The organism is Variovorax sp. Soil_C_39 (genome assembly GCF_057656815.1).
Genome location: NZ_JBDGJQ010000012.1, coordinates 53,638 through 106,874 on the forward strand (window position 1 = coordinate 53,638; position 53,237 = coordinate 106,874).

At 69.6% G+C, this 53,237-nt stretch carries 47 protein-coding genes and 1 tRNA gene; 30 read left to right on the plus strand and 18 right to left on the minus strand.

Annotated features, from left to right (window positions below; translation table 11 throughout):
- Nucleotides 1-54: 54 nt before the first annotated feature.
- From AC3A6J_RS24000 to AC3A6J_RS24015, 4 genes are all read right to left on the minus strand, one after another.
- Complete coding sequence (locus AC3A6J_RS24000; protein ID WP_487862504.1) at nucleotides 55-693, minus strand: c-type cytochrome; 639 nt, start codon at nucleotides 691-693, stop codon at nucleotides 55-57.
- Between the two features lie 114 nt (nucleotides 694-807).
- On the minus strand, nucleotides 808-2,247 hold the full coding sequence (locus tag AC3A6J_RS24005; protein ID WP_487862505.1) for an efflux transporter outer membrane subunit: 1,440 nt from the start codon (nucleotides 2,245-2,247) through the stop codon (nucleotides 808-810).
- Nucleotides 2,234-5,401 carry an efflux RND transporter permease subunit gene (locus AC3A6J_RS24010; RefSeq protein WP_487862506.1) on the minus strand — a complete coding sequence of 1,056 codons (3,168 nt, stop codon included), beginning with the start codon at nucleotides 5,399-5,401 and terminating at the stop codon, nucleotides 2,234-2,236. The genes AC3A6J_RS24005 and AC3A6J_RS24010 overlap by 14 nt, the downstream gene beginning before the upstream one ends.
- Nucleotides 5,402-5,419: 18 nt before the next feature.
- The gene (locus tag AC3A6J_RS24015) at nucleotides 5,420-6,694 is read right to left on the minus strand and encodes an efflux RND transporter periplasmic adaptor subunit (RefSeq protein WP_487862507.1); all 1,275 of its coding nucleotides are present in this window, start codon (nucleotides 6,692-6,694) and stop codon (nucleotides 5,420-5,422) included.
- 182 nt (nucleotides 6,695-6,876) lie between these two features.
- Between AC3A6J_RS24015 and AC3A6J_RS24020 the strand changes: the two genes are divergently transcribed.
- From AC3A6J_RS24020 to AC3A6J_RS24030, 3 genes are all read left to right on the plus strand, one after another.
- Nucleotides 6,877-7,548, plus strand: coding sequence for a TetR family transcriptional regulator (locus tag AC3A6J_RS24020; protein ID WP_487862508.1), 672 nt, complete (start codon nucleotides 6,877-6,879; stop codon nucleotides 7,546-7,548).
- Nucleotides 7,549-7,591: 43 nt separating this feature from the next.
- Nucleotides 7,592-7,666, plus strand: a tRNA-Arg gene (locus tag AC3A6J_RS24025).
- Between the two features lie 125 nt (nucleotides 7,667-7,791).
- Nucleotides 7,792-8,520 carry a glutathione S-transferase gene (locus AC3A6J_RS24030; protein WP_487862509.1) on the plus strand — a complete coding sequence of 243 codons (729 nt, stop codon included), beginning with the start codon at nucleotides 7,792-7,794 and terminating at the stop codon, nucleotides 8,518-8,520.
- Here the strand turns inward: AC3A6J_RS24030 and rsmI are convergent.
- Nucleotides 8,499-9,488, minus strand: coding sequence for a 16S rRNA (cytidine(1402)-2'-O)-methyltransferase (gene rsmI / locus AC3A6J_RS24035; protein ID WP_487862510.1), 990 nt, complete (start codon nucleotides 9,486-9,488; stop codon nucleotides 8,499-8,501). The two genes, AC3A6J_RS24030 and rsmI, sit on opposite strands and share 22 nt — an antisense overlap.
- Before the next feature lie 54 nt (nucleotides 9,489-9,542).
- On the opposite strand from rsmI, the gene AC3A6J_RS24040 reads away from it, so the two are divergent.
- The 3 genes from AC3A6J_RS24040 to AC3A6J_RS24050 all read left to right on the plus strand — a co-directional run bounded on the left by AC3A6J_RS24040 (nucleotide 9,543) and on the right by AC3A6J_RS24050 (nucleotide 11,404).
- Nucleotides 9,543-9,911: a YraN family protein gene (locus AC3A6J_RS24040; protein WP_487862511.1), complete on the plus strand. Its 369-nt coding sequence runs from the start codon at nucleotides 9,543-9,545 to the stop codon at nucleotides 9,909-9,911.
- An 87-nt stretch (nucleotides 9,912-9,998) separates the two neighbouring features.
- The gene (locus tag AC3A6J_RS24045; protein ID WP_487862512.1) at nucleotides 9,999-10,637 is read left to right on the plus strand and encodes an SIS domain-containing protein; all 639 of its coding nucleotides are present in this window, start codon (nucleotides 9,999-10,001) and stop codon (nucleotides 10,635-10,637) included.
- Nucleotides 10,634-11,404 (plus strand): BON domain-containing protein, encoded by a 771-nt coding sequence (locus AC3A6J_RS24050; protein WP_487862513.1) that lies wholly within the window; start codon nucleotides 10,634-10,636, stop codon nucleotides 11,402-11,404. The genes AC3A6J_RS24045 and AC3A6J_RS24050 overlap by 4 nt, the downstream gene beginning before the upstream one ends.
- A gap of 73 nt (nucleotides 11,405-11,477) precedes the next feature.
- Here AC3A6J_RS24050 and AC3A6J_RS24055 read toward each other — a convergent pair whose 3' ends face one another.
- From AC3A6J_RS24055 to AC3A6J_RS24065, 3 genes are read right to left on the minus strand one after another with little or no spacing between them, the layout of a single operon-like run.
- Nucleotides 11,478-12,386 carry an NAD(P)-dependent oxidoreductase gene (locus AC3A6J_RS24055; protein ID WP_487862514.1) on the minus strand — a complete coding sequence of 303 codons (909 nt, stop codon included), beginning with the start codon at nucleotides 12,384-12,386 and terminating at the stop codon, nucleotides 11,478-11,480.
- Between the two features lie 50 nt (nucleotides 12,387-12,436).
- Nucleotides 12,437-13,573, minus strand: coding sequence for a PilT/PilU family type 4a pilus ATPase (locus tag AC3A6J_RS24060; protein ID WP_487862515.1), 1,137 nt, complete (start codon nucleotides 13,571-13,573; stop codon nucleotides 12,437-12,439).
- Between the two features lie 14 nt (nucleotides 13,574-13,587).
- Nucleotides 13,588-14,631: a type IV pilus twitching motility protein PilT gene (locus AC3A6J_RS24065; RefSeq protein WP_487862516.1), complete on the minus strand. Its 1,044-nt coding sequence runs from the start codon at nucleotides 14,629-14,631 to the stop codon at nucleotides 13,588-13,590.
- Between the two features lie 53 nt (nucleotides 14,632-14,684).
- On the opposite strand from AC3A6J_RS24065, the gene AC3A6J_RS24070 reads away from it, so the two are divergent.
- Entirely contained in the window at nucleotides 14,685-15,386 is a 702-nt protein-coding gene (locus AC3A6J_RS24070) for a YggS family pyridoxal phosphate-dependent enzyme (RefSeq protein ID WP_487862517.1), read from the plus strand.
- 13 nt (nucleotides 15,387-15,399) lie between these two features.
- Here AC3A6J_RS24070 and AC3A6J_RS24075 read toward each other — a convergent pair whose 3' ends face one another.
- Complete coding sequence (locus AC3A6J_RS24075) at nucleotides 15,400-15,867, minus strand: Lrp/AsnC ligand binding domain-containing protein (RefSeq protein ID WP_487862518.1); 468 nt, start codon at nucleotides 15,865-15,867, stop codon at nucleotides 15,400-15,402.
- Nucleotides 15,868-15,955: 88 nt separating this feature from the next.
- Between AC3A6J_RS24075 and AC3A6J_RS24080 the strand changes: the two genes are divergently transcribed.
- The 12 genes from AC3A6J_RS24080 (at nucleotide 15,956) to AC3A6J_RS24135 (ending at nucleotide 29,268) form a co-directional block, all read left to right on the plus strand.
- A complete protein-coding gene (locus AC3A6J_RS24080) occupies nucleotides 15,956-18,946 on the plus strand; it encodes an L-glutamate gamma-semialdehyde dehydrogenase (RefSeq protein WP_487862519.1) in 2,991 nt (996 codons plus the stop codon).
- A gap of 109 nt (nucleotides 18,947-19,055) precedes the next feature.
- Entirely contained in the window at nucleotides 19,056-20,330 is a 1,275-nt protein-coding gene (locus AC3A6J_RS24085) for a Glu/Leu/Phe/Val family dehydrogenase (RefSeq protein ID WP_487862520.1), read from the plus strand.
- A 143-nt stretch (nucleotides 20,331-20,473) separates the two neighbouring features.
- Nucleotides 20,474-21,160 (plus strand): DUF2242 domain-containing protein, encoded by a 687-nt coding sequence (locus AC3A6J_RS24090; protein WP_487862521.1) that lies wholly within the window; start codon nucleotides 20,474-20,476, stop codon nucleotides 21,158-21,160.
- Between the two features lie 85 nt (nucleotides 21,161-21,245).
- A complete protein-coding gene (locus AC3A6J_RS24095; protein ID WP_487862522.1) occupies nucleotides 21,246-21,764 on the plus strand; it encodes an RDD family protein in 519 nt (172 codons plus the stop codon).
- Nucleotides 21,765-21,773: 9 nt separating this feature from the next.
- Nucleotides 21,774-22,484: an RDD family protein gene (locus tag AC3A6J_RS24100; protein WP_487862523.1), complete on the plus strand. Its 711-nt coding sequence runs from the start codon at nucleotides 21,774-21,776 to the stop codon at nucleotides 22,482-22,484.
- The gene (locus tag AC3A6J_RS24105) at nucleotides 22,481-23,470 is read left to right on the plus strand and encodes a stage II sporulation protein M (RefSeq protein WP_487862524.1); all 990 of its coding nucleotides are present in this window, start codon (nucleotides 22,481-22,483) and stop codon (nucleotides 23,468-23,470) included. The genes AC3A6J_RS24100 and AC3A6J_RS24105 overlap by 4 nt, the downstream gene beginning before the upstream one ends.
- On the plus strand, nucleotides 23,460-24,191 hold the full coding sequence (locus AC3A6J_RS24110) for a hypothetical protein (protein ID WP_487862525.1): 732 nt from the start codon (nucleotides 23,460-23,462) through the stop codon (nucleotides 24,189-24,191). Before AC3A6J_RS24105 ends, AC3A6J_RS24110 begins: the two co-directional genes overlap by 11 nt.
- Complete coding sequence (locus AC3A6J_RS24115; RefSeq protein ID WP_487862526.1) at nucleotides 24,178-24,978, plus strand: DUF4129 domain-containing protein; 801 nt, start codon at nucleotides 24,178-24,180, stop codon at nucleotides 24,976-24,978. Before AC3A6J_RS24110 ends, AC3A6J_RS24115 begins: the two co-directional genes overlap by 14 nt.
- A complete protein-coding gene (locus AC3A6J_RS24120; RefSeq protein ID WP_487862527.1) occupies nucleotides 24,975-26,273 on the plus strand; it encodes a DUF4350 domain-containing protein in 1,299 nt (432 codons plus the stop codon). The genes AC3A6J_RS24115 and AC3A6J_RS24120 overlap by 4 nt, the downstream gene beginning before the upstream one ends.
- 19 nt (nucleotides 26,274-26,292) lie before the next feature.
- Entirely contained in the window at nucleotides 26,293-27,288 is a 996-nt protein-coding gene (locus AC3A6J_RS24125) for an AAA family ATPase (RefSeq protein ID WP_487862528.1), read from the plus strand.
- 13 nt (nucleotides 27,289-27,301) lie between these two features.
- Nucleotides 27,302-28,666, plus strand: coding sequence for a DUF58 domain-containing protein (locus tag AC3A6J_RS24130; protein ID WP_487862529.1), 1,365 nt, complete (start codon nucleotides 27,302-27,304; stop codon nucleotides 28,664-28,666).
- A gap of 44 nt (nucleotides 28,667-28,710) precedes the next feature.
- Entirely contained in the window at nucleotides 28,711-29,268 is a 558-nt protein-coding gene (locus AC3A6J_RS24135; protein ID WP_487862530.1) for a DUF805 domain-containing protein, read from the plus strand.
- Between the two features lie 12 nt (nucleotides 29,269-29,280).
- On the opposite strand, the gene rocF is transcribed toward AC3A6J_RS24135, so the two are convergent.
- From rocF to AC3A6J_RS24155, 4 genes are all read right to left on the minus strand, one after another.
- Nucleotides 29,281-30,213, minus strand: a complete 933-nt coding sequence (gene rocF / locus AC3A6J_RS24140) for an arginase (RefSeq protein ID WP_487862531.1) — start codon at nucleotides 30,211-30,213, stop codon at nucleotides 29,281-29,283.
- Nucleotides 30,210-32,267 (minus strand): prolyl oligopeptidase family serine peptidase, encoded by a 2,058-nt coding sequence (locus tag AC3A6J_RS24145; protein ID WP_487862532.1) that lies wholly within the window; start codon nucleotides 32,265-32,267, stop codon nucleotides 30,210-30,212. The genes rocF and AC3A6J_RS24145 overlap by 4 nt, the downstream gene beginning before the upstream one ends.
- A gap of 48 nt (nucleotides 32,268-32,315) precedes the next feature.
- Complete coding sequence (locus tag AC3A6J_RS24150; protein ID WP_487862533.1) at nucleotides 32,316-33,578, minus strand: branched-chain amino acid ABC transporter substrate-binding protein; 1,263 nt, start codon at nucleotides 33,576-33,578, stop codon at nucleotides 32,316-32,318.
- Between the two features lie 65 nt (nucleotides 33,579-33,643).
- Nucleotides 33,644-34,357, minus strand: a complete 714-nt coding sequence (locus AC3A6J_RS24155) for a TetR/AcrR family transcriptional regulator (RefSeq protein ID WP_487862534.1) — start codon at nucleotides 34,355-34,357, stop codon at nucleotides 33,644-33,646.
- Between the two features lie 118 nt (nucleotides 34,358-34,475).
- Between AC3A6J_RS24155 and AC3A6J_RS24160 the strand changes: the two genes are divergently transcribed.
- From AC3A6J_RS24160 to AC3A6J_RS24175, 4 genes are all read left to right on the plus strand, one after another.
- Nucleotides 34,476-36,089, plus strand: a complete 1,614-nt coding sequence (locus AC3A6J_RS24160; RefSeq protein ID WP_487862553.1) for an AMP-binding protein — start codon at nucleotides 34,476-34,478, stop codon at nucleotides 36,087-36,089.
- 11 nt (nucleotides 36,090-36,100) lie between these two features.
- Nucleotides 36,101-39,406 carry an acetyl-CoA carboxylase family protein gene (locus AC3A6J_RS24165; protein WP_487862535.1) on the plus strand — a complete coding sequence of 1,102 codons (3,306 nt, stop codon included), beginning with the start codon at nucleotides 36,101-36,103 and terminating at the stop codon, nucleotides 39,404-39,406.
- A 125-nt stretch (nucleotides 39,407-39,531) separates the two neighbouring features.
- Entirely contained in the window at nucleotides 39,532-40,803 is a 1,272-nt protein-coding gene (locus AC3A6J_RS24170) for an SGNH/GDSL hydrolase family protein (protein WP_487862536.1), read from the plus strand.
- Between the two features lie 119 nt (nucleotides 40,804-40,922).
- On the plus strand, nucleotides 40,923-41,300 hold the full coding sequence (locus tag AC3A6J_RS24175; protein ID WP_487862537.1) for a YXWGXW repeat-containing protein: 378 nt from the start codon (nucleotides 40,923-40,925) through the stop codon (nucleotides 41,298-41,300).
- A 24-nt stretch (nucleotides 41,301-41,324) separates the two neighbouring features.
- Here AC3A6J_RS24175 and purU read toward each other — a convergent pair whose 3' ends face one another.
- On the minus strand, nucleotides 41,325-42,200 hold the full coding sequence (gene purU, locus AC3A6J_RS24180; protein ID WP_487862538.1) for a formyltetrahydrofolate deformylase: 876 nt from the start codon (nucleotides 42,198-42,200) through the stop codon (nucleotides 41,325-41,327).
- Nucleotides 42,201-42,270: 70 nt separating this feature from the next.
- Here purU and aptA point away from each other — a divergent pair, with 70 nt between their 5' ends.
- The gene (gene aptA / locus AC3A6J_RS24185; protein ID WP_487862539.1) at nucleotides 42,271-43,605 is read left to right on the plus strand and encodes an omega-aminotransferase AptA; all 1,335 of its coding nucleotides are present in this window, start codon (nucleotides 42,271-42,273) and stop codon (nucleotides 43,603-43,605) included.
- Between the two features lie 16 nt (nucleotides 43,606-43,621).
- Here aptA and AC3A6J_RS24190 read toward each other — a convergent pair whose 3' ends face one another.
- Nucleotides 43,622-44,467: a ChaN family lipoprotein gene (locus AC3A6J_RS24190; protein ID WP_487862540.1), complete on the minus strand. Its 846-nt coding sequence runs from the start codon at nucleotides 44,465-44,467 to the stop codon at nucleotides 43,622-43,624.
- 61 nt (nucleotides 44,468-44,528) lie between these two features.
- Here AC3A6J_RS24190 and AC3A6J_RS24195 point away from each other — a divergent pair, with 61 nt between their 5' ends.
- Entirely contained in the window at nucleotides 44,529-45,590 is a 1,062-nt protein-coding gene (locus tag AC3A6J_RS24195; protein WP_487862554.1) for an AbrB family transcriptional regulator, read from the plus strand.
- Nucleotides 45,591-45,657: 67 nt separating this feature from the next.
- Here AC3A6J_RS24195 and AC3A6J_RS24200 read toward each other — a convergent pair whose 3' ends face one another.
- On the minus strand, nucleotides 45,658-45,936 hold the full coding sequence (locus AC3A6J_RS24200) for a BTH_I0359 family protein (protein ID WP_487862555.1): 279 nt from the start codon (nucleotides 45,934-45,936) through the stop codon (nucleotides 45,658-45,660).
- A gap of 141 nt (nucleotides 45,937-46,077) precedes the next feature.
- Nucleotides 46,078-47,277: a DUF3108 domain-containing protein gene (locus tag AC3A6J_RS24205; protein ID WP_487862541.1), complete on the minus strand. Its 1,200-nt coding sequence runs from the start codon at nucleotides 47,275-47,277 to the stop codon at nucleotides 46,078-46,080.
- A 123-nt stretch (nucleotides 47,278-47,400) separates the two neighbouring features.
- Here AC3A6J_RS24205 and AC3A6J_RS24210 point away from each other — a divergent pair, with 123 nt between their 5' ends.
- Both AC3A6J_RS24210 and loiP read left to right on the plus strand, forming a co-directional pair.
- Nucleotides 47,401-48,471: a fumarylacetoacetate hydrolase family protein gene (locus AC3A6J_RS24210; protein ID WP_487862542.1), complete on the plus strand. Its 1,071-nt coding sequence runs from the start codon at nucleotides 47,401-47,403 to the stop codon at nucleotides 48,469-48,471.
- 92 nt (nucleotides 48,472-48,563) lie between these two features.
- Nucleotides 48,564-49,328, plus strand: coding sequence for a metalloprotease LoiP (loiP, locus tag AC3A6J_RS24215; RefSeq protein WP_487862543.1), 765 nt, complete (start codon nucleotides 48,564-48,566; stop codon nucleotides 49,326-49,328).
- 18 nt (nucleotides 49,329-49,346) lie between these two features.
- Here the strand turns inward: loiP and AC3A6J_RS24220 are convergent, their stop codons facing one another.
- Nucleotides 49,347-50,138 (minus strand): helix-turn-helix transcriptional regulator, encoded by a 792-nt coding sequence (locus AC3A6J_RS24220; RefSeq protein WP_487862544.1) that lies wholly within the window; start codon nucleotides 50,136-50,138, stop codon nucleotides 49,347-49,349.
- An 83-nt stretch (nucleotides 50,139-50,221) separates the two neighbouring features.
- On the opposite strand from AC3A6J_RS24220, the gene AC3A6J_RS24225 reads away from it, so the two are divergent.
- Genes AC3A6J_RS24225 through AC3A6J_RS24235 form a run of 3 tightly spaced genes read left to right on the plus strand, consistent with a single transcriptional unit; the run spans nucleotide 50,222 to nucleotide 53,163 of the window.
- Nucleotides 50,222-51,934, plus strand: coding sequence for an FAD-dependent monooxygenase (locus tag AC3A6J_RS24225; RefSeq protein WP_487862545.1), 1,713 nt, complete (start codon nucleotides 50,222-50,224; stop codon nucleotides 51,932-51,934).
- Entirely contained in the window at nucleotides 51,931-52,164 is a 234-nt protein-coding gene (locus AC3A6J_RS24230; protein ID WP_487862546.1) for a hypothetical protein, read from the plus strand. Before AC3A6J_RS24225 ends, AC3A6J_RS24230 begins: the two co-directional genes overlap by 4 nt.
- Before the next feature lie 24 nt (nucleotides 52,165-52,188).
- On the plus strand, nucleotides 52,189-53,163 hold the full coding sequence (locus tag AC3A6J_RS24235; protein ID WP_487862547.1) for a Bug family tripartite tricarboxylate transporter substrate binding protein: 975 nt from the start codon (nucleotides 52,189-52,191) through the stop codon (nucleotides 53,161-53,163).
- Nucleotides 53,164-53,237: the final 74 nt, after the last annotated feature.

Below are 53,237 nucleotides of genomic sequence, written 5' to 3' on the forward strand. Positions count from 1 at the left end.
GCGCATGAAAAAGCCGGCGAGAAGCCGGCTCTTTTTTTCGGGGCTTGCGAGCGCTTACTTGCTGGCGCTCGCAGCCGGTGCGGGTGCCGATGCGGCGCCTGCAGCCGGAGCCGAGGCCGCGCCTTCGGCGGGTGCCGCGGCAGCTGCGGGGCGGTCGGGCACCGCGAACTTGCCGCCGGCCGAGTTGGCCAGGTAGACAACGGCACGGCCGATTTCGAGGTCTTCGAAGTCGCCGCCGCCTTGCGGTGGCATCGCGCCCTTGCCGCGCAGCGCATGCTCGAGCAGCGTGTCGTAGCCCTGCCCGATGCGTGGGCCCCAGGCGGCGGCGTCGTTCAGGTGCGGTGCGCCGGGAATGCCGGGCGCGCCGTGGCAGGCGATGCACTGGGCCTTGAAGACCGCCTCGCCGGCAGCGAGCGGACGGTTGGCGTCGCGGATCTCGATGGCGCCGACCTTCTTGAGCCGGTCGGCCAGTTCGCGGTCGCGATCGGCTTGCGAGACGCCGTACAGCGCCATGTTGTCGCCTTCTGCCGTGCCCGAGGGCTTGTTGCCCGAGACCACATAGGCCACGAGGCCCACGATGATCAGGATGGGAGCAAGGAAGGAGAAAAATACCGCGAGCAGCAGTTGCTTCGGGTTCTTGATGGGGCCGGTGTGGGCTTCTTCTGTGGCCTGGTAGTGCGGGTCTGCGCTCATGGCGTCCTCAATAACGGGGGCTCGTCGGGGGGCTTTTTCGAATCAACCGGCGATTATAGAGAGGCCCTCCGCCCAAAGGACGGAAGGCCGCTCGCAAGCCGTCGCGCGAATGCCTCAGCCTTGGCCGTTGGCACCCTCGCGCGCGGTCCAGCCGCCGCCCAGGGTCTTGTACAGCGTGACCTGGTTCTGCAACTGCAGCAGCCGCGTCGTGATGGCCGACTGCTGCGCGATGTAGAGCGAGCGCTGCGCGTCGAGCAGGTCGAGCGCGCTCGCGATGCCGTTGCGGTAGCGCAGGTCCGAGAGCTTGAAGCGCACGGCCTCGGCCTCGGCTTGCGCGCGCTGCGCCCGCACCTGTTCGCCCAGGGTGGCGCGGCCGGCGAGGGCGTCGGCCACTTCGCGGAAGGCGGTCTGGACCGACTTCTCGTACTGCGCCACCGCGATCCCGCGTCCGGCCTTGGCCGCATCGAGCCCCGCGATGTTGCGGCCGGCATCGAAGATCGGCAGCGTGATCGACGGCGCGAACGACCAGGCCTTGGTGCCGCTGTCGAACAGGCCTGAGAACTCGCTGCTCACGGTGCCGATCGAGCTGGTCAGCGCCACGCGCGGGAAGAAGTTCGCACGGGCCGCGCCGATGTTGGCATTCGCCGCGATCAGCTGCTGCTCGGCCGCGCGGATGTCGGGCCGCTCGACCAGCAGGTCGGACGGCAGCCCCGCGGGCACGTCGGGCATCGGCCGGATGCCTTCGAGGCCCGGGGCGCCGCCGGCCGTGGCTTCGGCCGGCACCGGGGCGCCGAGCAGCAGCGCCAGCGCGTTCTCGTCCTGCTGGCGCGTGCGCAGCTGCTGCGCGTAGGAGGCGCGCGCGGTCTCGGCGAGCGAGTTCGCGGCCTGGAAGTCGAGCTCGGACGAGACGCCGTTGTCGAAGCGCAGCTTGGTGAGGCGCACCGATTCCTCGCGCGTGGCGAGCGTCTGCCGCGTGAGCTCGAGCAGCGCGTCGTCGGCCATCAGCGTGAGCCAGCCGTTGGCGACCGCCGCGACCAGGCTGATCTGCGTGGCCTTGCGCGACTCCTCGGTGGCCAGGTATTGCGCGAGCGCCTGGTCCTTCAGCGCGCGGATGCGGCCGAAGAAGTCGATCTCCCAGGCCGTGACGCCCAGGTTGACGCTGTATTGCGACGAGACGCTGCCGGCGCCGCTGTCGAACGCCTGGTAGGGGTTCGGGCTCGAGCGCGAACCGCTGCCGCTGACACCGACCGCCGGGAACAGGTCGGCACGCTGGACCTGGAACTGCGCGCGCGCCTGCTCGATGTTGAGCACGGCCACGCGCAGGTCGCGGTTGTTTGCCAGCGCGGTGCGGATCAGGCCCGCGAGGCGCGGGTCGGTGAAGAAGTCTTCCCATGCGACGGTGGCCGCGGCCGGGCCGGCCGGCTGTGCCGGGTCGCCCGGAAAGGTGGTCGGCACCGGCGCTGCAGGGCGCTCGTAGGTCGGGATCAGCGAGCAGCCCGCCAGGACCAGGGCCGCTGCCAGCGCAGTGGGGATCAGTTTCTTATTGGGTGTCATGTTTTTCCTCCGTGATGCCGGCGGCTTCCGCATGGCGCCGGTCGGCTTCGCGCTGGCGCGCGCTGCCCTTGAACAGGCTGCGCACGAGCACGAAGAACACCGGCACGAAGAACACCGCGAGCGCCGTGCCCGTGATCATTCCGCCGATCACCCCGGTGCCGATGGCACGCTGGCTCGCGGAGCCCGCGCCCGAGGCGAGGACCAGCGGCATCACGCCCAGGCCGAAGGCCAGCGAGGTCATGACGATGGGGCGGAACCGCAGGTGCGCGGCGGTCAGCGCGGCCTCGACGACGCCGCGTCCCTGCGCCTGCAGGTCCTTGGCGAACTCGATGATCAGAATCGCGTTCTTCGCCGACAGGCCGATGATGGTGATCAGGCCCACCTGGAAGTACACGTCGTTCGAATAAGCGCGCAGCAGCGTCGCCGCCAGCACCCCGATCACGCCCAGCGGCACCACCAGAATGACCGACAGCGGGATCGACCAGCTCTCGTACAGCGCGGCCAGGCACAGGAACACCGCCAGGATCGCGAAGCCGTAGAGGATCATGGCCTGCGAGCCCGCGAGCTTTTCTTCACGCGACTGGCCGGTCCATTCGAAGCCGAAGCCCTGCGGCAGCTGCGCGGCGAGCTTTTCCATCTCGTCCATCGCGGCACCCGTGCTGAAGCCCGGCGCCGCGTCGCCGCTGATGCGGATCGCGGGGTAGCCGTTGTAGCGCACGGTCTGCGTGGCGCCGGTGACCCACTTGGTGGTCGCGAAGGCCGCCAGCGGCACCGGCTCGCCCTGGGTGTTGGTCGCGTTGAGCCGCAGCAGGTCGTCGGGCTGCATGCGCGCCGGTGCATCGGCCTGCACCACCACGCGCTGCAGGCGGCCGCGGTTCGGGAAGTCGTTGATGTAGCTCGAACCGAGCGCGGTCGACAGGGCGGCGTTGATCGCGTCGAAGCCCACGCCCAGCGCATTCGCCTTGTCGCGGTCGATGTCGATCTCGAGCTGCGGCGCGTCCTCGAGGCCGTCGGGCCGCACCTGCGCCAGCACCTTGCTCTGCGCGGCCATGCCGAGCAGCTGGTTGCGCGCATTGATCAGCGCCTCGTGGCCTGCGCCCGAGCGGTCTTGCAGCCGGAAGCTGAAGCCGCTGGCATTGCCCAGCTCGGGAATCGGCGGCGGGCTCAGCGGGTAGATGAACGCGTCGCGGATGCCCGACAGCGCGCCGAAGGCACGGCCGGCCAGCGCACTCGCCGAGTTGGCCGGGTCCTTGCGCTCTTCCCAGTCCTTGAGCGTCACGAAGGCGAGGCCCGCGTTCTGGCCCTGGCCCGAGAAGCTGAAGCCCATCACGCTCACGATGCTCTGCACTTCGGGCTGCTTCATGATGAAGCCCTCGACCTGCTGCATGACCGACAGCGAGCGCTCTTGCGTCGCGCCGGGCGGCAGCTGCACGTTCACGATGATGTTGCCCTGGTCTTCCTGCGGCAGGAACGAGCTCGGCAGTGTGGTGTAGAAGTACACCACCGCGCCGATGATCGCGGCGTAGATCACCATGTAGCGCGCAGCGCGGCGCAGGATGCGCGCGACCACGCTCTCGTAGCCCTTCGCGGTGCGCGAGAAGCCGCGGTTGAACCAGCCGAAGAAGCCGCGCTTCTCGTGGTGGTGGCCGGCTTCCACCGGCTTGAGCAGCGTCGCGCACAGCGCCGGCGTGAGCGACAGCGCCATGAAGGCCGAGAAGCCGATCGACGCCACCATCACCGCCGAGAACTGGCGGTAGATGTTGCCGGTCGAGCCCGCGAAGAACGCCAGCGGCACGAACACCGAGATCAGCACCACGGTCACGCCGATGATGGCGCCCGAGATCTGCTGCATCGCCTTGCGCGTGGCCTCCAGCGGTGGCAGGCCTTCCTCGCTCATGATGCGCTCGACGTTCTCGACCACCACGATCGCATCGTCCACCACGATGCCGATCACCAGCACCATGCCGAACATCGTCAGCACGTTGATCGAGAAGCCCAGCGCGAGCAGCGTGGCGAAGGTGCCGAGCAGCGCAATGGGCACCACGATCGTCGGAATGATCGTGTAGCGCCAGTTCTGCAGGAACAGGAACATCACCAGGAACACCAGCACCACGGCTTCGAGCAGCGTCTTGACCACTTCGGTGATCGACAGCTGCACGAAGCGCGAGCTGTCGTAGGGGATGTCCCATTTCACGCCCTGGGGGAAGAAGCGCTCGAGTTCGGTCATCTTCGCGCGCACCGCCTTGGCCGACTTCAGCGCGTTGCCGGTGGGCGTGGGCTGCACGCCGATGCCGACCGCGGGCACGCCGTTCAAGCGGGCCGAGGTGGCGTAGCTCTGGCCGCCGAGTTCGACGCGCGCCACGTCCTTCAGGCGCACGGTGGAGCCGTCGGTGTTGGCGCGCAGCACGATCTCGCGGAACTGCTCGACGCTGGTGAGCTGGCCGTTGACCGTCACCGTGGCGGCGATCGCCTGGCCCGGCACGTTCGGCAGGTCGCCGAGCGTGCCCGACGCCACCTGGGCGTTCTGGGCGCGGATCGCGTTGTTGACGTCGGTTGCCGACAGGTTGAAGCCCTGCAGCTTGGTCGGGTCGACCCAGATGCGCATCGCGTTCTCGGAGCCGAACAACTGCACCTGGCCCACGCCCTCGATACGCTGCAGCTCGGGCACGATGTTGCGCGCGGCATAGTCGCCGAGCGCCACAGGGTCGAAGTCGGGGTTGTCCGACGACAGCATCGTGAACAGCAGGAAGTTGTCGCGCGACTTGTCGACGCGGACGCCCTGCTGCGTCACCGCTGCCGGCAGGCGGGGCGTGGCGCGCGAGAGCCGGTTCTGCACGTCGACCTGCGCCAGGTCTTCATTGGTGCCGGGCTGGAAGCTGATCGTGATCGCGCCGGTGCCGTCGGCCTGGGCCACCGACTCCATGTAGATCAGCCCGGGCGAGCCGTTCATCTCGCGCTCGATCACCGACAGCACGCTGTCCTCGAGCGTCTGGGCCGAAGCGCCCGGGTAGGCGACGTTGATCACGATGGCGGGCGGCGCCACCGGTGGATATTGCGCGATCGGCAACTGCGTGATGGACACGCCGCCGAGCACCAGGATGAACAGTGCGATCACCCACGCAAAGATGGGGCGATCGATAAAGAATTTGGCCATTGCGGGCGCGCTCCTTGATTACTTCTTCTCGGCCGTGGCAGGGGCCGGGGCCGATGCCGCAGCGGCGGCCGGGGCCGCGCCGTTGAGGTTCGGTTTCTGCCACGGCACCGCCTTCACCGGCGTGCCGGGCGGCATCATCTGCAGGCGCTGGAAGCCATCGACCATCACCTGTTCGCCGGCCTTCAGGCCTTCGAGCACCACCCACTGGTTGTCCTTGGCGGCGCTGATCTTCACCGTGCGCTGGCTCAGCTTGCCGTCGGCACCGACCACCGTCAGCGTGTCGCCCTGCTGCGTGCGCGTGACCGCCTGCTGCGGCACCGTGATCGCATTGCTGGCCTGTGCCTGCTCGAGCTTGACGCGCACGTACAGCCCCGGCAGCAGCTCGCCCTTCGGATTGGGCACTTCGGCGCGCAGCGTCACCTGGCCGGTCGTCGGGTCGACCGAGAGATCGGAGAACAGCAGCTTGCCGGCCTCCGAATACTCGGTGCCGTCCTCGAGCACCAGGCGGATGCTGGCCGCGTCTTCGCCGCTTGCGCGCTTGTACTGCCCCGCGGCCACCGCGCGGCGCAGCTTCAGCACCTCGGAGGCCGACTGCGTGAAGTTGACGTACATCGGGTTGATTTGCTGCACCACGGCCAGCTGGGTGGCTTCGCCCTGGCCGACCAGTGCGCCTTCGGTGACCAGCGCGCGGCCGATGCGGCCCGAGATCGGTGAGGTCACGGTGGCATAGCCCTGGTTGATCCGGGCGCTCTGCAGCGCGGCGCGGCTCGCGGCCACGTCGGCTTCGGCGGTCTTCTGGGCCGCCACCGCATTGACGTATTCCTGCTTGCTTACGGCATTGGCCTCGACCAGCGGCTTGTAGCGGTCGGCCAGCGCCTTGGCCTGAGCCGCATTGGCCTCGGCGCGCGCGAGCGTCGCCTGGGCGTTCTGCGAGGCAGCCACCAGCGGCGCCGGGTCGATGCGGAACAGCACCTGGCCGGCCTTCACGTCACTGCCTTCGCGGAATTCACGCTTGAGCAGGATGCCGGCGGCGCGGGCGCGCACCTGGGCCACGCGCGAGGCCTCCAACCGGCCGGGCAACTCGGTCACCAGGCCCACGTCGGTGGGGGCCGCCACGATCACGCCGACCTCCGGCGCAGGAGGCTTGCCGCCGCCAGCGGCACCTGCGCCGCCGCCCGGGCCCGCCGGTGCGTCGCTCTTGCCGCAGCCTGCGAGCGCCAGCAGAACGACGACAGCCACGGTCGCGAGGCGCGGCGAGGAAAACGATTGACGCGAGACATGCAGGAGGGGCATGCGAATCCTTTGAAGCAAAAACGGGGAGACGGCGTGTTCGCATCGCGAACGCAAAACCAGCGTCGGAGCCGGGCCATCAGGGAAGTCCCTATCTTACATACATTCATGGATGTATAGTGACAGCATTGTCGAAATGGCCCCACGAGAACGAAAGGGCTTGGCTTTACAAATCAGGAGACAGGGTGGCACGTCGTACGAAAGAAGAAGCATTGGCCACGCGGCATCGACTGCTCGATGCCGCGGAGCTGCTGTTTCAGGCGCAGGGCGTCTCGCAGACCTCGCTGCAGCAGATCGCGCAGCAGGCCGGCGCGACGCGCGGCGCCATCTATTGGCACTTCAAGGACAAGGCCGACCTGTTCAACGCGATGATGGAGCGCGTCATCCTGCCGCTGGAGGCGGGACCCGGCGCGGTTGGTCGGGTCGGGGACGGCAGCGACGATCCGCTGGCCGAGATCGAGGAGGGCATGGTGCATGCGCTGACCTTGATGACCACCGATCCGCAGGTGCGCCGCGTCTTCGACGTGGCCACCCACAAGGTCGAATACACGCACGACATGGCCTCGGTGCAGCAGCGCCACCTGGCCGCGCGCAACGCCTGCGTCACCGACTTCGAAAAAGCGCTCCGGCTCGCCGCGCGCCGCGACCAGATCAAGCTTCCGGTGCCCGGCCACGTCGCGGCGCAGGGGCTGCACGCGCTGATGAGCGGACTGATCCAGAACTGGCTGCTCGATCCCACGGCCTTCGACCTGGTGCCCACCGGCCGGCGCACCTTCCGGGTCTACATGGCCGGTTTGGGCTTTGTGCGGAACTCCAATGCGGGAACCGGGAACGAAGTCGAAACGGTGGCCGCCTGATAGGCGATAATCGGTGGCTCCGGTTCTGCCGGAAACCAAATTTCTCGCTGTATTTCAACGGATAGAATTCGGCCCTCCGAAGGCTGAGATCCAGGTTCGATTCCTGGCGGCGGGACCAAATATCGTGAAGCCGGACACTTGCAAGGGTGTCCGGCTTTGTTGTTTGTGGGTGTGGCGCATGGACTCGCCAGGGCCTTTGCGCCGCCCGTTGCAGCGCCCCACCGAGCCTGCCAACATGCCCGCATGACCTACCAACTTCATTACTGGCCCACGATCCAGGGCCGAGGCGAATTCGTGCGGCTCGCACTCGAAGCGGCCGGTGCAGATTACGTGGACGTGGCCCGGCTCCCCGAACCCAAGGGCGGCGGCGAATCGGCGCTCGCGCAGCGGCTCGACGACCCCGAGATCGTGCGCCCCGCGTTCGCGCCGCCGTTCCTGATCGACGGCGACATCGTGGTCGGGCAGACCGCGGCCACCCTGCTCTACCTGGGGCCGCGGCTCGGGCTCGCGGGTGTCGGCGAATCGGACGGGCTATGGACGCACCAGCTGCAACTCACGGTGGGCGACGTGGTGGCCGAGGCGCACGACACGCACCACCCGATCTCCACCGGCGCCTACTACGAAGACCAGCGCGACGCGGCCGTGCAGCGCGCGCGGGCCTTTCGCGATGAGCGGATCCCCAAGTACCTGAACTGGTTCGAGCGGGTGCTGCAGCGCAATCCCGCGGGGTCGTCGCACCTGGTGGGCGATGTGCTGACCTATGCCGACCTGTCGCTGTTCCAGCTGGTCGACGGCCTGCGCTATGCCTTTCCGAAGGCGGCCGCCAAGGCGCTGGCGGCCACGCCCGCGGTGGTGAAGTTGCACGACAACGTGAAGCGCCGCCAGCGCGTGCGCGAGTACCTGCAGAGCCCGCGCCGCATCGCGTTCAATGAAGACGGCATCTTCAGGCGCTATGCAGAGCTCGACGGCTGAGTTCCGTCGGCTTCGGCTTCCTTGCGCATGCGCAGCGCCGCCTCGTAGAGCGCATTGCGCGGCCCACCGCTGATCTCCGACGCGAGCCGTACCGCGGTCTTGACCGGCAGCTCGGCCAGCAGCAGCCGCAGCACGCGCTCGCCCTCGGCGCTGCCGCCGTCACTGGCGCTCGCCGCCACGGGATGCAGCACCAGCGCGAATTCGCCGCGCGTGCGGTCGCGGTCGGCTGAAAACCAGTCGGCCAGGGCGCTGGCCGCCACGGTCGCGATCTCCTCGAACTGCTTGGTGAGCTCGCGGCCCACGGTGACGGGCCGCGGCCCGAGCACCGCGAGCGCACGCGCCAGCGCCTCGATGCGGTGCGGCGCCTCCAGCAGCAGCACGGCGCGCGGCTCCTGCGCGAGCGCCTGCACGGCGGTGTCGCGCTCGCCGGCCTTGCTCGGCAGGAAACCGGCAAAGACGAAGGCGCTGCTGCTGCTGCCCGCGCCCGCGTCGCCGCCGCTCTCGGCGACCAGCCCGGCTGCACTGATGAGCGTGGTGACGCTGCTGGCACCAGGCAGCGGCAGCACGCGCAGGCCGGCGGCGCGCACGGCGGCCACGAGCCGCGCGCCCGGATCGCTGACGCCCGGGGTTCCGGCATCACTCACGTAGGCCACACGCTCGCCCTGGGCCAGCCGCGCGACGACGGCCTGCGCCGCCTCGGCCTCGTTGTGCTGGTGCAGCGCGACGAGCCGCGCCGAGGGCCGGTCGATGCCGTAGGCGCGCAGCAGGCCCTGGGTGTGGCGCGTGTCCTCGCAGGCGAGCGTGTCCACGAGTTGCAGCACATGCAGCGCGCGCAGCGTGATGTCGGCCAGGTTGCCGATGGGTGTGGCCACGATGTAGAGCGTGCCTTGCGGATAATGCTGCGCACCCGAGGCGTCTTGCGCGGCCGCAAGGGAGGCGCCGAAAGACGCGGGTGCGAGTGAAGCCAATGGGTTTCTCCGAAGACGCTACAAACAAAGAACAAGAGCCGGCAGGGAGCAAGCATGAAGACCCACACGACGACCAAGCGCCGCGGCGACGCGGCCGAAGACGCCGCGCTCGACCATCTGCAGGATGCCGGGCTGGTGCTGGTGACACGCAATTATCGAACGCCCGGGCGCGGCGGCGGCGAGATCGACCTGATCATGCGCGATCCGCGCGACGGCACGCTGGTGTTCGTCGAGGTGCGGCAGCGCAGCGCCGGCACGCACGGCGGCGCTGGCGGCAGCATCACGGGCGTCAAGCAGCGGCGCATCGTCTTCGCGGCGCGGCACTACCTGCACGCGCTGCGCACGCTACCGCCGTGCCGCTTCGACGTGGTGCTGGTGGAAGCGCGCATCATCTGGCTGCAGGCCGCCTTCGATGCGGGCTGAATCCGGCCGCCGCGGGAACTGAACCCGCGCCTTCGGCTCCACATTGCAAACGTCTTGTTTCAACGCCCACCGGTATCATCGCGCCCCATGCTCGAGCAACGGATTCAGCAACATTTCATCGACAGCGCCGACCTCAAGTACCAGGCCGGCCCGGTTCTCAGTAAATCCATCTCGCAAGCGATGCAGGCGATCCTCGCCTGCGTGACCAGTGGCGGCAAGATCCTGGCCTGCGGCGGGGGCGTGTCGGGCTTGCTGGCAGCCCAGTTCGCGGCTCACTTCGTCGGGCGTTTCGAGCGCGAGCGGCCCGAACTGGCCGCGATCGCGCTGCCGGGCGACAGCAACGATCCCGCGGGCGACAGTGCCAACGCCGGCGACGCCGACCGCTTCGCGCGCCAGGTGCGCGCGCTCGGCCAGGCGGGCGACGTGCTGCTGGCGCTCAGTGCCAGCGGGCAGTCGGCCGCCGTGCTTTCTGCGGTGATGGCCGCGCACGAGCGCGACATGACGGTGGTGGCGCTGCTCGGCAACGCGGGGGTCGGTCAGGCGGCTGCGGCCGGCACGGGCGGCACCGGCGGCGCGATCGGGCGTGCGCTGCGCGAAACCGATGTCCAGATCGGCGTGCCGCACGAGCGTGCGGCACGCATCCACGAAGTCCACCTGCTCGCACTGCATTGCCTGTGCGACGGCGTGGATGCCCAGTTACTCGGAGAACAGGAAGCTTCCACATGACGACCACACCGTTCCAACGCCTTGCCATTGCATTCGCCTCGGGAGCCGTGCTGACGGCCGGGCTCTCGGCCTGCGTGCCGCTCGTGGTCGGGGGGGCCGCGGCGATGGGCGTAGGCATGGTGGCCACGGACCGCCGCAGCTCGGGCGCGCAGCTCGACGACCAGGGCATCGAACTGCGCGCGGCAGCGCGCGTGCGCGAGATCGCCAACGACCAGATGTACGTGAGCGTCACCAGCTTCAACCGCCAGGTGCTGCTGACGGGCGCCGTCGGCAACGAGGCCGACCGCCGCCGCGTCGAAGAGGCGGTGCAGCGCGTGGACAACGTGCGCTCGGTGGTCAACGAGCTCACCATCGGCCAGCCCAGCACCTTCCAGGAACGTTCGAACGACGTGTTCATCAGCGGCAAGGTCAAGGCCTCGCTGCTCGACGCGAAGGACATCTTCGCGAATTCGTTCAAGGTGGTGACCGAGCGCGGCGTGGTCTACCTGATGGGCATCGCGACGCGCCGCGAGACCGACCGTGCGACCGAGATCGCGCGCGGCATTTCGGGCGTGCAAAAGGTGGTGCGCGTGGTCGAGGTCGTGAGCGAGGCCGAGCTGGCCAACGAGGCCCAGCGCGGCGGCACAGGCTCGCCCGCGCCGGCCGGTTCGGCGGCACCTTCGTCGTCTTCGTCGCGCGTGCCGCTGCCGCCGATGGAGCCGCTGGCGCCGGCGCAGCAGCCGCAGCCCTCGCAGCCCGGTGGCGTGGTGACCTCGCCGGTGCGCTGAGTTCGCAAGCGCCCGTCAGCAAAAAGAAGAAAGCCCGCTTGTGCGGGCTTTTCTTATTGGATCCGGCCTTTTCTTACTTCAGCCGGGTGATCAGGCTCGAGGTGTCCCAGCGCTTGCCGCCGGCCTGCTGCACGTCGGCATAGAACTGGTCGACCAGCGCGGTCACAGGCAGGCGCGCGCCGTTGCGCTTGGCCTCGTCGAGCACCAGGCCGAGGTCCTTGCGCATCCAGTCGACCGCAAAGCCGTAGTCGAACTTGCCGTCGATCATGGTCTGGCCGCGGTTGTCCATCTGCCAGCTCTGGGCGGCGCCCTTGCCGATGACGTCGAGCACCAGCTTCATGTCCAGGCCCGCACGCTGGCCGAAGGCGATGGCTTCGGAGAGGCCCTGCACCAGGCCCGCGATGGCGATCTGGTTGACCATCTTCGCGAGCTGCCCGGCACCGCTCGCGCCCAGGTGCGTCACGGCGCGCGCGAACGCGGTGATCACCGGCTTTGCGCGTTCGAAAGCGGCCTTGTCGCCGCCGCACATCACCGTGAGCGCGCCGTTCTGCGCGCCGGCCTGGCCGCCGGAGACCGGCGCGTCGACGAACTGCACGCCTAGCGACAGGGCGGCGTTCGAGAGCTCGCGCGCCACGTCGGCCGAGGCGGTGGTGTGATCGACGAACACGGCGCCCTGCTTCATGCCTGCGAAAGCGCCGTTCGGGCCAAGCACCACGGCGCGCAGGTCGTCGTCGTTGCCGACGCAGCTGAACACGATGTCGGCACCAGCCACCGCCTCGCGCGGCGTGGTGGCATGGCGGCCCGGCGCGCCGAATTCGGCCACCCAGGCCTCGGCCTTGGCGGGCGTGCGGTTGTACACCGTGACGGTGTGGCCGGCCTTCGCGAGGTGGCCGGCCATTGGCCCGCCCATGACGCCGAGGCCGAGAAAGGCCACGGGCTGCGCGGGGGTGGATTCGTAGGTTCGGGTGTTGATGCTGCTCATGGGCGAGAGCTTAAGCCCAATGCAGCGGCTGCGTCACGTGGGCGCGGCGTCTAGACAATCGCGAAGTGCTCCGTGCCGGCCGACAGGTCGGTGCTGCGCGCGCGCTGGCTGTTGAGCTTGATCTGCAGGCGCAGGTCGTTGGCCGAGTCGGCGTTGCGAATCGCGTCCTCGAAACTGATCGAGTGGCTCTCGAACAGGTCGAACAGCGCCTGGTCGAAGGTCTGCATGCCGAGGTTGCGGCTCTTCTTCATGATCTCCTTGATCTCGCCCACTTCGCCCTTGAAGATCAGGTCGGAGATCAGCGGCGTGTTCAGCAGCACCTCGACGGCCGCCACGCGGCCCTGGCCATCTTCGGTGGGCACGAGGCGCTGTGAGACCAGCGACCGAAGGTTCAGCGACAGGTCCATCAGAAGCTGCGCGCGGCGCTCCTCGGGGAAGAAGTTGATGATCCGGTCCAGCGCCTGGTTGGCGCTGTTGGCGTGCAGCGTGGCCATGCAGAGGTGGCCGGTTTCGGCGAAGGCCACCGCATGCTCCATGGTCTCGCGGTCGCGGATCTCGCCCATCAGGATCACGTCGGGTGCCTGGCGCAGCGTGTTCTTGAGCGCGGCCTCCCAGCTGTCGGTGTCGATGCCCACCTCGCGCTGCGTCACCACGCAGTTCTTGTGCGGATGCACGAATTCGACCGGGTCTTCCACCGTCACGATGTGGCCGTACGAATTCTCGTTGCGCCAGTCGATCATGGCGGCCAGCGTGGTCGACTTGCCCGAGCCCGTGGCACCCACCAGGATGGTGAGGCCGCGCTTGGTCATCGACACTTCCTTGAGCACCTGCGGCATGCCGAGGCCGTCGATGGTCGGCAGCTTGGCCGGGATGGTCCGCAGCACCATGCCGACCTTGCCCTGCTGCACGAACGCGTTCACGCGGAAGCGGCCGATGCCGGTCGGCGAGATCGCGAAGTTGCATTCCTTGGTGCGCTCGAACTCCGCCGTCTGGCGGTCGTTCATGATGGATCGCGTGAGCGCCAGCGTGTGCTGCGCGCCCAGCGCCTGCTGCGACACCTTGGTGACCTTGCCGTCGACCTTGATGGCAGGCGGGAAGTCGGCCGTGATGAACAGGTCGCTGCCGTTGCGGCTCACCATGAGCTTGAGCAGGTCGTTGATGAACTGGCTGGCTTGATCGCGTTCCATGATGAGGGCGCCTCTTAACCTGGGAAATTCTCGGGGATTTTCGCTTTGCTGCGCGCTTCGGCCGCCGAAATGGCATTGCGGCGCACGAGGTCGGTCAGGTTCTGGTCCAGCGTCTGCATGCCCGCGCCCTGGCCGGTCTGGATCGCCGAATACATCTGCGCCACCTTGGCCTCGCGGATCAGGTTGCGGATGGCCGGCGTGCCGAGCATGATCTCGTGCGCCGCCACGCGGCCCTGGCCGTCCTTGGTCTTGCACAGCGTCTGCGAGATCACGGCCTGCAGCGATTCCGACAGCATCGCGCGGATCATTTCCTTCTCTTCGCCGGGGAACACGTCGATGATCCGGTCGATGGTCTTGGCGGCCGACGAGGTGTGCAGGGTGCCGAACACCAGGTGGCCGGTCTCGGCCGCGGTCATCGCGAGGCGGATGGTCTCGAGGTCGCGCAGCTCGCCCACCAGGATCGCGTCGGGGTCCTCGCGCAGCGCCGAGCGCAGCGCGTTGGCGAACGACAGCGTCATCGGCCCGACCTCGCGCTGGTTGATCAGGCACTTCTTGGATTCGTGCACGAACTCGATCGGGTCTTCCACCGTGAGGATGTGGCCGTACTCGTTTTCGTTCAGGTAGTTGACCATGGCGGCCAGCGTGGTCGACTTGCCCGAACCCGTGGGCCCCGTCACCAGCACCAGGCCACGCGGCTTGAGCGCCAGATCCGCGAAAATCTTCGGTGCATTGAGCTGCTCGAGCGTCAGGATCTTCGAGGGAATGGTCCGGAACACCGCCGCCGCGCCGCGCGCCTGGTTGAACGCATTCACGCGGAAGCGCGCGAGGCCGTCGATCTCGAACGAGAAGTCGACCTCCAGGAACTCTTCGTAGTGCTTGCGGTGCGTGTCGCTCATGATGTCGTACACCATGGCGTGCACCGCCTTGTGGTCGAGCGCGTCGACGTTGATGCGCCGTACGTCGCCGTGCACGCGGATCATCGGCGGCAGACCCGCGGACAGGTGCAGGTCGGAGGCCTTGTTCTTGACGCTGAATGCCAGCAGTTGGGTGATGTCCACGGGGTCCTCGGTCGGGTTCGGTGACGTTTTGATACGATTTTTCCTGGGCGATTATGACGATGATTGGCGACGACCTCCAGCAAGTAAGGAACCGGATCGAAAGGGCATGCGCGGCCGAGGGGCGCGATGCGGCCGAGGTCCGGTTGCTGGCGGTGTCGAAGACCTTCGGCCCCGAGGCCGTGCGCGAGGCCTTCGCGGCCGGGCAGCGCGCCTTCGGCGAGAACTACGTTCAGGAGGGGCTCGACAAGATCGAGGCGCTGGCCGACCTGCGCGCCGAGCTCGAATGGCACTGCATCGGCCCCCTGCAGAGCAACAAGACGCGGCCCGTGGCTGCGCAGTTCGACTGGGTCCACAGCATCGACCGGCTGAAGATCGCCGAGCGGCTTTCTGCGCAGCGTCCGGCGCATCTGCCACCGCTGAACGTCTGCCTGCAGGTGAACGTGGACGGCGGCGCCAACAAGTCGGGCGTGGCGCCGGACGAGGCCTTGCCGCTCGCGCGCGCTGTGGCGGCCTTGCCACAACTGAGGCTGCGCGGGCTCATGGCCATTCCCGAACCGGCAAGCGATGTCGCCGCGCAGCGCGACCTGTGCCTGCGCGCCCGTGCCGTTTATGACGCCCTTCGCGCAGCGGGCATCGGGCTCGACACGCTCTCGCTCGGCATGAGCGCCGACCTCGAGGCGGCGGTGAGCGCCGGCAGCACGATGGTGCGCATCGGCACGGCGATCTTCGGCGGCCGCGCGCGCAAGGCGGCCTGAGCCGCTAGCGCCACTACGCCGCCAGCGGCAACCGCGCGCTGCTCTTCACTTCTTCCATCACCGCGTAGGTCCGGGTCTCGCGCACGCCGGGCAGCTGCCACAGCACGGTGCCTGCGAACTCGCGGTAGGCGGCCATGTCGGCCATGCGCGTCTTGAGCAGGTAGTCGAAGCCCCCCGCGACCATGTGGCATTCCATGATCTCGTCGCGCACCTGCACCGCGGCCTTGAACTGGTCGAACACGTTGGGCGTGGTGCGGTCGAGCAGCACTTCGACGAACACGGTGAAGCCGCGGCCCAGCTTGTGCGGGTCGAGCCGGGCCTCGTAGCCCTGGATGAAGCCCTCGCGTGTGAGCCGCTGCACCCGCGCAAGTACCGCGGTGGGCGAGAGCGCCACCGCTTCGGCCAGCTTGAGGTTGGTGATGCGGCCATCCTGCTGAAGAATCTTCAGCAGGCGGAGATCGATGCGGTCGAGGTCTGGCATCCGAGAATTATCCGGTTGAAACCTTATTTTTTCGCAGAAGATTCGGCGTATGTCGAAAGACTATAGGGGATACCTTCAAGGAATCGCCATGCACTTGCCCATCCCTTACCGCCCCGAGTCCGAGGTCGTCGCCGACCGGCTCGCGGCCCTCGAACACGCGCTCGACTGGCATGCCGCCGCGGCCTTGGCCACGCCCTGGGTCGAAGCGGTGCGGCGCCATCCGCCGCCGTTCTGGGCCATGGAAAGCCTGCTGCGCGAATACCCGATCTCGAGCGCCGAGGGCCTGGCGCTGATGCGGCTGGCCGAGGCGTTGCTGCGCGTGCCCGATGCCGCCACGGCGATCGCGCTCACGGCCGACCAGCTCGGCCGCGCCGATTTCGAGGGCGCGGCCGACTCCACGCTCTCGCGCCTTTCGTCGGCGGCCATCGCCATGTCGAAGAAGTTCCTGCCCGAGGGCAACCATCCACCGGGTCTCATGGCCAAGCTCGGGTCGCGCACGGTGGTGGCGGCCACCCTGCGTGCGGTGCAGCTGCTCGGGCGGCAGTTCGTGCTCGGCCAGACCATTGCCGAAGCGCTCGGCGAGGCACGCGCCGCGCACCGCAAGCAAGATGCCCTGCGCTTCAGCTACGACATGCTCGGCGAGGGCGCGCGCACCGACGCCGATGCGCTGCGCTACCTCGAAAGCTACGCCCGCGCCATCGCGGCGATCGCCGCCGGCACCGACGCCGCGGCCACGCCCGAGCGCAACGACGGCATCTCGATCAAGCTCAGCGCACTGCATCCGCGCTACGAAGAGGCGCAGCGCGAGCGCGTGCTCGACGAGCTGGTGCCGCGCGTGTGGCGTCTCTGCGAACTCGCGGCCGCGGCCAACCTCAACCTGACGATCGATGCCGAAGAGGTCGATCGGCTGGAACTCTCGCTCGACGTCTTCGAGGCCCTCGCCGCGCGCGTGGCGTCCGCACACCCGCAGTGGCAGGGTTTCGGCCTGGCGCTGCAGGCCTACCAGACGCGCGCGCTCGAACTCGTCGCGCATGTCGCGGCGGTGGCGCGCCGGCATGGGCTGCGCCTGATGTGCCGGCTCGTGAAAGGCGCCTACTGGGACGCCGAGATCAAGCGCGCGCAGGAGCTCGGCCTGCCGCACTACCCGGTCTTCACGCACAAGCACCACAGCGACATCAGCTACCTGGCCTGCGCGCGCGCGCTGCTCGCTGCGCCCGACGCGGTCTACCCGCAGTTCGCGACCCACAACGCGGGCACCATCGCCGCGATCCTGCAGATGGCCGAAGCGGCGGGCGCGCCCTTCGAGCTGCAGCGCCTGCACGGCATGGGCGAGGGCGTCTACCGCGAAGTGATGAAGCAGCACCCGGGCGTCGCCGTGCGCGTGTACGCGCCGGTGGGCCAGCACCGCGACCTGCTGGCCTACCTGGTGCGACGCCTGCTCGAGAACGGCGCCAACTCCTCGTTCGTGAACCAGCTCGGCGACGACGCGGTGCCGGTCGGCGAACTGCTGATGTCGCCGCTGCACATCGCGCACGACAACCCGCTGCTGCCGCTGCCGCCCGCGCTCTTCGGTGCGCCGCCGGCCCGGCGCAACAGCGACGGCGTCGATCTTGCGGTGGCCTCGATGCGCGCGCCGCTGAGCGCAGCGCTGGCGACATGCCGCGTTCCCGGCGTGGCCGAATACGATCCCGCGCGCGTGCCCCAGGCCGTGGCCGCCAGCGCGGCGTGCTTTCGCGACTGGCGCCAGACCCCCGTGGCCGCGCGTGCCGCGATGCTGCGGCAGGCGGCCGATGCGCTGCAGCAGGCGCTGCCGCGGTTCTGCGCACTGCTGGTCAAGGAAGCCTTCAAGACCTGGGGCGACGCGGTCTCCGAGGTGCGCGAGGCGGTCGACTTCCTGCGCTATTACGCCGACGAGGCCGAACGCATCATGCAGCCCGTGGTGCTGCCCGGGCCCACGGGCGAGCGCAACGAACTGCGGCTCATCGCGCGCGGGCCATGGGTGTGCATCAGCCCGTGGAATTTCCCGCTCGCGATCTTCACGGGGCAGGTCGCGGCCGCGCTCGCCACCGGCAACACCGTGCTCGCGAAGCCGGCCGAGCAGACGCCCGCCGTGGCGCGCGAAGCCGTGGCGCTGCTGCATGCGGCGGGCGTGCCGGCCGATGCACTGCAGCTGCTGCACGGGCCCGGCGAGACGGTGGGCGCTGCGCTCGTGGCGGCGCCCGGGGTGGCCGGCGTGGTCTTCACCGGCTCGACGCAGGTGGCGCGCACCATCCACCGCGCGCTGGCCGCCAAGGACGGCCCGATCGTGCCGCTGATCGCCGAGACCGGCGGCATCAATGCGATGCTGGTCGACTCGAGCGCGCTGCCCGAGCAGGTGGCCGACGCGGTGGTGCAGAGCGCGTTCCGCTCGGCCGGCCAGCGCTGCTCGGCGCTGCGGCTTCTGGTGCTGCACGAAGGCATCGCCGACGCGGTGATCGAGATGGTCTGCGGCGCGGCGCGCGAACTCGCGGTCGGCGATCCGGCGCTGCTGTCGACCGACGTCGGCCCGGTCATCGATGGCGAGGCCGCGGACAACATCCGCCGCCACCTGGCGCGCCTCGATGCGCAAGCCAGGCGCCTGTACCCCGCGGCGTCCTCGGCGAAGGCGGCGGAGGGAGAGTGCGGCAACCTGATCGTGCCGCATGCCTACGAGGTGCCGGCGATCGATGGCGTGACCAGCGAGATCTTCGGCCCGGTGCTGCAGATCGCGCGCTGGGGAAGCGGCGCGCTGGCGGACCCCGCGGCGGTGATCGAGCGCATCAACGCGCTCGGCTACGGCCTCACGCTCGGCATCCAGACCCGCATCGACTCGCGCGCGCAGGCGCTCGCGGCGCGCGCGCACGTGGGCAACGTCTATGTCAACCGCAACATCATCGGCGCGGTCGTGGGCGTGCAGCCCTTCGGCGGCGAGGGCCTGAGCGGCACCGGCCCCAAGGCCGGCGGGCCGCACTACCTGTACCGTTTCTGTGCCGAGCAGACCGTCACCGTCAACACCACCGCCGCCGGGGGCAATGCCGCGCTGCTCAGTGGCGCCAGCTGAGGCGGCCCAAACCGCTCTTGCATAACCGCTTTCGCCGCGCGCATAAGGCGTGGCGCGGCGGTCGCGGGAGGTCTATCGTGGCGGGATCCGTTCCAACCAAGGTGTCTTCATGAGTGAAAAGCTCTCCTTCGTCAGCCCGACCGCCAACAGCCCCTGGGGCACGTACCTCTCGCAGGTCGACCGCGTGGTGCCGTACCTGGGCCCGCTGGCCCGCTGGGTCGAGACGCTCAAGCGCCCCAAGCGCGCGCTGATCGTCGACGTGCCGATCGAGATGGACGACGGCACCATCGCCCACTTCGAGGGCTATCGCGTGCAGCACAACATGAGCCGCGGCCCGGGCAAGGGCGGCGTCCGCTTCCACCCCGACGTCACGCTCGAGGAAGTGATGGCCCTGTCGGCCTGGATGACCATCAAGACCGCCGCCGTCAACCTGCCCTACGGCGGTGCCAAGGGCGGCATCCGCGTCGACCCGAAGAAGCTCTCGCAGCAGGAACTCGAGAAGATCACGCGCCGCTACACCAGCGAAATCGGCATCATCATCGGCCCGCACACCGACATCCCGGCGCCCGACGTGAACACCAACGCGCAGATCATGGCGTGGATGATGGACACCTACTCCATGAACGTCGGCGGCACCGCCACCGGCGTGGTCACCGGCAAGCCGCTGCACCTGGGCGGCTCCCTCGGCCGCGTCAAGGCCACGGGCCGCGGCGTGTTCGTCACCGGCCGCGAAGCCGCGCGCCGCCTCGGCCTCGACCTGCGCGGCGCGCGCATCGCGGTGCAGGGCTTCGGCAACGTGGGCTCGGTCGCGGCCGAACTCTTCGCGGAAGCCGGCGCCAAGATCGTGGCGGTGCAAGACCACACCGGCACCATCGTCAACGCCAACGGGCTCGACCTGACCCGACTGGTGCCGATCTCGCGCACCGACGGTGTGGTCGGCTTCAAGGCCGGCGGCGACATCGTGCCGAACGAAGACTTCTGGGACGTGGCCTGCGACATCCTCATTCCGGCCGCGCTCGAGGGCCAGATCACGGCCGAGCGCGCGAAGACCACCACCGCCAAGCTCGTGCTCGAAGGCGCCAACGGCCCGACGGTCCCGATGGCCGACGACATCCTCGCCGAGCGCGGCGTGCTCGTGGTGCCCGACGTGATCTGCAATGCCGGCGGCGTGACCGTGAGTTACTTCGAGTGGGTGCAGGACTTCTCGTCCTTCTTCTGGGACGAGGACGAGATCAACGTGCGCCTCGACCGCATCATGATGAATGCGCTCAACCACATCTGGGACACGGCCGACAAGCACAAGATCACGCTGCGCACTGCAACCTATGCGGTGGCCTGCGAACGCATCCTGACGGCTCGCCAGGAACGCGGACTCTATCCTTGACCCACCCCCGTAGCGGCTCACTTCGTGTAGCCGCCTCCCCCTCAAGGGGGCAACACCAGCGGCCCGGCAAAGCCGGTTCCGCGGTGTTCCTGGTACGCCCTCTCGATAGGCTTGTGGCCCGGCCCGGTTAGGATTCGCGGCCCATGCCGACCACCCTCATCCGTTCTTCCGCTGTTGCTTCCTTCTGCGCCTTCCGCCGCCCGGTGCTCGTTCTGGGGCTGCTGGCCGCGCTGCTCGTCGCGGGCTGCGGCAGCAGCGCGTCGCGCCGCACGTCGTACGCGACCGAGGAGTTCGACTCCACCACCACCCACACGCGCACCTACCCCGCGACCGACGCGCAAACCTGCGAGGCTGCGCGCCGCGCGCTCCTGAGTCAGGGCTACATGGTGCTGGCGGCCAATGCCGACCTCGTGACCGGGCGCAAGAGCTTCCAGCCGGCGCCCGAGGTGCACGTCGAGGTCGAGTTCCGCGTGGTCTGCGCTCGCGAAGGCGGCCGTGCGGGGCGGCAGCAGAGCACCGTGGCGTTCGCGACCGCGCTGCAGGACCGCTACGGCATCAAGAAGGTCAACAACTCGGCGAGCGTCGGCGTGGGTGCCATCGGCTCGCTCTCGCTGCCGTTCGGCGGCAGCGACGACGCGATGGTCAAGGTGGCGAGCGAAACCCTGACGGACGAGCGCTTCTACGACCGCTTCTTCACGCTGGTCGACCGCTTCCTGCAGGGCGGCGGCCCCGACGTGCCGCCCGATTTGCCGTCCGGCGACAGGCCCGCGGAGGCGCCGGCGGCTCCGGCCACCACCTTCCCCGTGCCGCCATCCCCGAACCGCGGCTGACGCGGCTCCGGCCTGTCAAATCGCCCCACTAGAATCGTTGAGACAAGAAAACAAGCAAGTATTCAACCGCTTTCTGGAGGGGTCCATGGAAGGGCAGACGGAGGACGCGCGCTACGCGCCGCCGCAGTCGCACGTCGAGGACGTGGTGCTGCCCGGCGACGCGCAGCCGGGTGAGCTTGCATCGCGCGGCAAGCGATTTCTCGCAGCCATGCTCGACGGCGGCATCGCCGTCGGCGTGATCTGGCTGCTGTCGGTGCTCACGCCGATCAACGTGTGGGACGACGACGGCAGCAGCCTCTGGGAACCCCAACTTTTCGGCGCCCTCGTGGGCTTTCTGACCTACGTCGCGCTGCACGGCTACCTGCTCGCGGCCCGCGGCCAGACCATCGGCAAGGCGATTTTGCGGATCCGCATCGCACGCCCCGACGGCAGCAAGCCGTCGCTGGGCCGCATCCTCGGCCTGCGCGAGAGCCTGCAGTTCCTCACGGCCGTGATCCCGATGGTCGGGCAGATCTTCGTCATCGTCGATTGCCTCTTCATCTTCCGTGCATCGCGCCGCTGCCTGCACGACCAGATCGCCGATACCGTCGTACTCCAGGCCTGAGAAGGTCGGGTGCCGCCTGTGCGACTCGACACGCTCTACACCGCCGAAACACCCGAGGGCATCGCGCTGTCGCTGCGGCCCGCCGGACTGGTGGCGCGCGGGCTCGCCTACCTGATCGATTTCGCGATCCGGCTCGGCATCTTCGCGGCGATCGCCATGGCCGTCGGCCTGCTCGGCAAGATGGGCGCCGGCATCCTGCTCGTGAGCTACTTCTGCCTCGAATGGTTCTACCCCGTGGTGTTCGAGCTCACGCGCGCGGCGGCGACGCCCGGCAAGCGCGTGATGGGCCTGCGCGTGGTGATGGACTCCGGCCTGCCCGTCACGCCTGCCGCCGCGCTCACGCGCAACCTGCTGCGCGCGGCCGACTTCGTGCCGTCTTTCTATGGCGCCGGCATCGTCTCGATGCTCTGGCGCGCCGACAGCAAGCGGCTCGGCGACCTCGCTGCCGGCACGCTGGTGGTGTTCGGCGATCCGGTGCGCCTGCATGGCGAAGTGCCCGCTGCCGAAGCGCAGGCACCGGCACGGCCGCTGTCGGCGCGCGAGCAGCTGGCGGTGGTCTCCTGGGCCGGGCGCGCCACGCGGCTGACGCCCGAGCGCCTGGACGAGCTCGCGCGCGTGGCCGAACCCGTGCTGGCGCCCGGCGCGGCCGGCGCCAGCGCGTCCGAGCGGCTGCTCGGCGTCGCGCAGTGGGTAATGGGACGCCGCGGAGGCGGGCGATGACGCCGCTCGACTTCGAAGCCGCGTACGCGCCGCTCTGGGCCGAGCTCGAGGCCGTCATCGCCACGGCCGACAAGAAGCGCCGGTTCGACGGCGCGCGCCTGGCCGCGCTCTACCGCCGCGTGTGCGAGCACCTCGCGCTGGCGCAGGCCCGGGCCTATCCGATTCACCTGACCGAGCGGCTCGAAAACCTCACGCAGGACGCGCACCGGCTCATCTACCGCCGGCACGACTACGGGCTCGCGCGGCTCGGCCGGCTCGCGCTGGTCGACCTTCCGCAGGCGGTGCGCGCGCACCACGCCTACCTGCTCGCGGCCACGCTGATGTTCCTCGTGCCGCTGCTGGTGGCGGGCTGGGCGGCCTGGCGCGACCCAGGCTTCATCCTGCACCTGCTCGATGCGCGCGACGTCGAGGAGTTCGACGCGATGTACGGCACGCAGGCCGAAGCGCTCGGGCGCACGCGCGGCGCCGGCGACGACTGGCAGATGTTCGGCTACTACGTCATGAACAACATCGGCATCGGCTTTCGCTGCTTCGCGGCCGGCATCTTCGCGGGCGTGGGCAGCGCCTTCGTGCTGGTGTTCAACGGCACGCAGATCGGCGCGGTCGGCGGCTACCTGATCGGCGCCGGGCATGCCGGGAACTTCCTTTCCTTCGTCGTCACCCATTCGGCCTTCGAGCTCACGGCGATCGTGCTGGCCGGCGCGGCGGGCCTGCGGCTCGGCCACTCGTGGCTCGCCCCCGGGCGCCACACGCGGCTCGAAGCGCTGCGGCTGGCCGCGCGCGATGCGGTGGTCGTGGTCTACGGCGTGCTCGGACTGCTGCTGCTCGCCGCGGCGGTGGAGGCCTTCTGGTCCTCGGCGCGGTGGGTCGCGCCGGCCGTGAAGTACGGCGTCGGCGCCGCCTGCTGGGCGCTCGTGCTGGCCTACTTCGGCTGGCAGGGCCGGCCGCGCAGGGAAGCCGCCCCAAGGAGCCGCGATGCAGGTTGACGGCCTCGCGATCGTGCTGCGCCCCCGGTCGATGGCCGAGGCGTCGGACCTCGGCGCCGCGCTCGTGCGCCGCCACGCGCGCTCGGTCTGGGGCACCTTTTTGCCGGTGTACGCCGTGGTGGTGGTGCTCGCGCTCTGCACGGTCGAGATCGCGGGCTGGCTGCCGAGTCTCGTCATCTTCTGGCTCAAGCCCTGGCTCGACCGCAGCCTGCTGTTCGTGCTCTCGCGCGCGGTGTTCGGGCAGGAGACGCGCTGGACCGACCTCTGGGCGCGGCGCGGGCAGGTCTGGGGCGGCCAGTGGTTTCGCACGCTCCTGTGGCGGCGCTTCTCGCCCTGGCGTTCGTTCACGCAGGCGGTCGACCAGCTCGAAGGGCAGCGCGGCAGCGCGCGCCGCAAGCGCCGTGCCCAATTGCTGCATGCGCGGCGCGGTACAGCCGGCTGCATGCAGCTGGTGTTCGCCCATGTGGAGATGGCGCTCTGTTTCTGCCTTCTGTCTCTGCTGCTGTGGTTCGCGCCCGAAGGCGATGCGAGGGACGTCATGGACTGGCTCGTGAATTCTGCCGGTACGGGCGAGAGCCTGCTGGTCGCGGCCGCGTACGCGGTGGTGGTCGGCGTGCTCGAGCCTTTCTACGTCGCGGCCGGTTTCGCGATGTACCTGAACCGGCGCGTGGAACTCGAGGCCTGGGACATCGAGCAGGAGTTCCGGCATGGCTTTCGCTGACCTCCGGCCGCGGCTCGGTGCCGGCGTGCTGGCCGTGCTGTGCGCATGCGCCATGCCTCTGCCCGCCGTGGCCGCCGCACCCGCACCGGCCGCCACGCGCGAGCAGGTCGAGGCCGCCGTCGAGCGGCTGCGCGCCGATCCCAACCTGCCCGGCACGAAGACCGAGAAGAAGCTGCGCTTCAAGGACCGCGGCGAGGAAGACGACAAGGAAGAAGAAAAGTCCGCCAAGGACGGCGGCAGCATCGACTGGCTGCGCGATTTCGCGAAGGCCGTCGCCGAAGGCGCGCGCTGGCTCGTGTGGGGCCTGGGTGCGCTCGCGCTGGCCTGGCTGGTGTTGCGGCTGCGGCGCTGGACGCAAGTGCGCGCGGCCGGCGGACGGCTGCCCGGCGACACCTTGCCGAGCCATGTCGGTAGCCTCGACATCCGGCCCCGGAGCCTGCCCGACGACATCGGCGGCGCCGTGGCCGCGCTCTGGCAGCGCGGGCAGCACCGGCCGGCGCTGTCGCTGCTGTACCGCGGCGCCCTGTCGCGCCTCGTGCATGTGCATGGCGTGCCGGTGCGCGCCGCCAGCACCGAGGGCGAGTGCGTGGCGCTCGCGGCCGCGCGGCTGCCTGCCGCGGCGCAGGCCTTCCTGGTGCGGCTGGTCGATGCCTGGCAGCTCGCGGCCTACGGCGGGCGCTTGCCCGCGACCGCGCAGGTGCTGGCCGTGTGCGGCGAGTTCGACCGCCATCTGGGTGCCGGGGCGGATGCCGCGGCACCGGCGCCCGGCGAGGTGCCGCACCGATGAACCCCTGGATCGCGCGCATCGCGGCCGTGCTGGTGCTGGCGTTGCTCGGTGGCTGGCTGGTGTCCGCCACCGAGTGGGCCGACACCGAAGTGCCGACGCCCGCGACAGGCGAGGCCAAAACCAACTCGCTCTACGCGGTGCAGGGCCTGCTGCGCGCGCTCGGCGCCACCGTCGTCCAGCGCAACAGCCTCGACGCGATGCCGCCTGCGAACGCGCGGCTGCTGCTCGGTTCGAGCCACTGGGACCTCTTTCCCGAGCGCGCCGAACGGCTGCGCGACTGGGTCGAGCAGGGCGGACACCTCGTGATGCCCGCTCACCTGGTGCGCGACGAGATGCTCGAGGACTGGATACCGCTCGCCGAGGAAGACTGGGCCCGGCCCGAGCGCGCGGACGACGAGAAGAAGACGGAGAAGGCCGCGGCGCCGGCGAAGCAGTCCAGGGCCGCGCGCGCCGACCGCGCCCGGCGCGCGAAAGACGCCGATTGCCACGCGGTGATCGAACCCCACAGCGTGCCCGCGACGTTCCAAGGCGGCCGCAGCTTTCGGATCTGCGCCGCCTGGACCGGCGCGCAGTTCGTGGCGGCCGACCCGGCCGACCCGCCGCTGTGGGCCGTGCAGGCGCCGCGCGGCACCGAGGCGATCCGCGTGCGCGTCGGCCGCGGGTCCGTCACCGTGTTGCCCTGGGGCTTGCTGCACAACAGCCATCTGCTGCGGGCCGACAACGCACTGGTTGCAGTAGCCGCGCTCCAGGCCGGCGCCGGCAGCGAGGTCTGGTTCGTCACCGAGGAGGCGCGCGAGCCGTTCCTGAAGTGGCTCTGGCAGAAGGGATGGGTGGCGCTCGTCGCGGGCCTGCTCGCGTTGGCGGTGGCACTCTGGCGCGGCGCGGTGCGCTTCGGTCCGCTCGCGCCCGCGGCCGGCACGCACCGGCGTTCGATGGCGGAGCAGGTGCGCGGCACGGCTGCGTTCCTGCACATGCACGGCAACGGCGCGCTGCATGCGGCGCAACTGCGCGCGCTCGACGAATCCGCCCGGCGCCACCTGCGCCAGCATGCGCAGCGCGATGCCACCGCGCGTGCGGAAGCGATCGCCGCGGCCACGGGCATCGATGCCGCCCGCCTCGGCCACGCGATGGCGGTGCGCGAGCGCGGCCCCGACGCGATGGCGCTCGACCTCGAAGTGCTGGAGCAAGCGCGCCGCCGCCTCGACGCGCACGCAGCCGGCGCCCGCACGTCGACTTCGACTTCGACTTCGACTTCGACTTCGACTTCGACTTCTTCTTCGTCCTTCCTTCCCTGATCCCGAACCGAGAGCAACCATGCAAGCCATCTCCCCCGAAGAATTGACGCGCGCAACCCAATGGCTGCAGGCGCTGCGCACCGAGGTCGGCCGCGCCGTGGTCGGCCAGATCGAGGCCGTCGACCAGGTGCTGGTGGCGCTCGTGGCTTCGGGCCACGTGCTGATCGAAGGCGTGCCCGGGCTCGGCAAGACCCTGCTCGCGCGTGCGCTCGCGCAGGCCATGTCGCTGCGCTATGCGCGCGTGCAGTTCACGCCCGACCTGATGCCCTCGGACATCACGGGACATTCGGTGCTCGATCCCTCGGCGCCGGGCGAGGGCGGCATCGGGAGGCTGCGCGTGCACCAGGGGCCGGTGTTCACCCATCTGCTGCTGGCCGACGAGATCAACCGCGCGCCGGCCAAGACGCAGAGCGCGCTGCTCGAGGTGATGCAGGAATACCAGGTCACGCTCGAAGGCCGGGCCATGCCGCTGCCGCGGCCCTTCATGGTGTTGGCCACGCAGAACCCGATCGACACCGAAGGCACCTATCCGCTGCCCGAGGCGCAGCTCGACCGCTTCCTGCTGAAGATCGACATCGGCTATCCGAGCCACGGCGAAGAGAACGCGATCGTGCAGCTCACCACGCTGCAGCGCGCGGGCAACCAGTTTCCGCTCGATGCGGTGACACCCTGCCTCGACGAGGCGCAGGTGCTCGAGCTGCAGCGGCTCGCGTGCCTGGTGCAGGCCGACGAGCGCGTGATCGACTATGCGGTGCGCATCGCGCGCGCCACGCGCGACTGGCCCGGCCTGTCGTCGGGCGCCGGGCCGCGCGGCACCATGGCGCTGGTGCGTGCCGCGCGCGCCGCCGCGCTGATGGCCGGGCGCGACTTCATCACGCCCGACGACTTGGCGCGCCAGGCGCTGCCGGCGCTCAGGCACCGCGTGACGATCTCGCCCGATGCGCAGCTTGAGGGCACCAGCGTCGATGCGCTGCTCCGCGCGGCGCGCGATAGCGTAGAAGCCCCGAGGCTGTGAACCACCGGACACCATGACGCGTGCCGTCCCGATCCCCGCGCGCGCCCTCGTCTGGGTGCTCGGCGGCGCGGCCGTGGCCGCGGCGCTGGCCCTGCTGCTCGGCATGCCGATCGACGGGGTCGCCACGGCGGCCGGTTTGCTGCTGGGGGCCGGCGCGCTGGGCGTGGGCATCGATCTCTGGCGCAGCTGGCGCCTGTGGCGCGCGGCGCCATTGCGCGTCGAGCGCACGCTGCCGGGCGCCTTCTCGATCGGCGTGCCCACGGTGTTGACCCTGACGCTCGTCAATGACGGTACGCATGGCTGGCAGGTGTCGGTGTTCGACGAGGTGGACGTGCATTTCGCGTTCGAAGGGCTGCCGCAGACGGTGACCGTGCCGCCGGCCGCGCGCGTGACGCTGCGCTACACGGCCACCGCCACGCTGCGCGGCGTGGCGCAGTTCGGTGCCACGCAGCTTCGCTGGCGCACGCGCGCCGGCGCGTTCGAAATGCGGCAGGCGCTCGGCGAGCCGCGGCGCGTGCGGGTGTATCCCAACTTCGCGGCGCTCGCGCGCTACGCCTGGCTTTCGGGCGACCGGCGCCTGGCGCAGATCGGCATCAAGACCTATGCGCAGCGCGGTCTCGGCACCGACTTCCGCCAGCTCGCCGACTACCGCACCGGCGATTCGCTGCGCCACATCGACTGGAAGGCCACGCTGCGCCATCGCCGGCCGATCGTGCGCGAATTCCAGGACGACCGCGACCAGTGCGTGTTCTTCCTGCTCGACTGCGGCCGCCGCATGCGGGCCGACGAGACCGGCACCGCGGCGCAGGCCGGCAGCCATTTCGACGAGGCGCTGAATGCGCTGATGCTGCTGAGCTACGTGGCGCTGAAGGAGGGCGACGAGGTCGGCGCCATGACTTTCGGCTGCGCGCCCGCCGAGCGGCGCGACTTCGCGCCGCGCAAGGGCACGGCCACGCTCAATGCGCTGATGAACCGGCTGCACGATATTCAGCCCGGCGCCACGCATTCGGACTACCTGCTCGCGGCGCAGCAGCTGCTCGCCGTGCAGCGGCGGCGCGCGCTGGTCATCGTGCTGACCAACTTCCGCGACGAAGATGCCGCCGAGCTGCGCCCCGCGGTCCGGCTGTTGCGCCGCCAGCACCTGGTGCTGGTCGCGAGCCTGCGCGAGCGGGTGCTCGGGCGCATCGCGGGCCAGCCGATCGCGCGGCCGCAGGATGCGGTCGAAGTGGCCGCGGCCCACCTGTTCGAGCAATCGCGCCGCGACGCCTTTGCGCGCGTGGTCGGCAACGATCCGCTGTCGGTCGATGTCGAGCCGGCCGGGCTGGCGGTCGCATTGGTCAACCGCTACCACGCGGTCAAGCGGGCGGGCCTTCTGTAGCGTGCCCAGGCACAACGTTTTCATCAACCAAGAGGAGAAGAACCATGTCCGAACCAGCAGTCAATCCGTATGCCGCCCCGCGCGCCGCGGTGGCCGACGTCTACGACGGCGACCCTGGCGTGCAGCCCGTCAAGCTGTGGTCCGCCAAGGGCCGCATCGGGCGCGCGCGTTTTCTCGCGTACACCTTCTATTCGTACCTTCTGTTCATTGCGGCGGCCTTCGCGTTCGGCGCGGTCATCGGGTTCGCGGGCGCCGGCGAGTCCGAAGGCGCCATCGGGCTCATGACCCTGGTGATTTCCATTCCCTATTTCGTGTTCTACGTGCTGATCGGCATCCAGCGCTCGCACGACATGGACTGGTCCGGCTGGATGCTGCTGCTGGCGCTGATCCCGCTGGTGGCACTCATCTGGGTCTTCAAGTCGGGCACCCAGGGCAGCAACCGCTTCGGCGCGCCGCCGCCGCCCAACACCACCAGCGTGCTCATCGGCGCATGGCTGCTGCCGATCCTCGTCGTCCTCGGCATCCTGGCCGCGATCGCGCTGCCGGCCTACCAGCAATACGCCAACCGGGCAGTCACTTCGCAGGTTGAGCAGCGGCCCTGACGCGCACCGGCCTCAGCGCACCAGCGTCGACTTGCCGAACAGGCTCTGCAGCAGCTCGACCGCGACCTCGGCGGTCTGGTTGCGCACATCGAGCGCGGGATTGAGTTCGACGATGTCGGCAGAGCCGAGGCGGCCGGTGTCGGCGATCATTTCCATGCACAGCTGCATCTCGCGGTAGGTCGGGCCGCCGCGCACGCCCGTGCCCACGCCGGGCGCGATGCCGGGGTCGAGGCAGTCGAGGTCGAAGCTCACATGCAGGTGGGTGTCCTCGTCCACGTCCTGCAGCGCCTCGGTCATGGTGGTGCGCATGCCGTGCTCGTCGATGTGGCGCATGTCGAACACATGCAGGCCGAGCGTGCGGATTGCTTCCTTCTCGTCGGCATCGACGCTGCGGATGCCGATGAAGCGGATCGCGTCGTGCTCGACCGCCGCGCGCTCGCCGCTCCAGCCGGTGAGCGCAGCCGGGCCGTGCCCCAGCAGGCACGACACCGGCATGCCATGCAGGTTGCCGCTCGGGCTGGTGGTCTCGGTGTTGACGTCGGAGTGCGCGTCGAGCCACAGCACGCGCAGTTTGCGTCCGCGCTTGCGCGCATGCCACGCGACGGCGCTGATCGAGCCGATCGCGAGGCAGTGGTCGCCGCCCAGCATGAGCGGCACGTGGCCGGCACCGAGTGCGGTGTCGATGGCGGCGTACACCGAGCGGTTCCAGGCGATCACCTCGTCGAGGTGCCGCAGACCGTTGGCCGGCAGCGTCCACGGCGTGGCCGGGCCCGCGAGGTTGCCGCGATCGATCAGCTCGAAGCCCTGCGCGGAAAGCGCCTCGGGCAGGCCCGCCACGCGCAGCGCATCGGGACCCATGCCGGCACCGCGCACGCTGGCGCCCACGTCGGTCGGTGCGCCGATCAGTTCGAGTACGGTGGCGCCGCTGCTGTTGCTGCTCGTCATGCCGATCGCCCGATGTGCTGCCAGAGAAAGGCGTAGCCCAGCGCATCCATGAAGGCCGCGGCCTTGTTGTCGGCCGCCGCGCTGTGGCCGCCTTCCATGTTCTCGTAGAACGCGGTCTGGTGGCCCATGGCCGCGAGCTTCGCGTGCATCTTTCGCGCATGGACCGGGCCCACGCGATCGTCGCGCGTCGAGGTGGTGAAGAGCGCGGGCGGGTACTTCGCGCCGGGCTTCGCGTTCTCGTAGGGCGAGAGGGCCTGGAGCCAGGCCCATTCGGCGGGGTCGTCGGGGTCGCCGTACTCGGCGATCCACGAAGCGCCGGCCGACAGCTGCGTGTAGCGCCGCATGTCGAGCAGCGCCACTTCGCTCACGATGGCGCCGTAGAACTGCGGGTACAGCGTGAGCATGTTGCCCATCAAGAGCCCGCCGTTGCTGCCGCCCATGGCGCCGAGGTGCGCCGGCGAGGTGATGTTGCGTGCGATCAGGTGCTCGGACACGGCCGCGAAATCCTCGCAGGTGCGAAGCCGGTTCTGCTGCAGCGCGGCCTGGTGCCAGCGCGGGCCGTACTCGCCGCCGCCGCGGATGTTCGCGACCACGTAGACGCCGCCGCGTTCGAGCCATGCACGTCCGATGCTGCCGCTGTAGCTCGGCTGCAGCGAGATCTCGAAGCCGCCGTAGGCGTACTGCAGCGTCGGGTTGCGGCCGTTGGCCTGCAGGTTCTTCGGCGCGATCTCGAAGTAGGGCACGCGGGTGCCGTCCTTCGAGGTGGCGAAATGCTGGCTCACGCAGAAGCGCTCCGCGTCGAAGAAGGCGGGGCTGTGCTTCAGCGGCGCGGGCTCGCCGCCGCCGACGGTGCCGATGTAGAGCGTGGTTGGTTGCAGGAAGCCGCTCACCGTGAGGAAGTAGTCGTCGTTCTCGTCTTCGTCGATGCCGCCGGCCGCGATGGTCGACAGCGCCGGCGCACCGCCCAGCGGCTCGCGCCGCCACGGCGTTTGGCCCGGTTGCGGCGTGAGCACCTCGAGCTTGTTCACCACGTCGTGCATCACGTTGAGGATCAGGTGGTGGCGGGTCCACGAATAGTCGTCGAGTGCGGTGGTCTCGCCGGGCTCGAACAGCACCGTGAGCTCGCGCCGGCCCGCCATCCAGTCGTCGAAGCGCGCGGCCAGCAGCGAGCCGGGTGCATGGGTGGTGCTGCCCACGGTCCAGGGGCTGCGCGGCTCCACGAGCATCCACTCGCGCGTGATATCGGTGTTCGCGTCGTCGGGCACGTCGATCTTCACGAGCCGGCCGTCGCGCGTGCGAAGCCAGGTCTCGCTGTCGTAGAAATCCATCTGGCGCGAGACGAAGTCGCGCTCGAAGCCGGGCGTGGTGTCGCGCCAGGCACTGGCCGTCATGTCGTCGGTGCCGGCCTCGTAGACGGTCTGGGCGCTGGCCAGCGGCGTGCCGCGGCGCCATTCCTTCACGATGCGGGGATAGCTCGAGGTGGTCATCGAGCCCGGGCCGAAATCGGTGGCCACGTAGAGATGGTCGATGTCCTTCCACGCGACGCTGCTCTTGGCCTCGGGCAGTTCGAAGCCGCCGGCCACGAACTGCTTGTCTTCGAGATCGAACTCGCGCACCACGTCGGCATCGGCGCCGCCGCGCGAGAGCGACAGCAGGCAGCGCCGGTAGCCGGGCTGCAGGGTGTCGGCGCCGTGCCAGACCCAGTTCTCGTTCTCGGTCGCCGCGAGCGCATCGAGATCGAGCACGGTCTCCCACGCGGGCTGCGGCTTGCGGTATTCGTCCAGCGTGGTGCGGCGCCAAAGCCCCTTGGGGTGCTTGCGGTCGCGCCAGAAGTTGTAGAAGAAGGGCCCGATCTTGCGCACCATCGGAATGCGGTCGTCGGCATCGAGCACCTCGAGGATGCCCTCGGCCATGCGCTCGAATTCCGGCGATGCCGCATAGCGCTGCACGGTGGCCGCGTTGTGCTGGCGGGCCCATTCGAGCGGCTCGTGGCCGTCGATGTCCTCGAGCCAGAGGTACGGGTCGGATGGCGCGGGCGAAACGGGAGAGGTCATGCGCGCAGTGTACGAAGCCTGCGCCAAGACCATGCCTTGCGCGGGTTTTCAGCGTCCGGGGCGCACCATCTTGCAGTCGGTGCCCTGCGCCAGTTCGTTGCCGGTGTAGACCGCGTCGGTGCGGAAGCCGTAGTCGGTGCCTTCCCAGCCCACCTTCACGGCCTTGCCGTCGACCGGTGCGATGGTGTTGACCACCTGCGGCAGCAGCAGCTGATGGTCTTCGGCGCGCATGCGCACCGGGCCCACCACCGAATCGAAAGTCATGTCCTCGAGCGCGCTCGCCACCTTCACGCTGTCGGTGCTGCGGGCCTTGTTGATGGCGGCGGCCAGCATGCGCGGCGTGAGGTCAATGCGCGGCGCGAGAAAGTCCTTGCCGGTCTTGGCCTTGTAGGCCTTGGCGAGCGCTTCGGCGCGCGGCGTGTCGGCCTGGCCCGGGTGCCATTCCGCGACCCAGGTGAGCTGCCCTGTCTTGGCCTGCGACACTGCGAGCACCGTGCCGGGCACCGAGCCCGCGCTGTGGTTGAAGTAGCGCAGGTTGTAGCCTGCGTCGCCCGCGGCCTTCAGCAGCAGGGTCATGTCCTGGCCCCAGTTGCCGGTGATCACCGAATCGGCGCCGCTCTGGCGAATGTTCGCGATGTAGGGCGAGAAGTCCTTCACACGGCCGATCGGGTGCAGGGTCTCGCCGACGAACTTCACGTCGGGCCGCGCCAGGCCCACCATCTGGCGGCCGTAGCTGGCCCACTGCTTGCCGTGGGCGTAGTCCTGGTTCAGCAGGTAGATCTTCTGGACGTCGGGCGTCTTCTTGATGTAGTTGGCCAGCGCCTTCATCTTCATCGCGGTGTTGGCCTCGGTCTGGAAGTGCCAGAAGCTGCAGTTCTTGCCGGTCATCTCGGGATCGACCGACGAGTGGTTCAGCACGATCAGTTCCTTGCCCGGGTTGCGCTGGTTCCAGCGGTTCGCCGACTGCACGAGCGCGGCGACCACAGACGACCCCGAGCCGCCCGTGATGATGGCCTTGGCGCCCTGGTCGATCGCGGCCTGCAGCGCGCTCTGGCTCTCCTGCGCCGAGAGCTTGCTGTCGAACTGCAGCAGTTGCAGCTTGGTGCCGCCGAGCACGCCGCCCTTGGCGTTGATCTCTTCCACGGCGAACTGGATGTGCGTCAGCATCAGTTCGCCGACGTTGGCGAAGGGCCCAGACAGCGGATCGATGTAGGCGACCTTGTAGGTGGCGTCCTGCGCCTGGGTCGTGCCGGCGAGGGCCATCAATGTGGCGAATGCGACAGGGGCGAGGCGTGCGGTCTTCGGTGTCATTGCTGTTTGTCTCCCATGGTTGTCAAGAAAAACACTTCGCGGCAAAGCCGGCGGCCTCCGCGCCTTCAGCGCGGCGCCGGCGTGCGAAGGCCGATCACCCGGGTGGCGAGCCGGGTGAGTTCGGCCGTCACCTCGTCGGGCGAGAGTCGGCCATTCGGGCGGTACCAGGTGTAGAGAAAACCGGGCAGGCTCAAAGCCGCCAGCGCGGTGATCTTGGTTTCGGTGAAATCGAGGTCGCCGTCGCGCCGCGCTTCCTCGAGCAGCGGGCAGAGCAGTTCGTAGAAGTGGTTGGCGAGCTTCTTGGCCGCCGCCAGGTACTCGGGCCGGTACACCTGCGGTTCGCGGTACGGAAAGAAGGCGCAGGGGTGGTGTGCCACGGTTGCGCGGATCAGCCGCTCGATGCCTTCGAGCACCTTCTCGCTGGCGCGGCGCGGATCGTTGGCGGCGAAGTCGAGCGCGGTGAAGCAGTCGACCGTGGGGCGCCACGACAGCACCTCGAAGATCTCCTGCTTGTCGCGGAAGTAGTAGTACACGAAGGGCTTCGTCACGCCGAGTGCGCGCACGATCTGCGCCATCGTGGTGTTGGCGTAGCCCTGCGCGGCGAAGAGCCCTGCCGCAGCCTGCAGGATGCGCTCGCGCTGCACGTCGGTGCCCTGCGTGGCAGCCCGCTGCCGCCCGGTGCCCTGCGGCAGGTCGGTTCGCATGATGGGCTGCCTTGCCGCCGCAGCGGCCTGGCCGCGTGCAGAGGGTTTGTGCCGTGTCGCCGAAGTTATACCCATGGGTAGGATTGTTCGTGCACCATGCACCATTGGCAAGCGCCTGCCCTGCACAGGCGGCTATCGATAACCCTGAGGAAGTGACGCCATGGAGACAACAGCAACGGCCACGCCACGCCCGATGAGCGAACTGCCGCCTCGGCCGCAACAGCCACTGCACGCGTACCTGCACACCCATGCGCGCGAGCGCGGCGAGCGTGCGGCCTGCATCTGGTACGGCCACACCATGACCTGGGCCGAGCTTGACCGCGCAAGCGATGCCTTCGCGGCGCGGCTGCAGACCATCGGCGTGAAGAAGGGCGAGCCGGTGGTGCTCTTTCTTAACAACTGTCCGCAATACCTTGTCGCGCACTTCGGCATCCAGAAGATCGGCGCCATCGTCTGCCCGAGCGGGCCGCTCAACAAGGAGCACGAGCTCGCCTACCAGGTCAGCGACCTGAAGGCCCGCGTGATCGTTGCGGCCGCGTCGCTGCTGCCGGTGGTTCGCAAGGTGCAGCCCGACAGTGCGCTCGCGCACGTGTTCGTGGTGCACTACGCCGACTTGCTGCCGGCCGAGCCCACGCCCGCGCTGCCGGCCGAACTTGCGGCGGAGCGCGGCATCGCGCGCAGCGTGCCCGCCGGGTGCGAAGACTTTTTTGCAGTGATGCGCAGCGGTGCGGTGCCGCAGCCCGTGGTCGTCGATCTCGACGACGTCGCGCTCATGACCTACACCTCGGGCACCACGGGGCTGCCGAAGGGCGCGATGCTGAGCTACGGCAATGCGCTTTTCAAGACGCGCGCCGCGGCCGACTGCAACGGCGTGACGGACCAGGACGTGCTGCTGTCGATCGCACCGCTCTATCACATCGCGGGCATGCTGATGGGCGTGAACGTGCCGGTGCTCACGGGCGCGGCGTCGGTGCTGCTGCACCGCTTCGACCCGCGCGCCGCGCTGCAGGCGGTCGCGGCGTACCGGGTGAGCTGGTGGTACAGCATCGCGCCGATGAACGTGGCCTGCATGCAGGTGCCCGACATCGCAGGCTTCGATCTCTCGAGCCTCCGGCGCAATCCGGTCACGAGCTTCGGCATCGCCTTCACCGAGCCGCTCGCCGCGCAGTGGCGCACGCATGCGCCGAACTGCACATCGTTCGAAGCCGCCTACGGCCTGAGCGAAACGCACACCTGCGACACCTACACGCCGCACCATGCGCCGCGCTGGGGCACGCAGGGCATTCCGGTGCCGGGCGTGTCGATCCGCATCGCCGATGCCGACACCGGCGCCGACATGCCCGCCGGCGAGGTCGGGGAGATCGTGCTGACCAGTCCCGGCACCTTCAAGGGCTACTGGAACAAGCCCGAGGCCACGGCCGCCACGCTGCGCAACGGCTGGGTCCACACGGGCGACATGGGCAAGATCGACGCCGACGGCTACCTGACCTTCATCGGGCGCTTCAAGGAAATGATCAAGGTCTCGGGCTACAGCGTGTTTCCCGAAGAGGTCGAGACCATCCTCATCAAGCATCCCGCAGTGGCGCAGGCGGCGGTGATCGCGCAGCCCGACCCCGAGAAGGGCGAGGTGGTCAAGGCCTTCATCGTGAAGAAGCCCGGTGTCGCGCTCGAAGCCGATGCGCTGATCGCGTGGTCGCGCGAGAACATGGCGAGCTACAAGGCGCCGCGTGCGGTGAGCTTCATCGATGCGCTGCCGACCACCGGCGCGGGCAAGGTGCTGCGGCGCCTGCTCAAAGACCAGACCTGAAAGGCTTCTTCGTGTTCTCCAAAGTCCTGATTGCCAACCGCGGCGAGATCGCGGTCCGGCTGGTGCGTGCGCTCGGCGATCTCGGCATCGCGAGCGTGGCGGTACATGCGCGCGACGATGCCGAGGCGCTGCATGCACAGCTCGCCGATGCGGCCGTGGCGCTCGATGCCACCGGGCCCTCGGCCTACCTCGACATCGCAGCGCTGGTGGCCGTCGCGCGGGCGCAAGGCTGCGATGCGGTGCATCCCGGCTACGGCTTCCTCAGCGAGCGTGCCGATTTCGCAGAGGCCTGTGAAGCGGCCGGTCTCGTCTTCATCGGCCCGACGCCCGCGCAGCTCGCGCTGTTCGGTGACAAGGCGAAGGCGCGCGCGCTGGCCACGCAGTGCGACGTGCCGGTGATGCCCGGCAGCACCGGCGCGGTGACGCTCGCCGAGGCAGAGGCCTTCTTCGCCGAGCAGCAGGCCGAGGGCGCCGAGGGCGTGATGATCAAGGCGATCGGCGGCGGTGGCGGGCGTGGCATGCGCGCAGTGCTTCGGGCGGACGAACTGCCCGAGGCGCATGCGCGCTGCATGTCGGAGGCCAGGGCCGCCTTCGGCGTCGAGGGCGTGTACGTCGAGCGGCTGATGCGCCATGCGCGCCACATCGAGGTGCAGGTGCTCGGCGACGGCGCGGCCGTGGCGAGCCTCGGCGAGCGCGAGTGCACGCTGCAGCGGCGCTTCCAGAAGCTCGTCGAGATCGCGCCCAGTCCCTCGCTCGCCGAGCCGCTGCGCGCCGCGCTCACGCAGGCCGCGCTGCGCATGGCCGAGGCCGTCGGCTACCGCGGCCTCGGCACCTTCGAGTTCCTGGTCGATGCCGCGTCGCCGGCGCTTCCCTTGGTCTTCATCGAAGCCAATGCGCGCCTGCAGGTCGAGCACACGGTGACCGAGGCGGTCACCGGCCTCGACCTGGTGCAGCTGCAGGTGGCGGTTGCCGCAGGCCAGCGCCTGGAGGCGCTCGGCGTCGCGCCGGGCCGCACGGCGCCGCAGCGCGGCTTCGCGGTGCAGTGGCGCATCAACGCCGAGACGCTCGACGCCCAGGGCCATGCCCGGCCGTCGGGCGGCGTGCTCGCGCGCTTCGACCTGCCCGCGGGGCCGGGTGTGCGCGTCGACACGCACGGCTATGCGGGCCTTGCGCCATCACCGCACTACGACACACTACTTGCCAAGCTGATCGTGCATTCGCCTTCGGCGCAGTTCGCCGACGTGCTGCGCCGCTCGTTGCGCGCGCTCGGCGAATGCCACATCGACGGCATCGCCACCAACCTGTCGCTGCTGCGCGCCATCGCGGCACGGCCCGAGTTCGCAAGCCAGGCGGTGCACACGCGCTTCGTCGAAGACCACCTGGGCGATCTGCTGGCCGCCGCGGCGGCGCTGGAGAAGAACGACGTGCGCCGGCAGCGGCCGAAGGTCCCTTCGTCCAGCGCACCGCCGCCCGCGGAAGCGGCCGACGACGGGTTGACCGTGAAGGCGCCCATGCCCGCCAAGCTCGTGCAGTTCGAGGTGGCCGTGGGCGACGTGCTGCCGGCCGGCGCGCAGCTCGGCGTGCTCGAGGCGATGAAGATGGAGCACCTGCTGCATGCGCCGGTGGCGGGCCGCGTGGTCGCGCTGCTGGCCGAGCCGGGCGACTACCTCGTCGAGGGCCAGTCGCTGGTGCGGCTCGAGGCCGTCGATGCGCACGCCGCCGAAGCCGAGGCGGGCGAGGCACGCGACCTCGATGCGATTCGGCCCGACCTGCAGAAGGTCATCGACCGCCATGCTTTCACGCTCGACGCGAACCGCGGTGCGGCCGTCGCGAAGCGGCATGCGCAGGGCGGGCGCACCGCGCGCGAGAACATCGCGGACCTGTGCGACACGGCAGACGATCCGGCCAACTTCATCGAATACGGCGCGCTCGCCGTGGCGGCGCAGACCCGCCGCCGCACGCTCGAGGACCTGATCGCCAACACGCCCGCCGACGGCATGGTCACGGGCCTCGGCAGCATCAATGCCAGGCAGTTCGGCCCCGAGCGTTCGCGCTGTGCCGTGCTGGCCTACGACTACACGGTGCTCGCGGGCACGCAGGGCATGCGCAACCACCACAAGACCGACCGGCTGCTCGCGGTGGCGCACCAGCTCGGCCTGCCCGTGGTGCTGTTCGCCGAAGGCGGGGGCGGACGGCCGGGCGACACCGACATGCCCATCGTCGCGGGCCTGAACAACCACACCTTCAGCCAGTTCGCCGCGCTCTCGGGCAAGGTGCCGGTGGTCGGCATCGTGCACGGGCGGTGCTTCGCGGGCAATGCGGCGCTCTTGGGCTGCGCCGACGTGATCATTGCCACGCGCGCCAGCAACATCGGCATGAGCGGCCCCGCGATGATCGAGGGCGGCGGCCTGGGCACCTTCGCACCCGAGCAGATCGGGCCGAGCAGCGTGCAGTCGCGCAACGGCGTGATCGACATCCTGGTCGAGGACGAGGCCGCCGCGGTGGCGGCCGCGAAGCAGTACCTGTCGTACTTCCAGGGGCCGGTCGACGACTGGCAATGCGCCGACCCGCGCGGGCTGCGCCACGTGGTGCCCGAGAACCGGCTGCGCGTGTACGACGTGCGCGCCGCGATGCGCGGCGTGGCCGACAGCGGCTCGCTGCTCGAACTGCGCGCGGGCTTCGGCGCGGGCATCGTGACCGCGCTCGCGCGCATCGAAGGACGGCCCGTCGGGCTCATGGCGAACAACCCGCACCACCTGGGCGGCGCCATCGACGTGGAGGCCGCAGACAAATCGGCGCGCTTCATGCAGCTGTGCAATGCGCACGGGCTGCCGATCGTCTCGCTGTGCGACACGCCGGGCTTCATGGTCGGCCCGGAGATCGAGGCCCAGGCGCAGGTGCGCCATGTGTGCCGCATGTTCATGGTGGCTTCGCACCTGCGCGTGCCGTTCTTCGCGGTGGTGCTGCGCAAGGGCTACGGGCTCGGCGCACAGGCCATGACGGCCGGCGGCTTCGACGCGCCGGTGTTCACGGTGGCCTGGCCGACCGGAGAGTTCGGCGCGATGGGGCTCGAAGGCGCAGTGCGGCTCGGCTACCGCAAGGAGCTTTCGGCGGTGCCCGAAGGCGACGAGCGCGATGCGCTCTTCAAGAAGCTCGTGGCCGAGCAGTACGCCAACGGCGAGGCGATCCACATGGCGCAGACGCTCGAGATCGATGCGGTGATCGACCCCGCCGAAACGCGCACCTGGCTGGTGCGCGGATTGGCGTCGGCACGGACCTCGGCCGAAGCGCCGCGGCCTTACGTCGACACTTGGTAACCATGAACCAGACCCTGTAAGGCGCGCTGTCATGGCGGCTCCGTAAACTGGACCGCTTTGCGCACATGACACTGGGTCTTCGTCGGCTTTCTTCCGCTCTGCGCCAGTTCGTTATGCGGCATGGGATGGCTGCGGCGGGCGTGCTGCTGCTTGTCGGCGCAGTGGCCGCGCAGGCGGCGCAGCCCGATGCGCGCGTGCGGCAGCCCGTCGAGGCGCACTGGGTGGCCGCCTGGGCCGTGGCGCCGGTCGACTTTCGCGAACTCAGCGCCAATCCCCCGGTCAAGGCCGCCGCGCCGCGCCCCGGTGGCGACGCCTTCCAGGGTCAGACGCTGCGGCAGCAGTTTGCATCGTCGCTGGCCGGCGAACGCGTTCGCATCCGTTTCTCGAACCGCTTCGGCAAGGCGCCGCTGCACATCGCGGCGGGCAGCGTGGCGCACGGCACGGGCGCAGGGGCCGTGTCGCCGGCGTCACTGCGCATGCTGCGCTTCGGCGGGCGCACGGGCACCGTCGTCGCGCCGGGCGCGGAGGCATGGAGCGACGGCGTGGCGCTGAAGGTCGAGGCCGGGCAGGCCGTGGCGGTCAGTGTGTTCTTCGACCGTGCAGCCCCGTTCGCGACGGTCCACCTGCAGGCGCCTGACACGAGCTGGGTGGTGGGCGGCAACGCGGTGGCGGTGGCCAAACCCGACGACGTCGCGCCCCTGCCGCTCAATCACCTCGTGACCGGCCTCGACGTGATGACCTCGCAGCCCGTGCGCGTGGTGGCGGCCTTCGGCGATTCAATCACGGCGGGTGGCGCAGAGGCGGGCGACGGTTCGTACCCCGAGATGCTGGCCACGCGGCTGCGCGGCAGCCCTGCGGCCGCGGCGCCGGTGTCGGTGCTGAACCTCGGCATCGGCGGCAACCGGCTTTTGGTCGATGGGGTCGGGCCGAATGGGCTTTCGCGCTTTGCGCGCGACGCGCTCGGACAGACCGGCGTGACGCATGCGATCGTGCTGCTCGGCACCAACGACATCGGCCGCAGCGTGTTTCCCGGCATGCCGGGACGGCCCACGCCCGCGCACGAGGTGGCGACGGCCGAGCGCATCACCGAAGGCTTGCAGCAACTGATCAGGCAGGCCCGCGCCAAGGGAGTGAAGGTGATGATCGGCACCGTGCCGCCGTTCGGCAACACACCCTATTGGACCGAGCGTTCGGAGGCCATGCGCGCCGAGGTCAATCGATGGATCCGCAGCCGTCAGGATGTGGATGGCGTGGTCGATTTCGATGCCGTGCTGCGCGACCCCGGCAACCCGCTGGCGCTGAACCCTGCCTACGACAACGGCGACCACCTGCACCCCAACAGGGCCGGCCATGCCGCCATGGCCACGGCGATCGACCTGCGCGAATTGCAGGAGTGAGCGCCAACGAAGCGCCAGTTTTCGCGATACACCTCTACACAAGATCTCGGGCAACGCTTACAGGCGGTACACATGGGCCCTGCAGCATGAAGGTTCCAACAACTTCATGAGGGCTCCCCATGAAAAAACTCGCAATCACTCTTTCCATCGGCGCCGCTTCGCTCTTTTCCGCGGGCGGGGCGCTGATGCTTCCCACGACTGCGCAGGCACAGCCCGTGGTCACCATCCAGGTGCCGCCGCCGCCGCCGCGCTATGAGCGCGTGCCACCGCCGCGCCGCGGGTACGTGTGGTCGCCGGGGCACTACGAGTGGCGCGGCGGACGACATGTGTGGGTGCGCGGAACCTATGTGCGCGCACGTCCGGGCCATGCCTACCGCGCGCCGCGCTGGGACCAGCGTGACGGCCGCTGGGAATACCGCCGCGGTGGCTGGGACCGCGACGGCGACGGCGTGCCGAACCGGCATGACCGCCGTCCGAACAATCCGAACCGGAACTGAGGCGGGCCGGAAGCGGGCGCTGCGTCAGCGGAAAACGACCGTCCTGTGCCCGTTCAGCAGCACCCGGTGCTCGCTGTGCCACTTCACCGCGCGCGCGAGCACCTGGCTCTCGGTATCGCGGCCGCGGGCCGTGAGGTCTTCGACGGTGTCGGTGTGGTCGGCGCGCGCCACGTCCTGTTCGATGATCGGGCCCTCGTCGAGGTCGGCCGTGACGTAGTGCGCGGTGGCGCCGATGAGCTTCACGCCGCGGTCGTGCGCCTGGTAGTAGGGCTTGGCGCCCTTGAAGCTCGGCAGGAACGAATGGTGGATGTTGATCGCCCGCCCGGCCAGGCTGTTGCACAGGTCGTTGCTCAGGATCTGCATGTAGCGCGCCAGCACCACCAGCTTGGCGCCCTCGGCCTCGATGATTTCCAGCTGCTTCGCCTCGGCCTGCGCCTTGGTCGCGGCCGTCACCGGAATGTGGTGGAACGGCACGTTGTAGCTGGCCGCGAGCTGGTAGAAGTCGCGGTGGTTCGAGATGATCGCGCGCACGTCGATCGCGAGCAGGCCGCTCTTCCAGCGGAACAGCAGGTCGTTCAGGCAGTGGCCTTCCTTGCTGACCAGGATCACGGTCTTCATGGGCTCGGCCGCGGCATGCAGCTGCAGGTTCATGCCGAAGCCCGCACCGAAGCTCGCGAGCTGCTCGCGCAGCGCCGCCTCCGAATGCTCGCTGCAGGCGAAGCGCACGCGCATGAAGAACAGGCCGGTGCCGTGGTCGTTGTACTGGGCTGCCTCCTCGATGTTGCCGCCGCGTTCCAGCAGGAAGCCCGAGACGGCATGCACGATGCCCGTCCGGTCGGGGCACGAGAGGTTCAGGATGTAGGCGGGCGTGGCGGACACGGGGGGCGTTGGGGTCGTCATGAGGGGCGTGATTGTCGCAGGGGTGCCAGAATCGCGATTTTCCCCGCAGATATAACCGCAGGAGCGAGACATGGCCTACCAGGACTTCAACATGGGCAACCAGTGGCTGCCCTTCACGCCCAACCGCCACTTCCAGAAGGAGCCGCGGGTGTTCGTCGCGGCCGACGGCATGGAGTTCACCACGCACGACGGCAAGAAGGTGATCGACGGCATCTCGTCACTGTGGTGCGTGGGCGCTGGCCATAACAGGAAGCCGATCAACGAGGCGATCAAGAAGCAGCTCGACACGCTCGACTACGCGACCGCGTTCCAGATCAGCAACGACCGCGCGTTCAAGGCGGCCGAGATGATCGCCTCGCTCGCGCCGGGCGACCTCAACAAGGTGCTGTTCTGCAATTCGGGCTCGGAGGCGGCCGACACCTCGATGAAGGTGGCGCTGGCCTACCACCGCGCGCGCGGCGAGGGCCACCGCAACGTGTTCATCGGCCGCGAGCGCGGCTACCACGGCGTGGGCTTCGGCGGCATGTCGGTGGGCGGCATCCCGGGCAACCGCAAGGTGTTCGGCTCGGCCTTCCTGCCGCGCGTGGACCACATGCGCTTCATCCACGACCCGGTGAACCATGCCTACATCCACAACGAGGAGCCGGTGTGGGCGGAAGACCCGCTGATCGAGTTGGAGACGCGCATCCTGCCGCTGCACGACCCGAGCAACGTGGCCGCGATCATCGTCGAGCCGGTGGCCGGTTCGGCGGGCTGGTACCTGCCGCCCAAGGGCTACCTTAAGCGGCTGCGCGAGATCTGCGACAAGCACGGCATCCTGTTGATCTTCGACGAGGTCATCACCGGCTTCGGCCGCATGGGCACCAACTTCGCGTCCGACTACTTCGGCGTGGTGCCCGACATGCTGAACTTCGCCAAGTGCGTGACCAACGGCGTGATCCCGCTCGGCGGCGTGATCTGCCGCGACAAGCTCTACGACGCGATGATGAAGACCGATGCGCCCGAGCACGTGGTCGAGTTCTTTCACGGCTACACCTATTCGGGCCATCCGGTGGCCTGCGCGGCGGCCATCGCGACGCTCGAGCTGTTCGAAGAGGAAAAGCTGTTCGCGCGCGCCGGCGAGATGGGCGCGGTGCTCGGCGATGCGTTCCACAGCGCCTTCAAGGGCCTGCCCAACGTGATCGGCATCCGCAGCCTCGGCCTCGCCGCGGCGGTGGAGCTCGCGCCGATCGCGGGCGCGCCGGGCAAGCGCGCCTACGACATCTTCCTGGACTGCTTCCGCAACGGGGCGCTGGTGCGGCCCGCAGGCGACGTGCTGGTGATCGCGCCGCCGTACATCGTCGAGAAGCAGCACATCGACACGCTGGTCAACACGCTGGCCGATTCGATCAGGAAGTCGGCCTGAGGCGACGGCCGCTGCGCTACGGCCGGCGGCGCAGCGCGGCGCAGTAGTCCTTCGGCGGCAGCGGGGGCGTCAACCAGACGGCGTCGTATTCCGACCGGGTCCGGGCCGCTTGGTCGGGGTCGGGCGACTCGCCGGCCTGGAGCCGGACGGCCTTGACCGTCACGTCCGTCGGCAGGTGCTGCGGCACGCCGAGCGCCTTGGTGGCATGGCCGGCACCGGCGATCAGCAACACCGTCTTGCCGGGCTGGCGCGCCTTGACGACCGCCTGGGCCATCGCGCGGTCGCGGCCCACCTGGATGCGCGTCATGGGGCCGATCTGTGATTCGGGCAGCAGCCCGCAGTGGCCTTCGCGCACCGCGTCCTGCTGCGCCCGGTAGGCCTCGCCGGCGAGCTGCGCGTCGAGGGAGACGTCGGCCATGGCGTTCTTCATGCGCGCACGCGGCAGGTTGCCGCCGATCACGGGCACGCTGGCGCGCACCGCCGCCATCACGGTCGGCCCGTAGTGCGCCCAGGGCCAGGCCTTGTCGTTCCAGGCGAGCGAAGCCCGCACCTGCGCCTCGGTGGCCTTCGGGCCGAGCGAGACGGCGCCGGTGCCTTCCTCGGCCATCTCGAGCACCAGCGCCGCCAGCCGGCCCTGGCCGGCCAGCGCCTCGACGGTCTCGCGCTCGATCGCATGGTGCGCAGGCGCGTCGTGCTGCTCGCCGAGGATCAGCACGTCGGCCGGCAGCAGCGCGGCGGCGCGCTGCGCGATGGGGGCATCGGGCTTGTGCTGCAGGCCCGTCGTGCAGGCGGAAAGCGCCACGGCGGCAAGCAGGAGTCCGAGGATGCGGGAAGCCCGCGCAGGGGAAGGGAGGCGTTGCATCGCGCCATACTATGCGTTGGCATGTGCACGCCGTGCCGTCCATTTCCGCTTTTTTCCCGTGCTGTCTTTCCGCTTTCTGGTTCGCGTGCTGGCCACGCTGTTGCTTGCACTCGCCGCGGCGGAGGTCTGCCTGGCGCTGCACACGCCCCTGCCCTGGATGATCGGTCCGCTGCTCGCGGTGTCGGTGGCCTCCATCGCCGGCGCGCCGACCGCGAGCTTCACGCCGCTGCGCAACGCGGGCCAGTGGACCATCGGCACGGTGCTCGGGCTTTATTTCACGCCGCAGGTGGTGGCGCTGGTGGCAGGCATCTGGTGGGCCATTGCGCTCGCGATCGCCTGGGCGCTGCTGCTCGGCTGGGGCTTTGGCCACTGGCTGCATGCACTGCAAGCCAAGCGGATGCCGCATGTGCCGACGAAATCGATGAGAGCCACCACTTACTTCGCGGGTGCGATCGGCGGCGCATCGGAAATGACGCTGCTGTCCGAATCGGCCGGGGCGCGCACCGACCTCGTGGCCGCTGCGCACAGCCTGCGGTTGGTGGTGGTGACCATCGCCATTCCGTTCGCGATGCAATGGAGCGGGCTGCACGGGCTCGAGACCAACCTGGCCGCCCTGCGCGAGGTGAATGCCGGCGGGCTTGCCCTGCTGGCGGTCGCCACCGGCATCGGCGGGCTCGCGATGCGGGCGCTGGGCCGCACCAATCCGTGGTTCATGGGCGCGCTGCTGGTGGCGATGGGGCTGACCATGGCGGGCCTGTCGCTGTCGGCGGTGCCGACGTGGCTATCGAACACCGCACAACTCGTCATTGCGGTGAGCCTGGGCGTGCGCTTCAGCCGCGAATTTCTCTACACGGCGCCGCGCTGGCTCGGCGCGGTGGCGCTGGGCACGGTCGCGATGCTGGTGCTCTGCGCCGGGGCGGCCTGGCTGCTGGCCTGGGCCACGGGGCTGCATCCGGCCACCATGATCCTCAGCACCTCGCCGGGCGGCATCGCCGAGATGTCGATCACCGCCAAGGTGCTGCAGCTCGGCGTGCCCGTGGTCACGGCGTTCCAGGTCTGCCGGCTGGTCGCGGTGCTGCTGCTCGTGGGGCCGATGTACCGCTGGATCCACCTGCGCAAGTGACCGGCGGCGGCGCCAACGAAAAAGCGCCCGATCGGGCGCTTTTCTCGGTGGCCGCAGGCGGACGGTCTCAGTGGACGAGCACCGGCGTGTGCGCCAGTTCGGCGTAGCCCTCGAGCGTGTCCTCGACCTCTTCCTGGGTGGGGGTGTTGAGCTGCCAGGCGGCGATCTGCTGCTGGAACAGCTCGGCCCAGGAACCGTCGAGGTAGACCTCCTTGCCGGAGCGCTTGTCCACGATCTCGAAGCCGTGGCGTTCGAGCACCGGCACATTCGCAAGCGCCGGGGTGTCGCTGTCGTTCGGCTGCACGTGCACGACGACGAAGGACTCCGAGTCGTAGAGCATGTTCATTGCCGGGCCTGTGAGGATGTCGATGGCGTTCATTGGGTGTACATAGCAATCAACGCGCCAGTTTCAAGGCGGGTTGTCCGCGAAGTAGCGAAAACGCATTAATTCCTATGCTTCCTGTGGTTTGATGTCTTCACCTTCGCGTCAGTTAGCAGGCCCGGCGGGAAGGGATTCGCGCAACTGCATGTCGGCAAAGTCGCCGTCGGGTTGTGTCTGTTTCATCCGTACCGGCAGGTAGCCGAGCGCCGGCGCGAGCCAGATCTCGATCTTGTCGTCGCCTTCGCGTCGCGGGCTGCGCGTGAGCTTGCGCACCGCATAGTCGCCAGCCGGAACGCTCACCTGTTCCTCCCCTTCGACGACGAAGACCCAGACACCGGCGTCGCGCGGGCCGACGGTCTGGACCGCGATGCGGCTGCCGGGCGGGTAGCGCCCCGGATCGCCCGCCAACATGCCGCCGAGCTGCATCACCACGCTGAGCCGGTCTTGCGCGCCGGGCTGGAGCGGCACCGGCGGCGCGTTGTTGCTGAACATCACCTGGCCCTGGTCGCGCAGGAAGTGAGAGGCCACCTCGCCCCGGCGGCTTTCGGAGAACTGCGCCGGCTCGATGCCGGTCGGGCCGATGTGGCCGGTGCTGTGCTGGCTGCGGATGGTGCGGAACAGGAATTTGAGCGACAGGCGTGCGTCGTAGCTGCTGCCGTCCTGCAGCCAGACCAGGTCGCCGAAGACGCCCTGCATCGGCGAGGTGCCCTGTTGCCCGGTGACGGCGAAGGCCAGCTTCACCGAGCCCGGGATGCGCAGCGATTCGGAGCCGACGACCTGACCCTGGTTGGCGCCGGCCGCACCGGCACCGTCGCCGTTGGGCGCGGCGTTGCCGGCGCCGGCTGCTGCGGCGGTGGCCGCGCCGCTTGGTGCACTGGCGGCTTGTTCGGCGGGGGTGGCGCCGGGATCGATCGCGGCCTCTACCGCGGGCGCCGGCGCCTCGGGCGGCGGCGGCGCCGAAACCCGGGGTGCCGGCGCGGGCGCAGGTGCAACGGCCGGCCGTGGCCGCGGCGGACCCGCCTCGCGCGGTCGTCTCGGTTTGGTTGGCGGTGCCGGCCGGGCCTCGGCAGGCGCCGCGACCGCAGGTGCCGGTGCCGGGGCTGGCGGCGCGATGACGATGGTCCGCGTGCTGAACCGGCTCGCGAGCGGCGACGGATCGGGCCCCATGGCCGTGGGCGCGAGCCCGAGCAGCAGCAGGTGCGCCAGCGCCACCGCCAGCGTCAGCCCGGCGAGCGCGCGCCAGGACGGCCGCGCCGGCGGCGGCGCGGCGGGCGGCGGCAGGGAGGCGGCGGCGAGCGTCGGCATGGGATGTGGAGTGGCCGTGCGGCGCGGAGGTTCACCCGGAACACCTCGGTACACTGCCGGCCAATCACCCAGTTTAGTGGGGGCGCGGCGCCGCTGCCGGGCCCCTGCCCACGCATTGCCACCATGAAACTCGCCACCCTGAAGGACGGCTCTCGCGACGGCCAGCTCGTCGTCGTCTCGCGCGACCTCACGCTCGCCCACTACGCCACCGGCATCGCCAGCCGGCTGCAGCAGGTGCTGGACGACTGGGGCTTCATGAGCCCGCAGTTGCAGGACCTGTACGACGCGGTCAACACCGGCCGCGCGCGCCATTCCTTTCCGTTCGACCCTGCGATGTGCATGGCGCCGCTGCCGCGCGCCTACCAGTGGGCCGACGGCTCGGCCTACCTGAACCACGTCGAATTGGTGCGCCAGGCGCGCAACGCCGAGGTGCCCGAGAGCTTCTACCAAGACCCGCTGATGTACCAGGGCGCGAGCGACGACTTTCTCGGCCCCACCGACGACGTGGTGGTGCCGAGCGAGGCCATGGGCATCGATTTCGAGGCCGAGATCGCGGTGGTCACCGGCGACGTGAGGATGGGTGCGACGCCCGAGCAGGCGCTCGACGGCATCCGGCTCGTGATGCTGGCCAACGACGTCAGCCTGCGCAACCTGGTCCCGGCCGAGCTGGCCAAGGGTTTCGGCTTCTTCCAGAGCAAGCCGGCCACCGCCTTCAGCCCCGTGGCTGTGACGCTCGACGAGCTCGGCGAAGCCTGGCAGGACGGCCGCGTGCACCTGCAACTGCAGAGCAGCTGGAACGGTCGCAAGGTCGGCCTCTGCGATGCGGGCCCCGAGATGACCTTCCATTTCGGCCAGCTCATCGCCCACGTCGCCAAGACGCGCAACGTGCGCGCCGGCAGCATCGTCGGCAGCGGCACCGTGAGCAACAAGGGCGTCGAGAAGAACGGCCGCATGGAGTGGCCCAGGGGCTATTCGTGCATTGCCGAGAAGCGCTGCATCGAGACGATCCAGGACGGCGCGCCAGTGACCGAATTCATGAAGTTCGGCGACACCATCCGCATCGAGATGAAGGGCCTCGACGGCCGTTCGCTGTTCGGTGCGATCGACCAGGAAATCGTGTCGATGAACGGGCGGCCGAAGGAGGCGCCGGTGTCGCTCGTGGACCGCCCAGCCGCGGACCTGGCCGAAGATTGATTCCGATGCCGCCAGGGCCATCGGCCCCAGCGGTGCAACCGGGGCGAATTCACGCCCCATCCACAACTGAGAAAAAAGAGGAGTTGTTTCCGATGCGTTATTTGCCACTTGCTGCCGCTGTCATTGCCGCCACCGCCCTGGTCGGCTGCGAAACCCTCCAGAAAGTCGACACCGGCGCGCTGGCCCAGGCCGGCGGCTCGGCCTTCAAGGCCATGTCGCTGACCGACGGCGAGATCACCACCATGTCCGACCAGTCGTGCGCCGCCATGGACCAGAAGAACCAGATCGCGCCGGCCGGCAGCCGCTACGCCACGCGCCTGGCGCAGGTCGTCAAGCAGATGCCGAACACGGTCAACGGCAAGGCCGCCAACTACAAGGTCTACATGACCAAGGACGTGAATGCCTGGGCCATGGCCAACGGCTGCATCCGCGTGTACAGCGGCCTCATGGACCTGATGAACGACGACGAACTGCGCGGCGTGATCGGCCACGAGATCGGCCACGTGGCGCTCGGCCATTCGAAGTCGCGCATGCAGACCGCCTACGCCGCCTCCGCGCTGCGCGGGCTGGCTGGGGCCGCGGGCGGCGTGGCGGCGCAGCTGTCGCAGTCGCAGGCGGGCGAGCTGGGCGAGAAGTTCGTCAACGCCCAGTTTTCGCAGGCGAACGAAAGCGCAGCCGACAACTACTCCTTCGACCTGCTCACCGAGCGCAAGCTCGAGCGCAAGGGCCTGGTCACCGCTTTCGACAAGCTCGCCAAGCTGAGCAGCGGCGCCTCCGGCAGTTCGCTGATGAGCTCGCATCCGCCGTCGGCCGAGCGCTCGGCACGCATGCAGAAGCGCCTCGACGGGGCCAAGTAACAGAGAGAGGCTCGCGCGCTACGGGCGCGCCTCCCCGGCGCGCAGCAGCAGCTCTTTTTGCGAGCGGATGCCGAGGCGCCGAAACGCGCGGTACTGGTGCGTTCGGACGGTCGTGAGCTCGACGCCGAGCGCGCGTGCGGCCTCCTTGGCCGTGTGGCCGGCCATCAGCTGGCCGATCACCTCGCGCTCGCGCAGGCTCAAGGCCAGGAGCCGCGCGGTGAAGCCGGGCACCACGGCTTCGTGCGCCGCCACCGTGCTGCGGCCATGGGCCACGGTGGCGTCGGCCAGCAGCGTGGCGTGGCGGGCGATGGCCGAAAAATCTTTATCCCCGAATTCGGCCTGCGCGAGGCTGCGGTAGAAGCTCACCGCCACGCGCTGGCCCGCCGGCGTGAGCAGCAGCACCGAGGCGCGTTCACGGATGCCCACGTCGCCGTAGCAGGCCGCGCGGTAGGCCGGGTCGGCCACTTCGTCGGCATGCTGGTGGCCGAGCCAGAGCTGCGCCTGCTGCTTCGGCAGCTTGCGCGTCGCGAGCCAGGCCATGTTGGCATCGAGCTGGTCGAAGCGCTGCGCCACGTAGCGCTCGGCGGTGCGTTCGGCCGTGGTGCCGTAGCTGCTCGCGGCCGAGACCGCCTCGATGCGGCCGGCCACGTCGACCGCGAACACGGTGCAGAAGGTCACCGGCATCACGCGGTGCATGGCCGAAAGGCAGCTTGCCGCGAGGTGCGGCGTGCCGATGCCCGCGAGCACGTCGCCGACGATGGCGGCCGACAGCGGCTCGTCGGCCGCCGGATGGATGCGCCAGCGCTTCATGCGATGACGTGCGATGCAAGGGTATTCACTTCGTACGAAGTTATGACAACGGGCGTCCGCCGCCATCGGGACAATCCCGCTGCATGACGAACCCTTCCGAACTGCCGGCCTCGGTCGGCGCCTTTCACTACGCGCGCCATGCCGCGCAATGGCCGGCGCTCGGCCCCGGCGGCGTCGAGCCGGGCCGCCATCCCGTGGTGATCGCGGGCGGCGGGCCGGTCGGCATGGCGCTCGCGTTGGGGCTCGCCAACCACGGCGTGCGCAGCGTGGTCCTCGAGGCCGACGACACGGTCTGCGTGGGCAGCCGCGCTGCCTGCATCTCGCGCCGCAGCCTGGAGATCATGGAACGGCTCGGCGTGCTGCCGGCCTTCCTGGCCAAGGGGCTGGCATGGACCGGCGGGCGCAGCTTCTACAAGACCGAGGAAGTGTTCCGCTTCGAGATGCCGCATGACGAGCGGCAGAAGCTGCCGCCGATGATCAACCTCGAGCAGTACTACATCGAGCAGTACCTGCTGGACGAGATCGAGCGCCGCAACGCGGCGACGCCGGGCCTCATCGACCTGCGCTGGGCCACCGAGCTGACCGGACTGGCCGAGGACGCCGAAGGCGTGCTGCTCGACGTGCGCCATCCCGAAGGCAGTTACCGGCTGCAGGCGCAATGGCTCGCGGCCTGCGACGGCGGCCAGAGCTTCGTGCGCAAGGCGCTGGGGCTCGCGCTGGAGGGCACGGCCTACGAAGGGCGCTACGTCATCATCGACATCGAACTGCACAGCACGCACCCGACCGAGCGCCGCGCGTGGTTCGACTCGCCGTGGAATCCGGGCTCGACCGTGCTGATGCACCGCCAGCCCGACGACATCTGGCGCATCGACTACCAGCTGCGCGCGGGGCAGAGCACCGAGGAGGCGCTCGAGCCGGCGGCGGTGGCCACGTTCGTGCAGCGCCACCTCGACGCGATCGGCGAAGGCCACCTGCCGTGGAAGACGGTCTGGACCTCGGTCTACCGCGCCGGTGCGATGACGCTGGCGAACTACCGCCACGGCCGCGTGCTGTTCGCGGGCAATGCGGCGCATGCGATGCCGATCTTCGGTGTGCGCGGCCTCAACTCGGGTTTCGACGATGCGGACAACCTGGCCTGGAAGCTGGCCTTCGTGGCGCGCGGATGGTCGGATGCCGCGCTGCTGGATTCGTACTCGCAAGAGCGCATCGGCGCCTTCCACGTGAATGCCGAAAACGCGATGCGCAGCACCGAGTTCATGTCGCCGCCGTCGCGCGGCTTCGACCTGCTGCGCGAGGCGGCGCTGTCGCTGTCGCAGCGGCATCGCGGCATTGCGCAGCTGATCAATCCGCGCCAGACGCAGGCGGTGCGCTATGCCGATTCGCCGCTGTCGAGCGAGGGCGATGCGCTGCCGGCAGGGCCGCTTGCCGGCGAGGTGATGCCCGAACAGCCGCTCGCCCAGGGCCACCTGACCGACTGGATCGGCCCGGCTTTCACGCTGCTCGTGCTGCGGCCCGACGGCCCAGCGGATGCGCCGCCGGCGAACGAACTCGCGCAGGCGAGCCGCCAAGGCGCCTGGCCGCTCGTGGTTCGCACCCTCGGCGGCATGGCCGTCGAGGGCGCCGATGCGCAGGCGGGCCCGGCCGTGTTCGAAGCGCTCGGCGCTGGCGGCGGCGCCGTCTACCTGCTGCGCCCCGACGGCCATGTGGCCGCGCGCTGGCGTCGCCTGCCGGCCGGCGCGCTGGCGCAGGCGCTCCCACGCGCCGCTGCCGCTCTTTCGAAGGAACCCACCGCATGACCACGACGACGACCCCCATCCCCGCATCGCTGCCGCCCGGGGCCCGCGACCAGCTCTATGCCGAGTGCGCGCGCGCGATCAGCGAGGCGGGCCCCGAGCGCGAATCGCTGTTTCTGGCGCGGCTGGCGCTGCTGCTGTTCGAGCAGGTCGGCGACGAGGCGCGCTGCCGCACCGCGCTGGCCGACGCATTGCATGCACTGCCCGTACCATCGCTGTCCGCGCCCGAATAAATAACAAATCTGGAGATGACCTTCATGGACCGCCGTACCCTTCTTGCCACGCTCGCCTCGGGCGCCGCCGTGGCCGCCGCGCCGCTCGCCCGCGCGCAGGACTATCCCTCGCAACTGATCCGCTGGGTGGTGCCCTACCCGGCGGGCGGCGGCACCGACGTGATCGCGCGCTCGCTCGCCGAGGCCATGCGCCCGGCGCTGGGCCAGCAGATCGTGGTCGACAACCGGCCCGGCGCATCGACCAACATCGGCGCCGACCTGGTCGCCAAGAGCAAGCCCGACGGCTACACCGTGCTGTCGGCCGACAACGCCGTGCTGGCGTTCAACGAGCACCTGTTCGGCAAGCTGCCGTTCAGCCCGGAGAAGGACTTCAGCTACATCGGCGCGATCGGCAAGTTTCCGCTCGCGTTGGTGGTGCACCCGGACTTTCCGGCCAAGAACTTCAAGGAGTTCCTTGCCTACGTGAAGGCCAATCCGGGCAAGGTCAACTACGCGTCGCCCGGCAACGGCTCGCCGCACCACCTGGCGATGGAAATGTTCAAGGTGCGCACCGGCACCTTCATCACCCACATTCCCTACCGCGGCGCTGCGCCGGCCATGGCCGACGTGATGGGCGGCCAGGTGCCGTGCATGTTTCTCGACCTGGCCTCGGGCCTGCCGATCATGAAGGGCAACAAGGTGCGCGTGCTGGCGATCGGTTCGGGCGCGCGCAGCAAGCAGCTGCCCGAGGTGCCGACGCTGGCCGAGGTGGGGGTCTCCAATTCGGAGGTGTTCGCCTTCCAGGGCGTGCTCGGGCCGGCCGGCATGCCTGCAGCGGTGGTGGCCAGACTCAACAGCGAGCTCAACCGCGCCTTCAGCCAGCCCCAGGTGCAGAAGCGCTTCGACGATTTCGGTATGGAGGCGATGCCCGGCACGCCCGAGCAGTTCGCGGCGCTGTCGCGCGCCGAATCGCGGCGCTGGGGGCCGATCATCAAGCAGGCCGGCATCAAGCTGGACTAGGGCCTGTTCACACTATTTACGGGGTCGCGAAGGCATGCCAAAGCGGACAAATCAAGGCGCACGACGCAGTGTGT

Bases quoted from the DNA above. Each gene is read 5' to 3' on its own strand.
- purU (WP_487862538.1), bottom strand. From the start codon at position 42,200: ATGACGACCCCAACGCCCCCCGTGTCCGCCACGCCCGCCTACATCCTG.
- AC3A6J_RS24000 (WP_487862504.1), bottom strand. From the start codon at position 693: ATGAGCGCAGACCCGCACTACCAGGCCACAGAAGAAGCCCACACCGGC.
- rocF (WP_487862531.1), bottom strand. From the start codon at position 30,213: ATGACGAGCAGCAACAGCAGCGGCGCCACCGTACTCGAACTGATCGGC.
- AC3A6J_RS24205 (WP_487862541.1), bottom strand. From the start codon at position 47,277: ATGCCGACGCTCGCCGCCGCCTCCCTGCCGCCGCCCGCCGCGCCGCCG.
- AC3A6J_RS24130 (WP_487862529.1), top strand. From the start codon at position 27,302: ATGACGCGTGCCGTCCCGATCCCCGCGCGCGCCCTCGTCTGGGTGCTC.
- AC3A6J_RS24055 (WP_487862514.1), bottom strand. From the start codon at position 12,386: ATGAGCAGCATCAACACCCGAACCTACGAATCCACCCCCGCGCAGCCC.
- AC3A6J_RS24060 (WP_487862515.1), bottom strand. From the start codon at position 13,573: ATGGAACGCGATCAAGCCAGCCAGTTCATCAACGACCTGCTCAAGCTC.
- AC3A6J_RS24220 (WP_487862544.1), bottom strand. From the start codon at position 50,138: ATGAAGCGCTGGCGCATCCATCCGGCGGCCGACGAGCCGCTGTCGGCC.
- AC3A6J_RS24050 (WP_487862513.1), top strand. From the start codon at position 10,634: ATGACGACCACACCGTTCCAACGCCTTGCCATTGCATTCGCCTCGGGA.
- AC3A6J_RS24190 (WP_487862540.1), bottom strand. From the start codon at position 44,467: ATGCAACGCCTCCCTTCCCCTGCGCGGGCTTCCCGCATCCTCGGACTC.
- AC3A6J_RS24230 (WP_487862546.1), top strand. From the start codon at position 51,931: ATGACCACGACGACGACCCCCATCCCCGCATCGCTGCCGCCCGGGGCC.
- AC3A6J_RS24030 (WP_487862509.1), top strand. From the start codon at position 7,792: ATGACCTACCAACTTCATTACTGGCCCACGATCCAGGGCCGAGGCGAA.
- AC3A6J_RS24155 (WP_487862534.1), bottom strand. From the start codon at position 34,357: ATGGGTATAACTTCGGCGACACGGCACAAACCCTCTGCACGCGGCCAG.
- AC3A6J_RS24090 (WP_487862521.1), top strand. From the start codon at position 20,474: ATGCCGACCACCCTCATCCGTTCTTCCGCTGTTGCTTCCTTCTGCGCC.
- aptA (WP_487862539.1), top strand. From the start codon at position 42,271: ATGGCCTACCAGGACTTCAACATGGGCAACCAGTGGCTGCCCTTCACG.
- AC3A6J_RS24085 (WP_487862520.1), top strand. From the start codon at position 19,056: ATGAGTGAAAAGCTCTCCTTCGTCAGCCCGACCGCCAACAGCCCCTGG.
- AC3A6J_RS24105 (WP_487862524.1), top strand. From the start codon at position 22,481: ATGACGCCGCTCGACTTCGAAGCCGCGTACGCGCCGCTCTGGGCCGAG.
- AC3A6J_RS24070 (WP_487862517.1), top strand. From the start codon at position 14,685: ATGACGATGATTGGCGACGACCTCCAGCAAGTAAGGAACCGGATCGAA.
- AC3A6J_RS24075 (WP_487862518.1), bottom strand. From the start codon at position 15,867: ATGCCAGACCTCGACCGCATCGATCTCCGCCTGCTGAAGATTCTTCAG.
- AC3A6J_RS24150 (WP_487862533.1), bottom strand. From the start codon at position 33,578: ATGACACCGAAGACCGCACGCCTCGCCCCTGTCGCATTCGCCACATTG.
- AC3A6J_RS24235 (WP_487862547.1), top strand. From the start codon at position 52,189: ATGGACCGCCGTACCCTTCTTGCCACGCTCGCCTCGGGCGCCGCCGTG.
- AC3A6J_RS24110 (WP_487862525.1), top strand. From the start codon at position 23,460: ATGCAGGTTGACGGCCTCGCGATCGTGCTGCGCCCCCGGTCGATGGCC.
- AC3A6J_RS24120 (WP_487862527.1), top strand. From the start codon at position 24,975: ATGAACCCCTGGATCGCGCGCATCGCGGCCGTGCTGGTGCTGGCGTTG.
- AC3A6J_RS24225 (WP_487862545.1), top strand. From the start codon at position 50,222: ATGACGAACCCTTCCGAACTGCCGGCCTCGGTCGGCGCCTTTCACTAC.
- AC3A6J_RS24160 (WP_487862553.1), top strand. From the start codon at position 34,476: ATGAGCGAACTGCCGCCTCGGCCGCAACAGCCACTGCACGCGTACCTG.
- AC3A6J_RS24040 (WP_487862511.1), top strand. From the start codon at position 9,543: ATGAAGACCCACACGACGACCAAGCGCCGCGGCGACGCGGCCGAAGAC.
- AC3A6J_RS24175 (WP_487862537.1), top strand. From the start codon at position 40,923: ATGAAAAAACTCGCAATCACTCTTTCCATCGGCGCCGCTTCGCTCTTT.
- loiP (WP_487862543.1), top strand. From the start codon at position 48,564: ATGCGTTATTTGCCACTTGCTGCCGCTGTCATTGCCGCCACCGCCCTG.
- AC3A6J_RS24135 (WP_487862530.1), top strand. From the start codon at position 28,711: ATGTCCGAACCAGCAGTCAATCCGTATGCCGCCCCGCGCGCCGCGGTG.
- AC3A6J_RS24010 (WP_487862506.1), bottom strand. From the start codon at position 5,401: ATGGCCAAATTCTTTATCGATCGCCCCATCTTTGCGTGGGTGATCGCA.
- AC3A6J_RS24080 (WP_487862519.1), top strand. From the start codon at position 15,956: ATGCACTTGCCCATCCCTTACCGCCCCGAGTCCGAGGTCGTCGCCGAC.
- AC3A6J_RS24200 (WP_487862555.1), bottom strand. From the start codon at position 45,936: ATGAACATGCTCTACGACTCGGAGTCCTTCGTCGTCGTGCACGTGCAG.
- AC3A6J_RS24125 (WP_487862528.1), top strand. From the start codon at position 26,293: ATGCAAGCCATCTCCCCCGAAGAATTGACGCGCGCAACCCAATGGCTG.
- AC3A6J_RS24115 (WP_487862526.1), top strand. From the start codon at position 24,178: ATGGCTTTCGCTGACCTCCGGCCGCGGCTCGGTGCCGGCGTGCTGGCC.
- AC3A6J_RS24095 (WP_487862522.1), top strand. From the start codon at position 21,246: ATGGAAGGGCAGACGGAGGACGCGCGCTACGCGCCGCCGCAGTCGCAC.
- AC3A6J_RS24015 (WP_487862507.1), bottom strand. From the start codon at position 6,694: ATGCCCCTCCTGCATGTCTCGCGTCAATCGTTTTCCTCGCCGCGCCTC.
- AC3A6J_RS24005 (WP_487862505.1), bottom strand. From the start codon at position 2,247: ATGACACCCAATAAGAAACTGATCCCCACTGCGCTGGCAGCGGCCCTG.
- AC3A6J_RS24170 (WP_487862536.1), top strand. From the start codon at position 39,532: ATGGCTGCGGCGGGCGTGCTGCTGCTTGTCGGCGCAGTGGCCGCGCAG.
- AC3A6J_RS24045 (WP_487862512.1), top strand. From the start codon at position 9,999: ATGCTCGAGCAACGGATTCAGCAACATTTCATCGACAGCGCCGACCTC.
- AC3A6J_RS24210 (WP_487862542.1), top strand. From the start codon at position 47,401: ATGAAACTCGCCACCCTGAAGGACGGCTCTCGCGACGGCCAGCTCGTC.
- AC3A6J_RS24145 (WP_487862532.1), bottom strand. From the start codon at position 32,267: ATGACCTCTCCCGTTTCGCCCGCGCCATCCGACCCGTACCTCTGGCTC.